This is a genomic window from Starkeya sp. ORNL1, assembly GCF_012971745.1.
Lineage (GTDB): Bacteria > Pseudomonadota > Alphaproteobacteria > Rhizobiales > Xanthobacteraceae > Ancylobacter.
This window is the reverse complement of record NZ_CP048834.1, coordinates 906,665-957,161: the sequence shown is the minus strand read 5'-3', so window position 1 is coordinate 957,161 and position 50,497 is coordinate 906,665. Positions and strand designations below refer to the sequence as shown.

The window sequence follows — 50,497 nt, the reverse complement described above, 5'->3', positions numbered from 1 at the left end:
TGAAGTCCCAGTACGAGGACGTCATCCGCAAGCAGATGATCGAGCAGTTCGGCTACAAGAACGCCATGGAAGTGCCGGTCATCGAGAAGATCGTCATCAATATGGGCGTTGGCGAAGCCACTGCCGACACCAAGAAGGTGCAGACCGCGGCGGGCGACCTCGCGCTGATCGCCGGCCAGAAGCCGGTGGTGACGCGTGCCCGCCAGGCGATCTCCAACTTCAAGCTGCGCGAGAACCAGCCGGTCGGCGCGAAGGTTACCCTTCGCAAGACCCGCATGTACGAGTTCGTCGACCGCCTCGTGAACATCGCGCTGCCGCGGGTTCGCGACTTTCGCGGCCTGAACCCGAAGAGCTTCGACGGGCGCGGCAATTTCGCGCTCGGCATCAAGGAGCACATCGTGTTCCCCGAGATCAACTACGACAAGGTTGATCAGATGTGGGGCATGGACATCATCGTCTGCACGACGGCGAAGACGGACGAAGAGGCGCGCGCGCTTCTGAAGGCCTTCAACTTCCCGTTCCGGCAGTAAGCATCCCCTTCCGGCCGTGGGGCGGGAGCCCCAAACGCGGAGACTAGGAGCAAAAGCATATGGCGAAGAAGAGCGCGGTCGAAAAGAACGAACACCGCCGGAAGCTCGTGAAGAACTATTCCGGCAAGCGTTCGCGTCTCAAGGCCCTGATCAGTGACAAGGAACTGCCGATCGAGGAGCGCTTCGCCGCGGTCCTCAAGCTCGCGCAGCTCCCGCGCAATTCGGCGAAGGTCCGCATCCGTAACCGGTGCGAAGTGACCGGCCGTCCGCGTGCGTTCTACCGCAAGATGAAGATGAGCCGTATCGCGCTCCGCGAGCTCGGCTCGCAGGGCCAGATCCCCGGCCTCGTCAAGTCCAGCTGGTGAGGGAGGGCTGATCCATGTCGACAACCGATCCCATCGGCGATCTCATCACCCGCATCCGCAACGCGCAGATGCGCCGCAAGGAACGCATCTCGACGCCGGGCTCGCGCCTGCGCGCCAGCGTCCTCGACGTGCTCCAGGCGGAAGGCTTCATCCGCGGCTACTCAGCGGGCGAGCCGGTCAATGGCCGCACCGAGTTCGAGATCGAGCTGAAATACTATGACGGCGAGCCGGTGATCCGCGAGATCTCCCGCGTCTCCAAGCCAGGCCGGCGGGTCTATTCGTCGGTCAAGACGCTTCCGCGCGTTGCCAACGGTCTCGGCGTCGCTGTCGTCTCCACGCCGCAGGGCGTGATGGCGGACCACGAAGCCCGCGAGAAGAACGTGGGCGGCGAAGTCCTCTTCACCGTCTTCTGATCGGGGAAGCAGAGCACATGTCCAAGATCGGCAAAGCCACCATCACCGTCCCGGCCGGCGTCACCGCCGCCGTGGAAGGCCAGACCGTCAAGGTGAAGGGCCCCAAGGGCGCCCTTCAGGTCGAGATCGTCGAGGAAATCGGCGCCACGCTGGAGGGGAACGTCATCTCCTTCAAGCCGCGCGGCGAGACCAACCGCCACAAGGCGATGTGGGGCCTGTCCCGCACCCTGGTGTCGAACCTGGTCGAAGGCGTGACCAAGGGCTTCGAGAAGAAGCTCGAGATCACCGGCGTCGGCTACAAGGCCGCGGTGCAGGGCAAGAACCTGAACCTCGCGCTTGGCTACAGCCACGACGTGATCTATCCGGTTCCGGAAGGGATCCAGATCGTCACGCCGAAGCCCACGGAAATCGTCATTTCCGGCATCGACCGCCAGAAGGTTGGCCAGGTCGCCGCCGAGATCCGCGAGTTCCGCGGTCCCGAGCCCTACAAGGGCAAGGGCGTGAAGTACGCCGGCGAATTCATCTTCCGCAAGGAAGGCAAGAAGAAGTAACGGAATCGAACCATGGCACAGTATCAGGACGCTACTGAGCGCCGTAAGGCGCGTGTCCGTCGGGCGCTTCGCTCGGCGGCGAACGGGCGGCCGCGCCTCTCCGTGCATCGCTCGTCGAAGCACATTTATGCGCAGGTCATCGATGATGCGAACGGCGTCACCGTCGCCGCGGCATCGACGCTGGAGAAGGATCTGCGGGGCAGCCTGAAGACCGGCGCGGATATCGCTGCGGCGCAGGCGATCGGCAAGCTCGTGGCGGAACGCGCCGTCGCGGCCGGGGTGAAGGACGTGGTGTTCGACCGCGGCGCCTTCATCTATCACGGCCGCGTCAAGGCGCTCGCGGAGGCTGCCCGCGAGGGCGGCCTCAACTTCTGACGACACGAGCGGGTCACCGCGGAAAGAGGATTAGATCATGGCTCGTGAACGTGAGCGTGAACGCGAGGATCGCGACAATACTTTCGTGGACAAGCTGGTCCACATCAACCGCGTCGCCAAGGTGGTGAAGGGCGGCCGGCGCTTCGGCTTTGCCGCGCTCGTCGTGGTCGGCGACCAGAAGGGCCGCGTCGGCTTCGGCCATGGCAAGGCGCGCGAAGTGCCGGAAGCCATCCGCAAGGCGACGGATGCCGCCAAGCGCGCGCTGATCCGCGTGCCGCTGCGCGAGGGTCGCACTTTGCATCATGACGTGCACGGCCATCACGGCGCCGGCAAGGTGGTGCTGCGCGCCGCCCCGGCCGGTACCGGCATCATCGCCGGCGGCCCGATGCGCGCCGTGTTCGAGACGCTGGGCATGCAGGACGTGGTGGCGAAGTCGTTCGGCTCGTCCAACCCGTACAACATGGTTCGCGCCACGTTCGACGCGCTGAAGAACCAGGACAGCCCACGCCTCGTCGCTGCTCGCCGCAGCCTCAAGGTGTCGCAGCTGCAGAGCCGCCGCCGCGTCGACGACGCCGAAGCGACCGACTGATAGGAGCGCATCATGGCGAACGCGAAAACCATCACGGTCGAGCAGATCGGCTCCCCGATCCGCCGTCCGGAAGACCAGCGGGCGACGCTCATTGGTCTCGGCCTGAACAAGCTCGGGCGTCGTTCGACGCTCGAAGACACGCCGGCTGTCCGTGGCATGGTTGCCAAGGTCCGCCACCTCGTGCGCGTCGTGGAAGCGTGAGGGGATAGGTCGATGAGCAACCTCAACGATATTCGTGACAATGAAGGCTCGCGCAAGAAGCGCATGCGGGTCGGCCGCGGCATCGGCTCCGGCAAGGGCAAGACCGGCGGTCGTGGCGTGAAGGGTCAGACCTCGCGCACCGGCGTCGCGGTCAAGGGCTTCGAAGGCGGTCAGATGCCGCTGCATCGGCGTCTGCCGAAGCGCGGCTTCCACAACATCTTCCGCCTGGACTTCAACGAAGTCTCGCTCGATCGCATCCAGACCGCGATCGACGCCGGCAAGCTCGATGCCTCCAAGCCCGTCACCGAGGCGGCCCTGGTCGCGGCCGGCGCCCTGCGCCGCGTCAAGCAGGGCGTCCGCGTGCTCGGCACCGGCGAGCTGAAGGCGAAGGTCACGCTCGAAGTGGCGCATGCCACCAAGACCGCCGTTGCGGCGGTGGAGAAGGCCGGCGGCACCGTGACGCTGCTGGCGTCCGCGAAAGCCTCTGGCGAAACGGCGGCCTGAGGCTTACCTCAGGCACTCCGATTCTTTGATCTAGGGCACGGGCGAGGAGCGAAGCCACCATGGCGTCCGCAGCAGAACAACTCGCGGCTAACCTCAATTTCGGTGCTCTGGCGAAAGCCGACGAACTGAAGAAGCGCATCTGGTTCACACTGGGTGCGCTTCTCGTCTATCGGCTCGGCACCTACATTCCTATGCCGGGTATCAACCCGGACGCCCTGGCGGACGTGTTCCGCACGGCGTCCAGCGGTATCCTGGGCCTGTTCAACATGTTCTCGGGCGGCGCGGTCTCGCGCATGGCTATCTTCGCCCTGAACATCATGCCGTACATCTCCGCCTCCATCATCATCCAGCTCCTCACCACGGTCTCGCCGACCCTCGAGGCGCTGAAGAAGGAAGGCGAGTCCGGCCGCAAGCAGATCAACCAGTACACGCGCTACCTCACCGTGGTGCTGGCGCTGTTCCAGTCCTACGGCATCTCGGTCGGCCTTGAAGGCTCCGGCGCCGTGGTCTCGGATCCCGGCTGGTTCTTCCGCATCTCCACGGTCATCACCCTGACCGGCGGCACGATGTTCCTGATGTGGCTCGGCGAGCAGATCACCTCGCGCGGCATCGGCAACGGCATCTCGCTGATCATCTTCGCCGGCATCGTGGCGGAGCTGCCTTCGGCGATCGCCAACACGCTGGAGCTCGGCCGCCAGGGTGCGATTTCCACCGGCATCATCATCGCGGTGATCCTGATGGCGGTCGCCGTGATCATGTTCATCGTGTTCATGGAGCGCGCCCAGCGCCGGCTGCTGATCCAGTATCCGAAGCGCCAGGTCGGCAACAAGGTCTATGAAGGCCAGTCGTCTCACCTGCCGCTGAAGCTGAACTCATCGGGCGTCATCCCGCCGATCTTCGCGTCCTCGCTGCTGCTGATCCCGACCACGGTAGCGAGCTTCACGCAGGGCTCCGGCCCGCCGTGGCTGACCACGGTTACGGCGCTGATCGGCCATGGCCGTCCGCTGTTCATGCTGCTCTATGTGCTGCTGATCGTGTTCTTCTGCTTCTTCTACACCGCGATCGTGTTCAACCCGACCGAGACTGCGGACAACCTGAAGAAGCACGGCGGCTTCATCCCCGGCATCCGCCCGGGTGAGCGCACGGCGGAATATATCGACTATGTGTTGACTCGCATTACCGTCATCGGTGCTGGTTACCTTGCGATAGTGTGCCTGTTCCCGGAGATCCTGATCTCCTACGCCGCGGTGCCGTTCTATTTCGGCGGCACCTCGCTGCTCATCGTGGTTAGCGTTACGATGGACACGGTGGCGCAGGTCCAGGGGCATCTGCTGGCGCATCAATATGAAGGCCTGGTCAAGAAGGCCAAGCTCAAGGGGAAGCGCCGATGAGGTTGATACTGCTGGGTCCGCCAGGGGCGGGTAAGGGCACGCAGGCAACGCGTTTGGTTGCCCGCCATGGCATCGTCCAGCTATCGACCGGAGACATGCTCCGCGAAGCGGTGAAGAACGGCACGCCCGTCGGCCTCAAGGCCAAGGCGGTGATGGATGCCGGTGGCCTCGTCTCCGACGATATCGTCATCGGCATCGTCGCCGACCGCATCGAGCAGCCGGATGCCGCGCGGGGTTTCATCCTCGACGGCTTCCCGCGCACCGTGGCGCAGGCCGAGGCGCTCGACGACATGCTGCGCGAGAAGGGCCTGAAGCTCGACGCCGTGATCGAGTTCAAGGTCGACCAGACCAAGCTGGTCGAGCGCATCATGCGCCGCGCGCAGGAAACTGCGGCCCGCGGCGAGCCGGTGCGCAAGGACGACGATCCGGAAGTCTTCAAGACCCGGCTGGAGGCGTTCAACCGCGATACCGCGGTGGTGGCGCCTTACTATGCCGAGCGCGGCCTCCTGGTGCCTGTCGACGGCATGCGGCCGATCGACGAGGTCAGCGAGGCCATCGCCGAGGTGCTGGAGACGGTTTGAGGGTAGCTCCCTCTCCCCGACGGGGAGAGGATGGGGTGAGGGCCTTCGCCGGTCCGCAATCGGGCTCTCCCTCATCGACGCGCTTCGCGGGCCACCTCTCCCCAACGGGGAGAGAAAAGAGGGTCATCCTCGGAAATCCTGCCGCGTGGCTTGACATAGAGCCCGATTCCCTCTATGTGCCGCGCTTCACTCAAGCGACTGCGTCATTTCGACGTCCGCCGAGGATGTCGAAGGGCGCGTTCGTGCGTAGCCCCGCAAGGGCCGGTCTCCACCGGACGCGGGGCGAATGTCCTGTCATGGTCTCGGCCATGGCGCAGATGGAGAAGCCGAAGTGGCTCGTATTGCAGGCGTTAACATCCCGACCAACAAGCGCGTCATCATCGCGCTCCAGTATATTCACGGCATCGGCCCCAAGAAGGCCGAGGAGATCGTGGAGAAGGTCGGCATCCCGTCCGAGCGTCGGGTGAACCAGCTCACCGACCAGGAAGTGCTGCAGATCCGCGAGACCATTGACCGCGACTATATCGTCGAGGGCGATCTGCGCCGCGAAGTCTCGATGAACATCAAGCGTCTGATGGACCTTGGCTGCTATCGCGGCCTGCGTCATCGCCGCGGTCTGCCGGTGCGCGGCCAGCGCACCCACACCAATGCCCGTACCCGCAAGGGTCCGGCCAAGGCGATCGCCGGCAAGAAGAAGTGATGCGGCGGGCCTTCGCGCCCGTCGTGAGTTTCATCCCGAGCGCCTGGCAATACGGGCGCGCCTGAAGGATCAAAGGACCTATGGCTAAGGAAGCTGCCCGCGTCAAACGCCGCGAACGCAAGAACATTGCCTCCGGCGTGGCGCATGTGAACGCCTCGTTCAACAATACCATGATCACCATCACCGACGCGCAGGGCAACACCATTGCCTGGTCGTCGGCCGGTGCCATGGGTTTCAAAGGGTCGCGCAAGTCGACCCCGTATGCCGCGCAGGTCGCGGCGGAGGATTGCGCCCGCAAGGCGTCCGACCATGGCATGCGGACCCTCGAAGTCGAGGTTTCGGGCCCTGGTTCCGGTCGTGAATCGGCTCTGCGCGCCTTCCAGGCTGCGGGTTTCACCGTGACGTCGATCCGCGACGTGACGCCGATCCCGCACAATGGTTGCCGCCCGCGTAAGCGCCGCCGCGTTTGACGCTGTTCGGGCGCGAGGCTCCGGCCCCGCGCCCGCCGCTGCGTTTGGCATTTCCTTCCCGCTCCTCGCGGGGCGGGCGCCCGGAGGCCGGGGCCCGTCGAAAGCAAGGGTGACGTCGTGATTCAGAAGAACTGGCAAGAGCTCATCAAGCCGGAAAAGCTCGAGGTCGCTGCCGGCAGCGATCCGAAGCGCCTCGCCACCGTGATCGCCGAACCGCTGGAGCGGGGCTTCGGCCAGACGCTCGGCAACGCGCTGCGCCGCATCCTGCTGTCGTCCCTCCAGGGCGCAGCGGTGACGTCGGTGCACATTGACGGCGTGCTGCACGAGTTCTCCTCGATCCCCGGCGTGCGCGAGGACGTGACCGACATCGTCCTCAACATCAAGGACATCGCCATCAAGATGCAGGGCGAAGGCCCGAAGCGCATGGTGGTGAAGAAGCAGGGTCCCGCCGTCGTCACCGCCGGTGACATTCAGACCGTCGGTGACGTGCAGGTGCTGAACCCCGAGCTCGTGCTGTGCACGCTCGACGACGGCGCCGAGATCCGCATGGAATTCACCGTCGACACCGGCAAGGGCTATGTCGCGGCTGACCGCAACCGCCCGGAAGACGCGCCGATCGGCCTGATCCCGGTCGACAGCCTCTATTCGCCGGTGAAGAAGGTCTCCTACAAGGTCGAGAACACCCGCGAGGGCCAGATCCTCGACTATGACAAGCTGACGCTCTCCATCGAGACCAACGGCTCGGTCGGCCCCGAGGACGCGCTCGCTTATGCCGCGCGCATCCTGCAGGACCAGCTCGAGATCTTCGTGAACTTTGAGGAGCCGAAGCGCGAGGCCGAGAGCCCCGCCATGCAGGAGCTGCCCTTCAACCCGGCGCTCCTCAAGAAGGTGGACGAGCTGGAGCTCTCCGTGCGCTCCGCCAACTGCCTGAAGAACGACAACATCGTCTATATCGGCGACCTGATCCAGAAGACCGAGGCGGAGATGCTCCGTACCCCGAACTTCGGCCGCAAGTCGCTGAACGAGATCAAGGAAGTTCTCGCCAGCATGGGCCTGCATCTCGGCATGGAAGTGCCGGGCTGGCCGCCCGAGAACATCGAAGACCTCGCCAAGCGCTTCGAAGATCATTACTGAGCATCCGCACGGCGTTCGAGCCGTCTCTTCAACCCCGGCTCGAAGCCGTCGCTTTTGGGAATTTCGTCATGAACCACGGCAAGGCGCATCGCCGTTTCAATCGCTCCGCCGAGCACCGCAAGGCCATGTTCGCCAACATGGCGCAGGCGCTCATCACCCATGAGCAGATCCTCACCACGCTGCCCAAGGCGAAGGATCTTCGCCCCGTGGTCGAGAAGCTGATCACCCTCGGCAAGCGTGGCGGCCTGCACGCCCGCCGCCAGGCCATCGCCGAGATCCGCGACGTCGCCGTGGTGCGCAAGCTGTTCGACGTGATCGGCCCGCGCTACAAGGAGCGCAATGGCGGATATACCCGCATCATCAAGGCCGGTTTCCGCCATGGTGATTCGGCTGCCGTCGCCGTGATCGAGCTGGTCGACCGCGACGTCGAGGCCAAGGGCGCCGCCGATCTCGCCCGCCACGAGGCGAACAAGACCGCCGAAGCCGCCTGACCGCCGGCTTTAAGCAGCGAACCATTCGAAGGGCGGCCGCAGGGCTGCCCTTTTTGTTTGTGCCGGATGGCGCAGACACGCGTTGCCCAGTTGGCAACCGTGGATGGCCGGGACGAGCCCGGCCATGACGACGAGGGTGGTCCGGTGCAGCCTGCAACCGAAACGCCGTTGCTTTCCCCATCCATGCCCTTTCTCCGCCGCCTTGCCGCCGCTATATCTGCCGGCATGACGCATCTTGCCCGCACCCTGGTCTGCTCGCTAGCCGTGGCACTTGTCGCCGCGGTTCCCGCCAACGCCCAGCAGCCGCGGGTGCCGACCTCGCGTGCCGAGATCGGGCTCAGTTTCGCGCCGATCGTGGCGCGCACCGCGCCGGCCATCGTCAATGTCTATGCGCAGAAGACGGTGCAGCAGCGTCGCAATCCGCTGCTGGAGGATCCGTTCTTCCGCCGCTTCTTCGGCGCACCGGGCGGGCCAGGGTTCAGCGGTCCGTCCGAGCGCGTGCAGCGCTCGCTCGGCTCTGGCGTTATGGTCGATGCCTCGGGTGTGGTCGTCACCAACAACCACGTCATCGAAGGCGCCGACGAGGTTCGTGTCTCGCTGAACGACAAGCGCGAATTCGATGCCGACGTGCTGCTGCGCGATCCCCGCACCGATCTCGCCGTGCTGAAGCTGAAGGACGGCAAGACGGCGTTCCAGGCCGCGGTGCTCGGCTCGTCGGACGATCTCCAGGTCGGCGATATCGTGCTCGCCATCGGCAATCCGTTCGGCGTCGGCCAGACGGTGACGCAGGGCATCGTCTCCGCGCTCGCCCGCACCCAGACCGGCATCACCGATTACGGCTTCTTCATCCAGACCGACGCGGCCATCAATCCCGGCAATTCCGGCGGTGCGCTGGTCGACGGGGCAGGGCGGGTGGTCGGCATCAATACCGCGATCTTCTCGCGCTCCGGCGGCTCGCAGGGCATCGGCTTCGCCATTCCGGCCGACATGGTGCGCATCGTCGTGCAGTCCGCCATGGGCGGCGGCAAGACGGTGAAGCGGCCGTGGCTTGGTGCCCAGTTGCAGAAGGTGACGCCGGACATCGCCGAGGGCCTCGGCCTCGCGCGTCCCGTCGGGTCGCTGGTGCAGACGGTCACACCGGGCAGCCCTGCAGCCACCGCCGGCATGAAGACCGGAGATCTCATCGTCGCCGTGGAAAGCCAGGCGGTCGATGATCCCGATGCCTTCGGCTACCGCTTCGTCACCCGTCCGCTCGGCGGTCAGGCGAACATCGGCATCGTGCGGCAGGGCAAGGAGATGCAGCTGCGCGTGCAACTGGAGCCGGCGCCGGAGACGACGCCGCGTGCCGAGCTCACGCTCACCGGCCGCTCGCCGCTGACCGGCGCCACCGTGGTGAACCTCTCGCCCGCAGTGGTCGAGGAGATGCGCACCGTCGATGTCGACAAGGGCGTCGTCGTCACTGCCGTCGCCGACGGCTCGCCGGCCGATGCCACCAATCTCAAGGCGGGCGACGTCATCGTCGAGGTGAACGGCGTCACCATCGCCACGACCGCCGATCTCGAAAGCGCCACCCGCCAGCCCTCGCGGGTGTGGCGCGTCACCTTGCAGCGCGGCGGGCGCAAGCTCACTGCCATGCTTCCGGGCTGAGGCGGCGATGGCCGACCTGTTCACGGCGGCCGGACTGGAGCGCGAGGCGCCGCGTCCGCTCGCCGACCGGCTGCGGCCGCGCAAGCTCGACGAAGTGGTCGGCCAGGAGCACCTGACCGGCCCCGACGGCGTGCTTACCCGCATGCTGGAGGCGCGCTCGCTCGGCTCGCTGGTGTTCTGGGGCCCGCCCGGCACCGGCAAGACCACGGTGGCCCGCCTGCTGGCACACGAGACCGACCTGCACTTCGAGCAGGTCTCCGCCATCTTCACCGGCGTCGCCGATCTCAAGAAAGTGTTCGACGCCGCGCGCGGCCGCCGCGCCATCGGCAAGGGCACGCTGCTGTTCGTCGACGAGATCCACCGATTCAACAAGGCTCAGCAGGACAGCTTCCTGCCGGTGATGGAGGACGGCACGGTGACGCTGGTCGGCGCCACCACCGAGAACCCGTCCTTCGAACTGAACGCCGCGCTTCTGTCGCGCGCCCGGGTGCTGGTGTTCCGGGCGCTGGACGAAGCCGCGATCGAGCGCCTGCTGGTGCGCGCCGAGACGCTGGAGGGCAAGGCGCTGCCGCTCGGCGACGAGGCCCGCGCCGCGCTCGCCCGCATGGCCGACGGCGATGGCCGCGCCGCCCTGACGCTGGCCGAGGAGGTGTGGCGCGCCGCCCGGCCTGGCGAGGTGTTCGACACCGACGAGTTGCAGGAGATCGTGCAGCGCCGCGCCCCGATCTACGACAAGAGCGAGGACGGCCACTACAACCTCATCTCCGCGCTGCATAAATCGATACGCGGCTCCGATCCCGATGCCGCGCTGTATTATCTCGCGCGCATGATCGATGCCGGCGAAAACCCACTTTTCCTCGCCCGGCGCCTGGTGCGGATGGCGGCGGAGGATATCGGCAACGCCGACCCGCAGGCCCTCGTCATCGCCACAGCCGCCAAGGACGCCTACGATTTCCTGGGCACGCCCGAGGGCGAACTGATGCTGGCGCAGACCGCGGTCTATCTCGCCACTGCGCCGAAATCGAACGCGGTCTATACCGCCTGGAAGAAGGCGCTGGCGGTGGCCAAGGAGGGCGGCTCGCTGGTGCCGCCCAAGCACATCCTCAACGCCCCGACCAAGCTGATGAAGAATGAGGGCTATGGCGGCGGCTATCGCTACGATCATGACGAGCCGGACGCGTTCTCCGGCCAGGACTATTTCCCCGAGAAGCTCGGCCGCCAGACCTTCTACGATCCGCCCGACCGCGGCTTCGAGCGCGAGATCCGGAAGCGCCTGGATTATTGGGCGCGGCTGCGAGCGGAGCGGGGCGAGCGGTGATGCGCGCGGCGCGCTGAGTGCTCTAGATTTAATAAGGTGGAGCAATTCCTCTTCGATCAGATGATCCCATCTGATCGGGAAATGCTCTAGTCACCGGCGCCGTAGCGAATGACCTGAATCTTTTCCGTGGTGATTAGGCAGCTCTTCGTCAATTCCATGATCGCCGGGACGAACGCATCGATTTTCTCAGGCGCGTCGACGATCTCGACGACGATGGGCAGGTCTTGCGACAGCCGCAGGATCTTCGCCGTGTGAAGGACGCTCGATCGTCCGAAGCCGAGCGGCCCTCGCAGGACCGTCGCGCCGGCCATGCTCATTTCGCGCGCCTTCGTGACGATGGCCTCGTAGAGCGGCTTGCCATTCGGTGCCCTGTCCTCCTCGCCGAAGAATATCCGCAGGAGGACGGATTCCCTGGGAAGGCTCATCTGCGCCTCCGGATTATCTGTTGAGCCGGGCCGCCAGAACGTAGCCGATCCAGGCCGCCGCCAGCGAAAAGACCACCACCGTTACGAGATAGGTAGCCGCGAGGGTTAAGTCGCCTTCGAACAGCAGAATGAATGTGTCGAGGCTCATTGCCGAGAAGGTGGTGAAGCCGCCACAGAGACCGCCCATCACGAACTGGCGGCCGACCGGCCCGATAAGGAAGCGTCCGTCCGGGTTGGTCAGCGTCGCGAAGGACATGATCACGAACGAACCGACAATATTGACGAAGGCCGTTGCCAGAAGGGCGCTCTGCCCCAGCATCGACACGATCACCACTGCGGACAGGTACCGGAGCAGTGACCCGATTGCAGCCCCGCATCCCACTGCGAGATAGAACCGCAACACGGCTGTCCACTTTTCATGTCTCGGCATCGCGGTTACCCGACCAACCGGACGACGGACCAGAAGCCGATCGCGACCGCGAGGACGCACAAACCGGCCGAGGCGACGACATTGAAGACGGCTCGCCGGTGTTCGCCGTCGATGGCGAGGTTCAGCGTCTGCAGGCAGAAGGAAGACACCGTCGTGTAGCCGCCGAACAGGCCGACGACGATCAGGTCGCGAAACATTTCGCTGGCAAAGATCCCCCCGATCGAGCGCGCCGCTCCGGCGAAGGCACCGATGGCCAGGGCGCCTGAGACATTGACGGCCAATGTGCCCCAAGGGAATGTCTCGCCGATCCGGCGACCGACCACGCCCGAGAGGAAGAAGCGGGAGATCCCGCCAAAAAAGCCGCCGAGCAATACGAGGGCACAGGCTTCCAGATTCATGGAGCGTCCAGCTTCGCGAGCGTTGGAGAGGGCATCATCGGCGCGAGGGAATTCAATCACCGTCATCGGGAATGATGCCGGAATCATCGGCGCCGTAGCGAAGCACGGTAACCTTCTCCAGGGTGATCAGGCAGCTCTGGGTGAGCCGTGTCAGTGCTGGCAGGAAGGCCTGGATCTTCTCCTCGGTATCGATGATCTCGATCACCATGGGCAGGTCCTGCGACAGGCGGAGCATCTTCGCCGTGTGCAGGACGCTGGATCGACCAAAGCCAAGCGGACCGCGCAGGACGGTCGCCCCCGCAAGATGGGCCTCGCGCGCCTTGAGAACGATCGCCTCATAAAGTGGCCGGCCGTCAGCCTGGTCGTCCTCGCCAATGAGGATCCGCAGCAGCGATGCCTTTTCCGGGATCTGCATCGATCAGCCTCCATGCCCGGCCCGGGGCAAGCGTATCGCGTTCGTCCGGAGACGGCGCGCTTCATCGGGGCCAGGCCCGTCGGCGTCGTAGCTCCCAGGCAGGATCGTCGGGAATCGTCTCATGGCCTCTCCTCATGCAAGCGATCCCTGGGCGAGGATCGCATCAACAGGACAGGCATGATCTGGAAGGTGGGGAATAATAGATTCCTACCGCGCTGAACACGCCTGGTAGGAGTCATCAGCCTTTACGGCGGTTTCGGGGGACCCCATCCCCATCGCTGGCGACAAAACTATGAGCCTTGGCACGCATGGTCAACCATCTGAGCTGTTGTGCGCGTTGACGTGACGGATGCCTGCGCCTCGTCTATGTCGGTATGCTGAGGAGTTCCATACATGGCCGTCGAGACGCATCAGGTTGACCGGGACGAGGAGGGCATGCGCCTCGACCGCTGGTTCAAGACCCATTACCCGGACCTTGCCTTCGGGCATCTGCAGAAGCTGCTGCGTACCGGGCAGGTACGGGTCGACGGTGCGCGCGCCAAGACCAATACGCGGCTCGCCAGCGGCCAGAGCGTGCGCATCCCCCCGCTCGAAGGCGGCGTCTCGCGCGCTGCCGGGCAGACCGACTGGGAAAAGCTCGACCGCGCTGCAGCGAAATCGCCTGCGGCCAAAGCGGGTGGGCCCGCGCCCATGGCCGGCGAGCGCACGATTGCGGCGCCTGCGGTGCGGCGACCGGTGGACGACGACAAGGACGCCGCTTTCCTGAAGTCGATCACGCTCTATGAGGATCGTGACGTCATGGTGCTGAACAAGCCCTATGGCCTCGCGGTGCAGGGCGGCTCCGGCACCTATCGTCATGTCGACGGCCTGATGGAGTCGCTGCGTACCGAAGAGGGGGTGAAGCCCCGTCTTGTGCACCGCATCGACAAGGACACCTCGGGCATCCTGCTGGTGGCGCGCTCGCGCCTGGCGGCCGCCACACTCGCCAAGACCTTCCGCTCGCGCGCCGCGCGCAAGGTCTATTGGGCGCTGGTGCCCGGCGTGCCGAGGCCACGGCAGGGCCGTATTTCCACCTATCTCGCCAAGGATGATGCTGCTGAGCGCATGCGGGTCGCCCGCCATGGCGAGGACGAGGCGAGCCATGCGGTCACCTACTACGCCGTCGTCGACCAGGCGGGGCAGAAGCTTACCTGGCTGTCGCTGAAGCCGGTGACCGGGCGCACCCATCAACTGCGCGCGCACACCGCCCATATTGGTCATCCGATCGTCGGCGATCCGAAGTATTTCGATATCGAGAACTGGCCGCTGCCCGGCGGCCTGCAGAATCGCCTGCACCTGCTGGCGCGTCGGCTGGTGATCCCGCATCCGCGCGAGGGCCAGCCTTTGCTCGACGTGTCGGCACCGCTGCCTCAGCATATGGCACAAAGCTGGAATGTGCTCGGTTTTGATGCAGCGCAATATGACCCTATTGTCGATTCCCCGGAGAATTAGTTCAGTTTTAGAAAGATGGTTCTGCGTATTCGCCCGCTATCTTGCGGCATCATCTTGTTAATATCTGGCATGAGATATTTTTTTTAGCCACGTGGATGGCCTGAGCCTGGAAGATCGGCTAGTGTGCGCTGCAACGGGGAAGCTCATCGCGATCATTTCCCGACTTAGCAGACGCAGCGATTTGGTTTGAAGATACCGTCGAATTGAGACTGCCCCTCTGGGGCTCCGGGGATCGGCCTTCACTGGCCGCGACAAGAGCGGGATGCGAACGCCATGAGCGAAGCGGGTAGCTACTTGGACGTAAAAGTGCGCCGTCTGGACCGTAGGGTCGCGGATCGTCAGGTTGCCGAATATGTCGGTGGAGACCGCATCGCCGATGCCGCACAGCGGCGCGATGCATTGCTGCGCCATCGCAATCTGATCCGCCTCGGCCTGATGACCGGTGCCGGCGTCATCGATCTGCTTGTCATTTTCGCGGCCGCCCTGCTCGCCGCGGCGATCCGCCAGGGCGATCTCGGCTCCAATAACTGGATGCAGAGCCTCGGTGTGCTGGCACCGACATATATGCTGGCGGCGATGACGTTCGGCGCCTATCGCATGCGCCGGCTGTCCTCCTTCAGCCGTTCCCTTGCCATCGCGCTGGCAGCGCTCGGCGTTGCAACGGCGTTCGGCCTTTGCGCCGCGTTCGCCCTGCAGGTCGGCTCGCAATTCTCCCGCCTCGAGACCGCCTACATGCTGCTCGCCGCGGTCGGCCTGCTGTTCGTCACCCGGGCCATCGGCGTGAAGCTGATCCGTCAGGCCTTCCGTAGCGTGGTCGAGCCCACCATCATCGTGCTCGCCGACCGGGCGGAAGCCCATGCCGGCCGCGTCGCTGACAGCCTGACCCGGCATGTCGACATTCGCGCCGTCGGGCTGAAGCCGTCGCTCAGCGATCCGGCCTTCTTCGATCGCATGGCCAATATGGTCCGCGATGCCGACCGCGTGGTGATCTCGCTCGCCGATGCCGAGGAGCGCCGCGAATGGGCGGAAGTGATGCGCATCAGCGGCGTCGATGCGGAGATCATCGCCGATCTCGGTGACGTGCAGCCGCTGGCGCTCTCCGACTGGCAGGGGCGCCCGACCCTGGTGGTCTCGCGTGGCCCGCTCAAGCTTGGCGAACGTCTGGCCAAGCGCGTCTTCGACCTTTCGGTAACGCTCGCTTTACTGCCGATATTCGGCCCGGTGATCGCGGTGTTCGCGGTGCTGGTGAAGCTCGACTCCCGCGGCCCGGCCTTCTTCGTGCAGGACCGTGTCGGCCGCAATAACCGCACCTATCGCTGCTTCAAGCTGCGCACCATGCGTGCCGACCTGGCCGACGCCAATGGCGGCGTCTCGGCCTCGCGCGAAGACCGCCGGGTGACGCGGCTCGGCAAGTTCCTGCGGCAGAGCAGCATTGACGAGCTGCCGCAGCTCATCAATGTGCTCACCGGCGACATGAGCCTCGTCGGTCCGCGCCCGCATGCGCTCGGCTCGCGGGCCGAAGGGGCGCTGTTCTGGGAACTGGTGCCGACCTACTGGTCGCGCCACAGCATGAAGCCCGGCGTCACCGGCCTTGCCCAGGTGCGCGGACTGCGCGGCGCCACCCATGTGCGCGCCGACATCGAGCATCGCGTCGCCGCCGACCTCGAATACATTAATAATTGGTCGCTCTGGCTCGATCTCAAGATCGTTGTGCGCACCATGATGGTAGTTTTCCACCGCAACGCTTATTGAGCGCCGGTCTTCCCCAGCGATATTCTTGCTGCGACGCGACAAGTAACCAGCCGGTAACCTCGCCCATGCACATTTGATTAAATGTGTTGCGTTGGGAGAGTGTGGTGATCGGTGAGTTGAGTAGGCGCGCGGGTCGCGGGTCGGTTGGAGCGGTGGCGGCGGCGGATGTCGCCTATCTCAGCGCGGCGATGTTCTCGGGCGGGGTGACCGATCCCCGCGATGCCTGCGATCTCATCGCCTTCGATCGGCTGGTGGTGGCCGGCGCCCATGACTGGGCCGTGTTCTTCGTCGACGCCATTGCCGCGCATCTGCTCGAACACACCGCGCCGGCCGAGATGGTCACCAGCGAAAAGGCCGAATGGCTCGCCGAACAGCTTGCCGATCCGCAGGCGCAGAACCGTAACGTCGACAAGCCGCGCTCCGAGGCTTCAAGCATCGCTGGCTGCATGGCCGAGAGCCCCCGCGCGCTGCCGCTGCTGCTGCGCCTGATGGAAGGCGCACGCTCCGTCGCCCCCGCATTGCCGGCCTTCGCGCTGCGTCAGGTGCTCGCCGCCATCATCACCGGCGAAGGACCGCTTTCCAACGGCCGCATCCATTTCAGCCGCGTCGTCGATACCCATGATGTCGCTTTGCTGCGCCGCGTGCTCACGGCCGGCGGTGGCGGCGAGGGGCGGGCGGTCTCCCGGCAGGAGGCCGACGTGCTGTTCGACATTCATGACGCCACCTGCGGCGCCGCCAACGATCCGGCGTTCGAGACGCTGTTCGTGCGCGCCGTCGTCCAGCATGTGCGCTCGGCCTCGCGCCTCCACGCCGGTTCGCGCGCCAGCCTCTCTATGCCGTCGGCCGACACCCGCAACGGCGCCCATATGGCGCTCGACATGCTGGCGCTCGCCGGCTATCGGCCGGAGCTCGACAGCCTGGTCGAGACGGTGGCCGTCGCCGACGAGCCCGCGGCGTGGCTCACCGAGCGGCTGTCCCGGGAGGGCCGCACCAGTCCGGCCTGCGCGGCGCTGGTGCGCCTGCTGGCCGACCGCGCCGCCGCGATGCCGGCATCCCTGCGCGCTTTGGTCGACCGCGCCGCCTGATGCGGTACCTCGACGCTGTCAGCGTGGCTTGCGCGCCACGCTGACGTTAGTGCGATGCAACAAAATCTGTCATCGCGCTGGCCGCAGGCTCGCGGCTGGCCTATGGAAGGGCGGTCGGCGTCAGCATCGAGCCCCGCTTCATGTCCGTCATTCGTCTGGTTTGCCTTGCGTTGGTCGGCGCTGCCGCACTCGGCGCCGCTTCTCCTGCTGCCGCTCAAGCGGCCCCGACCGATCCCCGCTGTGCCGGCAAGCTCGGCACCGAACGCGTGCTGGCGGTCGATCCCGCCGGGCTGCAGGTCGGCACCAAGCATTTCCCGCAGACCTTGCCGCTCGCTGACGGCGAGGTGGTACTTACGTTCGATGACGGCCCGCTGCCGGGCACGACGCCGCAGGTGCTGAAGGCGCTGGCCGACCAGTGCGTGCACGCCACCTTCTTCACGGTCGGGCGCAATTCGGCGGCGCATCCGGCGCTGATGAAGCGCATCCTCGCCGAGGGCCACACGCTCGGCCACCACAGCATGACGCATCCGATGACGCTGGCCGATATGCCGTTCGACAAGGCGGTTGCCGATATCGAGCGCGGGCTAGCCGCCGACGACAAGGCGGCCTATGGCAGCGTCGGCGCCAAGCCGCGCGTGCCGTTCTTCCGCTTCCCCGGCTTCGGCTCCTCACCGGCGCTGCTGGACTATCTCGGCAAGCGCGGCATTGCCGTGTTCGGCGCCGATTTCTGGGCGAGCGACTGGAACGAGATGACGCCCGAGGTCGAACTCAAGCTGGTGATGGAGCGGCTTGACCATGCCAAGCGCGGCATCCTGCTGCTGCATGACACGCGCGCCCAGACGGTGAAGATGCTGCCGGCCTTCCTCGCCGCGCTGAAGGAGCACGGCTACAAGATCGTGCATGTGGTGCCGGCCGGCGAGGTCGCCACCGCGCCCCGGCCGTGAAGACTGGGCCTCGGCCTCAGTCCGGGGCCGTCATCCCATCCAGCTTGCCGATGATGAACTGGTGGAAGCGATCGAGCGCATCGATATTGGTGTGGTCGATGCCGGGCTGCGTCGACAGGTCGTAATCCTCGAGATCGCCGGTGTAGTCGGGCGCCGGCTGCACCGGGTGGCCGAAGCCGTCGCGGGCCCAGAAATTGATGAAGACGGCGACGTTCGACGGCACCTGGCCGGGCTGCGTGGCATCGAAGGTGACGCCGACCCGCACCGGAATATTCTGCTTGTGCAGGGTATCGGCGACGCTGAACACCGAATTGGCGCCCAGCGAATGGCCGATGATCACCACTGGCCCGCGGTGCCCGTCACTATAGCGCTGGGTGACGAGCGCGGTGACCTGCGGCCAGGTATCCCAGGCATAGACATCGGAGCGATAGCCCTTGGCGTTCAGCTTGCCGGCAAGGTCGTCCATGCCGAGCGAGAACACGCCGAACAGCCCGCGCATGAGATAGACATGGGTTTCGGAGCGCTTCGGCGGCGGCGGCAGTTTCTGCGGGTGGTTGGTATGCGCCGTCGGGTTGGCGGCGGCCGGCGCGCCCGCCAGGCCGGTAAACACTCCGGCAAGTGCCGTAAGGATCGCGAGTGCGAATACGCGGCGAGGTGCGTGCACGACCAAGTCCCCCCAGACATCACAGTCGGGGCGAAGGTATCGCGGCACGCCGCAGCCTTGTCCATCCAAATTTCGACCGGCGGCGACAATTCAGATGCCGCTAGCCGGCTCGCATTTCTCGGCGAGGAAGGCTGGAGCGTTACGTCATGCACGCGAAAGGGCGAGAGATGTTCGAGGCTTCCGCTGATGTCGCGGCCAGGATGCTTCGCTTCGCCCATCGCCGCGGCGGTCGGCGGTGCTCCCGACGCATGAAGCGGGAAGCTCCGCGCGCCATATCTCAGATCTTCGCCGGCGCCTCGCCCGCGGCGATCGGCGCCACCTTGTCCAGCTCGGCGCGCAGCCGCTCGATGACTTCGGCCGCTTCCAGCAGTTCGTCCTCGATCTTCTCGCGCGGGACGTCGTCCAGGTGCGTCGCCAGTTCGCGCAGCCGTTCGACGATGTTGCCGCTTTCCATTCTTTCCTCCTCGAAATGGCCCGGTCGCTCGCGCGGGTCGAATCCCGCCATACTGTACCGTCGGCGCGGAAAATGAGACAGTCATGCGACGTTCGGAAGACGGCTCCGGCGCCTGGCGCGGCGCTGCCTCGGCCGATCTTTCCGGGGGCGAGATTAGCGAGAGGGCGCCCCGACGTCTCGCGGTTGTGGTGCCCCTGCGCGCTCCACGACCAGTGCCGGGCAGGCGCGATTCAGGCTGCGTTCATCGGGAAAATGCGCATAGAGCGTGTGGCGCTGAACGCCCGCACGCTCTGCGATCATGCTGAAGGTCGGAGCGCCGGCCGCTTTGCGGCGCTGTCTCAGCACATCGATATTTGGAGGCATTCATGGAGACGAAGATCAGCGAGATCGCCGAGGGCATCTATCGGCTGTCGACCTATGTGCCGGACATCGCGCCGCCCGCCGGCTTCACCTTCAATCAGTTTCTCGTCCTGGGCGACGAGCCGCTGATGTTCCATACCGGTCTGCGCAGGATGTTTCCGCTCAACCATGACGCTCTCCGCCGCATCATCCCGCCGGAACGGCTGCGCTGGATCGCCTTCGGCCATTTCGAAGCCGACGAGTGCGGGGCGATGAACGAATGGCTCGCCGTTGCGCCTCAGGCAACGCCCGCGCATGGAAGCACCGGCTGCATGGTGTCGCTCAACGACTTCGCGGACCGTGCGCCTCGTGTGCTGAATGACGGCGAAGTCATCGACCTCGGCGCCGGCAAGAGGGTCCGCTTCATCGATACCCCGCACACTCCGCATGGTTGGGACGCCGGCGTGCTGTACGAGGAGTCAACGCGCACGCTGTTGTGCGGCGACCTGTTCACCCAGCTCGGCAATGACCGTGCATTGACCGAGGGCGATGTCGTCGGGCCGGCGATCATCGCGGAGGACATGTTCAAATATTCTTCGCTGAACCCCGGAATGGGCGCGACGATCCGCGGTCTCTCCGAGCTTGCACCGCGCACGCTGGCGCTCATGCATGGCCCGTCCTTTACCGGTGACGGCACCGCTGCCCTGCGCGCCCTCGCGGACGAGTACGACCGGCGTGTCCGCTCACGGCTTGCCGCGCCCTGGAATGCGGCTGAGCGCAGCACTGATTGAGGAAAATCCTGCGCCGCGCCGGCGTTCCTGTCGGTGGCTCTGCGAGCTCACGCTCAAGCAGGAAACCAAAGCTGGTGCCTGATCTGGTTCTGCACCAGGAAAAACTGGTGCGGTCGAGAGAAGTGCCAAGGTTAAGGAAAATCAATACCTTGGGAAAAGGTGCGGGCGAAACGCCCGCTTTGTCGCGCAAGGGACTTTAGATCCGCCTCCCGCACCGCGATTGCCTCCTAAGACGCGAAACCCCGCCGCGGGGGACACCGCGAGCGGGGCAAAGCGAAATGGTCATCTGGGCAAGGCGACCGAAAGAAAATCTAATCTAGCTGCCCTAGATGTGCAAGTTTTTCTTAATGTGGTCGGTCGCGCCGTATATGACGGCCGTCGTCGCATCGGCACGATCGCAGAGGCCGGTCCAGCCTCTTTCGGAGCCTTCAACTTCGGGGGCGCCTTCATCGGCTCCTACCATCGCCAGCGCGACGCGATGCGCGCGGTGGTGTTGGCGGACGAGAGTGCCGGAGGTGCGGCATGACAGCGGCCTCTATCGCGCGAGAGACGCATCTCCCCGCCGCGGTCATAGACCCGCGGCTTCACGCGCCTGACGTCGTGGCGGCTGCGGCGCGCGTCGTGCCGGACCGAGCCCATCGGGTCACGGTCGGTTCCGCGCAGCTTGGCTACCGCCACAAGCCTGGCACCGCCGGCCGCTGGCGCTTCGGCGCCCGTCGGCTGCACGAAATCGAGCGCCTGATCACGCTCCGCTATGGCGGCCCCTGCGATACCGATGACGGCGAAGCTTATCTCGCGATCGCAGTGAACCTGCTGGTGCCCATCGAATTGGAGCGAGCCGCCGGCCGGCCGGATCCGCTGCGGGCAGTGCGGGCGGCGGTCATCGCCTGGTCGAGCCGGTGGCTGCCTCTCGTCACCGAGCTCGGGGTGCTGCGCGCTGTGAAGCGTGCCATCGAGGATCCGCGGATCTGGCGGGCCGACAGCGCCGCAAACCAGCTCCGCATCGTGATGGCCGAAAGGCAGGCCGCGAACATCACGACGATGGGCGCGATTGATGCCGACCGCGACGAGCGAGAGCGGCTGCGGAAGCAGCGCCATGCCGAAGCGCAGCGCGCGCGGCGCGCCGCGGAACGCAATCCTGACGGTCAGACGCGAGAGGCCTATGAGATGGCTTCCGTGGCGGCCGAATGCCGGCGTCTCGGCATCTCCCGGTCGACCTACTATCGCCGGCAGCGCGACGCCAGGGCGGAGCCGCGAGAGGCCTGCGACAGGTTGCGTGCGCAGCATAAAGAAGAGTCTTATGATGTTGCGCACGCAACCTGTGTCACGCCACCGATCGGGCCCCCGGGAGCGCGCGCCAAGCGCGCCGCGATCATCCGCCTCGCCCCGCCAATCATCGACGTGAGAGCCCTGCGCCGGATCGACGGAGCCGAAATCATTCGGCTCTTTGCGAAGGCCACACGCGCGGCCGGTTCGCCGGCGGCAAGACCGCCTGTATGGTCGAGGTGGCGGCAATGAGCGGGATCGCAAGGCGATCTCACGGCGGTCGGCCGGCCATCTCCGACTTCGCCGCCCTCGAGCTCATGGCGAAGCTCGAACGGATTTATGCGGAAGGCGGCGTCCCCCGCGGCGCGAGAGCTCTCGCTCGCGAGATCGTCGAGCGGGTCAATGTAGTCGGCGCTTCGGACGAAGCATCCGCAGACCGCCTCCGCCGCAAGTACCGGGAACTGCACCAAGAGGAAGCGGAGTTTTCTCCCATTAAATCCCAAGCGCCGACCCCCGAGTTGCGTCATGTCTCATCTGGCGAGGGGGAGATGGTTGGCATGTACGTTGGCTTGGAGCGCGAACCGGATGGCACGACCGCCGCAGCCGTCCAGGTTGTCACGGCGCACGAAGCGTCGCGTACGAACCGGGCATCTGCGCGTGTCGTTGAACGGCCGAGAGTGTCCCGCAGTCGGGGCGGCCCGCGCTATGTGGTGTCGATAAGGGTCAACCTTACAGGTTCGGAAAGCGTTGAGCTTCGGCTCAAGTCAGGGGCAGCCAAAGAGCTTTTCGATGAGCTCCGCGTGGCCCTGGCGGAGATCGATCGGCTCCGATCGGCATGCGCTTCCAGCGAAGAGGCGGACACCGATGTCGGGTAGTCGTCGCCTGCCTATGATCCGCAGCAGCAGGGCCACAGCAATGCGGGCGCGCAGCGCGCCGCACATGGGCATCGGCGGGCATCAGGCGCAGGTCTGCATCCACGGTGCGGAGGCGGCTCGGCGCGGGCGTCGGCAGCCCCCGCTGCACGCCCGACCGGTTAGGGACCGTCTAAATCCGAGCGAGCGTTGCGGGGGCGCTGCCGCCCGAGATTTCGCTGTTTTTCAGGTTTCCAGATTTCCACTTTCGTTTCGTTTGGAGCGGCGCCCATGACCGCAAAAAGCTCTGCTGCCGTCGACGCTCCCGCACCCGAAATCGTCTCCACCGCGGTGTTCGCCGAGCGCATCGACGTGACGCCGTCGCACGTCAGGAAATTGCAGCGCGATCGCGTGCTGCCGAAGAAAGGTCGCGACGCGATCCCGCTCGTCGAAGGCCTGGTCGCGATGGTGGCTTTCCAGCGCGACGAGGAGCGCCGGTCCAGCAAGGCCGCGAGTGCATCCCGCGTCCAGGATGCCCGCGCGCGGGAGATCGAACTTCGCGTGGCTCGCGAGGAAGGCAAATTGGTGGATTTCGCCGACGCGAAAGCTGCCTTCAGCGACACCATCGCGACCTTTCGCGTCGAGCTCGACGGCGTTCCCGCCGCGGCAAGCCGGGATCGCGCGGCGCGAGCTGCGGTCAAAGCCGCGATCGACGCCGCACTCGCTCGATGCGAGCGCCGCTTCCGCGAGCGGGCCGCGGCGCTCCGCGCTGGCGCGGATCCACTCTCCATCCCTGAAGGAAAGACACCATGACCGACATCAACAAACTAGAGGGGCAGCTCAGCAGGCTGCAAGCTGATCGAACGGCTCGCCGAGCGCGTCTAGAGGCAATCGATCCCGAAGGCGACGGAATTCGCGCGCAGCTCAAGCGGGCGCGCGGCGAAGCCGCGTTAGGCGACCAGGTGGCGAAGAAGGCGATCGCTGATTTCAGCGCCCGGCTCGCAGCGCTGGATGAGGAGCGCGACACGGCCGAAGCCGCTCTCGAGATCTTGGATGAGCGAATTTCCGCGGCGGCCGCGGCGCTCTCCGAGGCGAAGGCCGACGAGAAGGAGATGATCGCCACCGCGTGCCGGCGCGCGGAGGAAGAAGCTTTCGAAGCCTTCAGCATCGCGTTCCGCGGCGTTGTCGGTCCTCTCCAGCGGATGGCCGCCGCACGACATATCGCCGCCGCGCACGGCATAGCCATCACCGACCGTGGACGGACGATCCGCGACCGTCTGCGCGCGGCAGGGCATAACAGCGAGCGTAGCGAAGGGCGGCGCCAACGAAAAGTTGTGATCCCAGCAGCGCAAGGCATCCCCACCGAAATCATGTCCGGCACAGACGCCTTCTTCCCCGGCTACATCTCGGCCGTCGAGGATCTTATTCACCACCTCCAGCGGGACGGAGTTCCGATCCAGGGGGTAGCTCCGCCGGAGCTGGAACGGCCCGTAGGCGTCCAACCGCCATTTCCGACACCTGCTCTAATCATTAGGCCGGCGTCTCCGTCGCCGGAGACGATCCACATCGGCCGCGCTAGGGCGCCAGAGCTTGGAGATGATGGCGTTCCGGTCGAGCAGAGCGCGCAGCCGCCGGCCGGGTATCGGGGGGAGGAACGTCAAATCGCGGGCTTCACTTCGGGCAGGCCAGCGCGCACCGCGGATCCTACCGAGGTCGAGCGCGTCAGCGTCTTCCGCCGCTGACACCCAACGGAGGAACAACGTCGATGCGATCTCCTATGTTGGGTATATCGCGGGAAGCTGCGCTCCACATGATGGAGGAGATAGCACGCCCCTCGATGCAGCGTCCTTTCGTGCCGAACACGTCCACGCCGTACGCGGCGGCGGGCGAGGCCAATATCCAAAAGGCGGTGCGCGAGGCACTCGCCGCTGACCGCAAGCGTCACACAGAAATCCTGTCGCTGCCCGAAGCCAAGGGTCGGAAGGTTCTTGCGGAACAGCTCTTCTTGTCCGAGCGAAGCGTCGACGAGATCCGCGCCGCGCTCGCGGCCGCTCCCACGGACGCTCGCGCGAAGAGCGACACAATCGCCAAACGAGCCGTCGCGAACCATCGCGGCGAGACACCGCCTGGCCAGAAACCATCCGCCACCACGAAACGCGTCGTCGCCGGCTTACGGGCCCGCGGCTTCGGTCAGTCCAACCCTTGAAGGCAATCCTCCATGACCACTATCGCCCTGCAGTGCCCCGTCGAGATCGACGGCAAGCAGATCACGTCGGTCGACCTCCGCCAGCCAACTGGCCGCGGGATGATTGAACTCTCTCGACACCTTCCAGCATTGACAAAGCTCGCCGAGCAGAACCAGGCGGGCGCGAACGTGATGCCGGACGCCGCGGTGATAGAGGCGCTCGTCTGTGTCGCTGGTGTCGTCGCCGGCATCGGCAGCGAGGCTGCAGGTGAATTGGCGTTCTCTGACATCACCACGATTGTCATGGCCAGCCAGAGTTTTTTGGAACCGGCGCTGTCGGCGGAGCCGAAGAGTGGCGGCTCGTCGTTGCCATTGTCGCGGGCGAGTTAAGCACGCCAGTCACCGCTGTCCTTGAGATGCCCGCCGAAGAAATCCTGGCCTGGCTCGACGCCGTTCGTGAGGTGCGGAAATGGCGACGCTGACTTCCTCTCTGCTGGTGAAGCTCATCGACGGCGTGAGCGGCCCGGCCAAGGTCGCGGCATCTTCGCTGCAGGGTCTGCGCCGCGTCGCCGGCGGCGTCAGTGGCGGCATTGGCGGTGTGCTGGCTGCGAGCGAAACTTCAGCATCCCGGTTCGGTCGGACGCTCCTCGGAGTGGCCGGTACGGCGGCGATCGTTGGTTTCGCGCTGAAGAGGGCTTTCGACGGGCCCGTCGACGCCTCACTGGCCTACGGGACGATTCTCGAAGACATCGGCCAGAAAGCTGACCTATCCGGCGGCCAGCTGCAGGATCTCGGCGAGACCATCCGCAAGATCGCCCGGGACAGCAACCAAGCTGCACAGCAAACCGCCGGAACGTTCGACACGCTGCTCGGTCTTGGTCTTGGCGGCAAGACCAATGCAGAGGACGTCAGCAACGCGCTGGGCATGCTGCCGGCGATCAACAAGACCGCGACGGCCTATCGCGCGGCCTCGGACGATATCGCCCGCGCCGGCCAGGCGGTGTTTGCCAACCTGAAGGTGCCGTCGAACGAGGTCATCCGCGCCTTCGATGCGATGGCGGCCAGCGGCAAGGAAGGTGCCTTTGAGTTGCGCGACATGGCGCGGTACTTCCCGTCAATTACCGCGCTTGGTCAGAACCTCGGCATCAAGGGTGTAAAGGGCGCGGCTGATCTCGCCGCGGCGCTGCAGGTCGTGCGCCAGGGCGCCGGAAACGCCGAGGAGGCGGCCACCAATCTAATCAACGTGCTCCAGAAAGCCGGCACGCCGACGACGCAGAAGGCATTCAAGAAGATGGGCATCAATTTCCGCGAGGAAATGAAGAAGCTCACGAAGAAAGGCATGTCGCCGATCGAGGCGATGGTCGAGACCACGCGCAAGGCGATGGCGAAGGGCGCCACCATCGGCGATCTCTTTGAGGATCGCCAGGCGCAGCTCGGCATGCTGGCGCTGCTGCAGGACACGGAACGCTACCGCAAGATCCGGGAGCAGGCGCTTTCGGCGTCGGGCATGGTGGAAGCGGACTTCGCGCGCCGCATCCAGACCTCGCAGGCCGCGTTCGATCGCTTCCGGGCGTCGGCGGAGAACCTTCAGATCGCCATCGGCAACAAGGTCATGCCGGTGGTGACCACGTTCCTCGACAGCTTCACGCAGGGGCTCAACACCCTCGACCAGCGGGTGTCGATCTTTGATCGCATCGGCAAGGCTATCGGCGGCTTCGCCTCCGGGCTCGGCTTCGACGGCGTGAAGGACCTGAAGGGCGGCCTTGAAGGCCTAATGAACCTTGTCCTCGGCAACATCGGGACACTCGATCGAGATACGGATCAGCTCGCCGTCATTTTCGGTCGCTTCCGTGAAATGGGGTCCGCGGCAAGGGCGCTCGCGGACGGCGTCGGTGCGGTGATGGGCCCGCTGCCGGGCTTCATCGGTTCCGATTGGGGGACCATCATCGGGTGGGGCGCCACCATCGGCGGCGCCGCACTTGGCTTCGCCGCCTTCGGCAAGGCGCTCAGTCTCATCGGCCGCGCGTTATGGATCCTGTCCGGCGCCTCCGCCGGCGTCGCAGTGCTCCGCGCGCTGCTCGGCGCCGTTGGCATCGGCACGGCGGCCGGTGCTGGCGTCGCGGGCGCGGCTGCCGCAGGCGGTGGCCTGCTGGCTGGCGCCACGCGGCTAGTAAAAATAGGTACCTGGCTTGCCGCCATCGTTGCGGCGTATCAGGGCATCGAGGCCCTCCTCGACAGGCTGAACAGCTCAACGGCGACGGAGAGCGGCGCCCCGGATCCGCTTGGCGAGAAGTACCGGCAAGATCATCCGGCCTACACGCCGCCCGAAGGAGGCTCTCAGGGATTCTACGATCGCCGCATGCAGGAGCGCCAGCGCTTCCGGCAGCAAAACGGGCTGCCGCCCATCTCCGGCGCGCCGGCCGGCGCTGGCGGCATCGGATCCGACTTCGCCACTGGCGTGCAGCAGCAGGTCGACACGGCAAAGGCCGCGGTCGAGAGCCTCGACACCGCGACCGGCACCCCGAATATCGACACGAGATCGATCGACCAGGCGATTGAAAAGGTTCAGCGCCTGCTCGACGCGATCCAGAACGTGAATTCGTCAACCGTCTCGCCGCGGATCGGCAGCCCTCGGCTCGGCCAAGGTTTGCGGGGCATCCACGCCGACATCGAGCTAGAGTAATCAATGAGCGATCGACTGGTGAGCGGCCACCGTGTGCCCGCGCTTCTCGATTCCGAGGGCCGCGCCTATGGCGCCGAACTGGCGTTGCAGATCATCGCGCGGCACGGCCGCGATATCGCCGCGCGGGCGGATGCGGCAGAGATCGTCCTCGAGGCGGGCCGAAAGATCCGGGCGACCGGGCGGTCGCAAAAGGCGGTCGGAATGCCCGCCGGCGCCGTCAAGCTTTGGCAGCTGGCGGCTTTTACTGAACTGCAGCGTCGGTTGACGGGCTGAATGCCTCATCTGCCGGTTGCCGCGGAGATGCGCGGCATTAGCAAGGAAGTACTCGTCGACCGGCGGGCGTCTCCGGATATGAAGGTCCGCGAGATCCAAGCCCGCATCAACCCGCTCTTTTCAGCCGATATGGTGGCAGCGAGCGCAACGCGAAATCAATCAGTTCGTCCCTCGCTCGCATTCCCCTTGCCACACCCTCGAGGATGGCCAAGGCGAGCTTCTTCCGAACTTCGCCGTTGCACTCAACATTCGCCAGTTTCGGCGCGAGGCCGCATGCGGTGTCCAGGCAGTCCTCAAGAAATGCAATCTTCTCGGGATCGAAGCCTTCTTCATGGAAAAGCATGACGTTTCCTCCTCCCGGTCATGCGGGCGCAGCCAAGGAGCGATGCCGCACTGGGAAGGCCGCCGCGAGCGCGAGCGGCCTCCTTGAGCAGTGACCAAAGGATTGACTTCTCTGCGCCCGTTAGAGCGCTCGGCACCGGCTCTGTTCCCCGGCGGCCAGACTGCCAACCGCGTCTACTTTCAAATAGCTCACTGGAAATGACGCCGCAGCCGGACGAGGCGGCGGATCGTCATCCGGCCTTGGGGTCGACACGCGCCACGGCATCGACCGTGCGCGGTGCCGGCCGCGAAATTCAACCAATGAGACGAGGTTCGAAGAAGTCTCCGGTCCCGGCTCATCGTCGAGCTCTCGCAATGCCTGCAGAATCTCAGCCAGGCTGACGAGGCTTCCGTTTTCGAGCTGGCGGACGCCTGGGAAGTTGGGCACGGCATGCCGGTCGGACGCCCATGAGGCGAGGGTCGCTCGCTTCGCCTCGACGCTCATCGAGGGATGGTTGAGGACCTCCTGGGGGGTGCGTGGTTGGCACTCCATCGGAACCTGCGTGGCAGGCTCGCGCAAAAAATTCAGGTCTTGCAGCATCTCCAGTCTCCGCGGTCAGTGCCTCCCGGTGGCGTGCCGGGAGGCTGGACGGCAGTTATGTCGGTGGGGTCGAGTTTAGGCCGCCTTGGCCTGATCGATCTGCTTCACGTGGCTTTCGGCGGTCGGGGTCGCTGTAGACGCGATGTCGATGCGCCGAGGCTTCAACTGTTCCGGCACCTCGCGCACGAGGTCGACCGAAAGCAGGCCATCGCGAAGCGTGGCACCAGCCACCTTCACGTAGTCCGCGACGTTGAAGGTCTGCGTGAAATTGCGGAATGCGATGCCCTGGTGAAGCATCTGATGGTCCTCCGCGTCCGGGGCCTTCTTGCCGGCGACCAGCAACGTATTGCCTTGCTGGGTGAGTTCGACCTCTTCCGGCCGGAAGCCTGCGATGGCCATCGTGATACGGTATTCATGCTCGCCCGTCTTCTCGATGTTGTAGGGCGGCCAATCGGACCTTGCCGTGGTCGCGGTATCGAGAAGGTCGAACAGCCGGTCAAAGCCGACGGTGGAGCGATACAGGGGTGCGAAGTCGAAGGTTCTCATAGCCACATCCTCCATTTGAGCAACATGGTACAAACCGCCACACCTTGCGCGGCGTGACGTCCCTTTGTCGGTCCAATTTGGCTCCGACGCGTAGCGATCTGGGGAACGAAAAAAACCAGTTCAAGAGGTGTCGGAAAAAAATTCGTCGGACATACCTGAAGCCGATAAGCTCATTGAGATCAGAGGATTATCACGGCCCAATTCGAACGAACGAATTCCTGTCCACTGGTTGCGCGACGACCCGGCTTCGGTCCGCCGAGCCAGTGTGAGGGACGCGCGTAGTTCGCCACTCGATCGCAATGGAGCTGGGAACGGAAGCCGGGTACAGGGGATTTACTCGCCGCAAAAGCAATACGTGGCGCCGCCCCATGGGGCGGTGGCGACATGGTCTTGCGGACGATTTTTTCAGCGTCAAGGGTCGCGTTTATGGAACGGTGGAAAATCATCGAGCTCCTGCGAGATGCCGAGCGGGACATCGAGGAGGGAGAGAAATTGCTAGCCTTCCAGCGCCGAGCGGTGGAGGAGCTGAAACGCAATGGAGAGGCAACGCGCGACGCTGCCGACCTCCTTCGCACCTTTGAGGAATCTTACACGAGGCACCTCGCCGAGCGCGACCGGCTACGGAACCAGCTCAACCTTACGCCTCCTACGCCCGACATCACCGGGCCGGCGCCGGCTGGGTAGTGCCTCCGGGCCGCTGAAGGGCGGGTACTACGACGCGAACGATGAAAAATGACAGGCCTCACGCACGCCATAGGCTTGGCTCCCCGTGAAGCGCGCCAACTTCACTGTGATCGACGGCGGCGGGAACCGCCCACGCCGCGGACGCACGCGGCGGCCGGGGACAGCGCCAGCGTCCGCGCTGCGGGACTCCAACTGCCGGCGCCGAGTTCGCTCGGCAGATAGGGCGTGATGGAGGCGCTCCTCCCTGCTCGACAAGTCCGTGCTGCTGGTCAAGGACCGGCTAACATACTGCGGAACCAAGCGCTTCAAAGTGACTTGGCTCAGTCAAAGGAAGCCGGAACTAGCAGCGACGTGACGGCGCGCGAGGCTATCGCGCAGGCCGAGTTGCCGCCGTTCGGCTGGGGTGGAGCAGAAAACCATGCAGTTGATCGCGACCCTCACGGGAACCGGCTGGCTCCGCACGAAGGACGCTGGTTCCGCCGTCGCTACCTACCGCCTGGACATCTATCGGGAGACATCTGGCCCTGAACAGGGTCAGTTGATAACACGCGGGGTGCTCGCGGCGGAGGCGTGGGCGCTGGTGGTCGCAAAGATCGACCGCACGGCGGTGCTCCTCCTTGACACCGGCGAGCCGGTCGACGTCCGCCTCATCGATTTAGGCGCAAGCGACACCACGTCCAATTTTGTCATTAGTGGAAAGATGCCGACGTTCAAAAGCCAACGCCCTTAAGCTAAGTCAGGCTGCGGTCGCGTGCCTTCTGATCAACGAGATCGCTGGGAGTCGGGGCCGTCTGGCTGCCGCCTTTCGGGTCAGCCTGCGGCGAAATCCCCGCTTTCGGTGGCGTCTCGAGCGTGCGGTGGATCGTGTCGATCTCGCTAACCGGGCCACTGTCAGCGGTTTCATCGATCGCAATCAGCCGCTCGGCCATCAGCCAGAATTCGACGTCGCGGCCTTCCGGCCGACCAGCATTTTCCCACAGTTGGTAGGCGCGAATTCTCACTACATCGTGGGCGTCATTCATCCCGGCTCTCCTGTCCGCTCATACTCGCGTTATCAACACATCGGAGGCGGTCAGCGCGCTGCGCATGGTCCACGAACGATGTCCGCGGGAAGCTAGTTTTTATTTCCGGTGCCGGGTGCGGCCATCTTGCGGTGCTGTTCAGCCAGCACGCCGGCCGGAGTGATATTAGCAATCGCGGATTGCAGCTTGTTCTTCCAGCCACTGACCACGTCACCTTCGCCGGCCAGCATGGCCTTGAACCCAGTTTCGGCAACGTCGGCGGGATCATCTTTTTCGGCTTGGCCGACTTTGGTATCCATCATGTCAGCGCGCTCGAAGAATTCGGTTTCCGTTGCTCCCGGCATGAGGCAGGTGATCGTCACCTTCGTGTTCTTGAGTTCGTTCCTGATCGCGAACGAGAAGCTGTCAATGAAGGCTTTCGTCCCGTTATAGACCGCCTGAAACGCGCCCGGCATAAAGCCGGCGATAGATCCAGTAATCAGGATGCGTCCTTGATCACGGGCCTGCATCTCGCGGGCGACCTTTTGGACCAGATAGATCGTGCCGGTGATATTGGTGTCGACAACGCGCCGCCAGTCGGCGACATCCTGATCAAGAAAAGCTCGGCCTAGACCACGCCCGGCGTTTGCGATCAGGACCTCCACCGGACGCCCGGTCCCTTCGATGGCAGCGTAAAGCTGATCCACCCCCTCGAGGTGCGAGAGATCGACTTCGACCGCTTTTACGTTCGCTCCATTCGTGGACAGACGGGTCGCGGCCTCGCGGATCTCAGGCTCGTCGGCGGCAATTACCAGGTCATAGCCTTCGCGCGCCGCGATTTTCGCCAGTTCGAAACCGATGCCCGACGACGCTCCCGTGACGACAGCGAGCGGGCGAACTGCGTTAGCCATGGATTTTCTCCGTCAGGGTTTCATGACGACTTTGATGCAGCCGTCCTGTTTGTCGCGGAACGTCTTGTAGAGCTCGGGGCCGTCCTCGAGCCTGGCCCGATGCGTGATGACGAAGGACGGATCGATCTCGCCCTTTTCAATCCGCTCGAGCAGCATCTGTGCGTAGTGCTGGACCGGTGTTTGCGCCATGCGGAAGGTCAGCCCACGATTGATGGCGGAGCCCATAGGAATTTTGTCGAGGAAGCCGCCATAGACGCCGACGATTGAGACGGTGCCGAAGTTGCGGCAGCATTGAATAGCCTGGCGCAACACGTGAGGCCGATCGGTGCCCATAAACAGGGCTACTTTGATGCGATCCAGCCGGGCGTCCCAACTCGCGCTCGGCTCGGATTCGGTCCCGACCGCATCAATGCACGCATCAGCGCCGCGGCCGTGCGTCATCTCCATTATCCGCTCGTAGATGTCCTCTTCAAGGAAATCGAGTGTTTGGGCGCCGCCTTGCGCCGCGAGAGCGAGGCGTTCAGAGACCGTATCGATCGCAATGACGCGTTCAGCGCCAAGCAGAAACGCTGATCGGATCGCCATCTGGCCGACAGGTCCGCAGCCCCATATTGCAATGGTGTCGCCGCGCTGGATATTGCAGAAGTCTGCCGCCATGTAGCCGGTCGGGAAAATGTCCGACAGGAAGAGCACTTGCTCATCGCTCAGGCTATCAGGCACCTTGATGGGACCGACATCGGCGAATGGCACGCGCAGGAGTTCTGCCTGGCCGCCTGCATACCCTCCCAGCAGATGGGAATACCCGAATAGCCCCGCGGGCGAGTTGCCCCACAGCTTCGTGGCTTCTTCCTTGTTGGGATTGGAACGCTCGCACCCGGAGTAGAAGCCGCGCGTGCAGAAGAAGCACTCGCCGCAAGAAATGGTGAATGGCACCACCACCCGATCGCCGACCTTCAGGTTGCGGATGTCACTTCCGACTTCGACGACTTCCCCCATGGTTTCATGGCCAAGCACGTCGCCGGTCTCGAGGCGGGGAATGATGCCGTTGAAAAGGTGGAGATCCGAACCGCATATTGCGCACGCGGTCACCTTGATGATGGCGTCGCGGGGCTGCTCGATTTTGGGATCCGGCACTTCCTCACAGCGAACATCGCCCTTCCCGTGCCACGTCAGCGCTTTCATGCAGATGCTCCCGGTTGATGACGTTCAACACCGGCAGCGCGTCGTCGTTCCTCGGTAAAATGCGGTATCGCGTAGGTCTTTTGGGCGCGCTCGTACACGCCTTCGCCTCATTCCGCGGCTTCGTCCTGGGCGGTCACGATGCGGTCGGGAATCCGGATATCACGGGCCTTGGGGGTACTTGGCGCCGCGTCGCGCGACCTCGCGCGCAGCCGCGTGCTTCACCCGCGGGCGGAGGTGCCTCGGCACGCCGTGATGCTCGGTGGCCGTTGACGACTTCTAGGTGAGGGACGCTCAGTTCGCCAGTCGACTGCGCAGCTCCGGCAGTGATCTGAGAGCGAAGTCGATCAAATCGTCTTGATTGCCAAGGTCCGTATCTGCGCCTTCCATGAGCGCCAGGGCGAGCCTCTTCCGCAGATCATCACTTGGCGGCGAACCCGTCACCCGGCACGCCGTTTCCATCGCCACATCCAGGCATTGCACGAGATAGGCGATAGTCTCCGGATCATAGCCCTTGTTGCTGAAAGGCATGGCTGACCTCCCGAGCACTTAGTCACCGACGCAACTGTCTGCTTTTCACGAAGGGCGCACAAGTTGACCGAACGGGCATTCCGAAGTCTCGCGCATTCATTTGGCCGAAGGACGGCCGGCGCTGACGCCGTATTCCATGCCCTTCGAGGTGAGGTATATCGAAGTGGGCGACCGACCTAAATAACCCTCTTCGACCAATCGATTGACGCAATCGAGCAGTTCTGCGGCGCCTCCGAGATGGCCCACCTTTTCGATGAGCTCTTCCTCACCCACAACTGAAATCGTTTGGCTCCTCCATGCTTGATAGAGCGTCATAAGCACCGAACGATCTTGATCCAGCATCCCCTTCCCCGCGTCGCATCACACCGGAATCGGCGGAAATTTAGGGGCGGCATCACCCACGCGCAATGCTACCTCCACATCAGTCGAGACTGAAGACCCTAGCTGGCGCCGGCCGCAGGAAAGGGTGTGACGTGCAAAGCACGCTCACGCACATGCAGTGAGCATTCTATAAAATGACGTAACAGGACAGCGCGTTTTGCCTCATGAAGCAATTGCGAGGTCTCTGCCTCGAATCGCAAGTGAGACTTGGCCGCTCAATCGCCGGTTCGGCAGTGAGCGGCTTCGTTTTGTTGCGAGAGCGACGGCGCCGATTCACCGACCTCGGCGCCGTCGTACTTGGCGGCGGTCTGGCGTCGCACAAGGCGCAAGCTGGGACGCTCGTCGTCAAGGCCGGGCTACGCGTGCGCCCGTGCTACCATCGTGCGCAGCGGAGCGGGTGGTCTGCTCGCTGGACTTGGCCTTCTTGCCATTCCGGGCATTGGGCCCGTGGTCGCCGCTGGCTGGCTTGCCGCGACGGCTGCAGGTGCGATTGCCGGCGCGGCCGCGGGCGGCGCCGTGGGTGGCATAGTGGGGGCGATGACCTCCGAAGGCGTCCCTGAGTCCGAGGCGAATGTCTACGCCGTGCATCTCGCACCATCGCGCAGCGAATCGACCGCTATTCGGCCGCTTTGCAAATGCATCGGCGCATGCCGCGGGAACACCGGTGGCCTTCCTTGTCTGTCTTGTTGCTGTCCTCGTGTGGGCGGCGACCGGTCCGATGTTCGGGTGTTCTGAGACGTGGCAACTTGGCATCAACACAGGAACAACCATCGTCACCTTCCTCATGGTGTTCCTTATCCAGAATAGCCAGAACCGGGGACGGCGCGGCGATCCAGACAAAACTGGATGAGCTAATCCGGTCATCAGATGCTGAAGACGAATTCATGGGAATCGAGGGGTTGACGGAAAGCGAGCTCGCGATTCTTCACGATAGGTGCCAAGCGGCAGCCGCCCGGACACGGCGGCTTCTCGAGCAGACAAGCGCAGAGCGAGAGAAGCGCCAGCGCGATTGGTCCAAAACGGCCTGAGTGGCGAGGCGCGTGACCTTTAGCTAGCGGCGCCCCGCGCGGGCGATGCGGAAGGAACGAGCGTATCGCGCGCGCCCTGCTTCGTCTCTGACAACGGGGCCTCCGAAGCGTCCTGACCCAACGTTGCCTTCGTCCGCGGCTGGTTTCGACTGCTTTCCTCAAGCGCAACAAGCCTCTCGGCTGCCAGCCAGAAGTCCAAGTCCAAATCGCTCGGGTGCCCGGCGCCTTCCCAAAGCTCGTATGCCCGGCGGCGAATGATATCGTTCATGGCGATTCCTTCCGATGCGCTGCCGCCGGCGGGCGTGGCGCGCCCGCCTCGCGGCGACGATGTCAGGCTGCCTTCGCGTTTACGGCCGTCGTAGCGAGCTGAGACAACGCGGCGTCGGTGGCCTTTTCTTCGCCGAGCGTCAGATCGAGCAGCTTCACCGCATCCTTCATGCCGAGCTGCTGTGCCCAGGTCCGCAGCGTGCCATAACGGCTGATCTCGTAATGCTCTACTGCCTGCGCCGCGGCCAAGAGACCCGGATCGAGCGCGGCGGTGCCGGCGAAATCTTCCATGATCTCTTTGCCCTCATCGATGATGCCGATGATGGCGTCGCAGGTCTTGCCGCGGGCTTGAACGCCCAACAGCTCGAAAACCTGCTCAAGCCGCTCGACATGCACTTCAGTCTCGTCGCGGTGCTTCTGGAACGCCGCAGCAAGCTCGGCCGACTGGGCACTCTTTGCCATTTTGGGCAGTGCGCGTAGGATCTGCTTCTCCGCGTAGTAGATGTCCTTGAGGGTTTCTTGGAACAGGTTGGTTAAGTTCTTTTCCGCCTTGGGTGCCATGTGGGGTTTCCTCGTTTTCAGCGAGCGGCGAGAGCCGCCGGATTGCGGGGCTCAACGACTCCTGGCGGCGTTTGTTCCGAAGCGGAACTGCCACTGTCTCAACGGGTTCTCCCTACCTCAACGGAGGTCGTGAGCATGGCTCAAGCGCGCGATGGATTGCTCCACGGGCCACTCTCTTCACGGACAGTGCATCTTTGCCTCGACATGCAGAAGCTGTTCGCTCCAACCGGTCCATGGGCCACGCCTTGGATCGAAAGGGTGCTGCCGGTCGTCGTGAGGCTGTGCGAAAGGCTGTGCGAACGAACCGTGTTCACCCGGTTCATTCCGCCTGCCACCCCAGAGGAAGAGGTGGGCGCCTGGCGCCGCTATTATCGGCGGTGGCAGCACGTCACGCAGCAACGCCTGGCTCCGGGGACGCTCGATCTGATCCCGGAACTGGCCCGGTTTACGCCGCCGGCGCTGACAGTGGAGAAGCGCCGGCTGTCCGCCTTTTCAGCGCCGGACTTGGCTCCCAACCTCAATGCACGGCTCACCGATACGCTCATCATCACCGGCGCGGAAACCGATGTATGCGTTCTCGCGACGGTCTTGGGTGCCGTCGATCGCGGCTACCGGGTCATCGTGGTTGAGGATGCGCTCTGCAGTTCGTCCGACGCGGGCCACGATGCGCTTATGACGCTGTATCGCGAACGCTTCGCGGAACAGATCGAGACGATCTTGTCGGACGACTTGATCGACGTAATCAGAGACGCGCCCGCTTGGAAGTGAGCCGCTGAATTAAGGCTGAGTGGCAGAGCGAGCAGCCTGATCGGTCTGGCTGCCGCCGCGTTGCCCTAAAGAGGGACTACCTCACACGAGGTCGTTGCCACGAAGCAGGATTTCGACGACACGGCGAGCGTCGAGAATCTCCGCCACCGCGCCGGTTCGAGCGGCGAATCTCAGCGCGAGCCGCACGCCGGTGAGCTGAACGCCGCGCTGCCCCGCGAACCGTTCATCGAGAAATACCGCGGCGTCATGCAGGGTGCGTAGCTCCTTCCCGTCACGCAACAGGATGGGTTTGTCTAAGTCCGCATTCCAGTGGGGTAAATCCGTCTCGCTCATGGCCCAAGATAATGCATCAGAGGGCTACCGGATCCCTGATTTCGTGCTCGGCGCCGCTTGGGGCTACCTGCGTTGAACTTTGCCTACTGCGATAAGCCTGCGGCCTTCCCTCGGCGCAGGGGCTGGCGGCGGCGCTAGCGAGTGGCATCATCGGCGCCGCCGTTTCATCACGTCAGATGCCGCGGCGGCTCTATTGCAGGGATTGGAGGCTGGTTGAAAGGCTCATTCAAGGAGCCATGACGCGTGAACCCAATCCGCCAAAAACATCGCGCTCGCCGAGGCCACGGATTTCGTGAAGCGCGAGGAAGACCGCCTGGCTGAGAAGCCCAAAAAGACTGCTCGGCTTCGAGAGGAACGGATGCGGCGGGAAGCCTCGTCAAAGGGATAGCCGGGAAGACGCCGCCTCGGTGTTGAGTCCCAGCGGCGCCTTCACCGGCACCGCGAACGCTGGGAGCAATCCGCGGTAGCGATTAAACGCCGTTAGACGCAGGATAGTTCACGTCCCGACCAGATACGCGCGACCTGGCGGAGCGGTTTGCTGATGTACGTGGGCGCCGTCTGGGACTAGGACATCGGCAGCGGCGGCCCGCCGCTCATATCAAGCGCCGGGTGGTCAGGAACTTCAAGAACAGGGCTGCAGCCCGCGCGATATCGGGATTATTCCGCGTGTCGAGCGCGGTGACGAGCGCATCCTGCACTTGCTGATATTCTTCAAACTGCCAGATTTCGGCGCCGAGTGTACCGAGGTACTGCATTGCGTCCGCTACCGTGACGAGTTCGCGGCCCTTCACGCGGATCGGCTGCGGGAGCCGCGGCGAGTGGTCGGCGCGCTTCGGCTGGTGCAATCTGACGTCCTCCAGCGCGAACTCGATCGTGCGGCGCGCCTTGACGATATCAGCGCCGTGGCCGGTCTCCGCCGCCTGCTTGAGGCTAATCCGCGCTTCATCGAATGCGAGGCTCGGACGGCGGGACGCGTGCGCTTCTATGAACGCCGCCGCCTCGTGCAGCGAATGCAGCTCGGTGCCGTCCTCGGTTGGGACAGGCCTATCCAAACTGGCGTTCCAATAGGGTAGATCAGGTTTCCGTTGCATGGCGGGTTTAACGCCGCGGGCGTGCTTCGGTTCTGCTGCTATGCCGGCAAAAAGATGACGCTGAGTGGGAAAACGCTGGCGCCCGCGCATCTTCTGCGGCTTGGTCGACGGGAGGGGCTCAATGCCTCGGCCTCGTCAGCGCTTCGCGGAAAGTCGGCAGCGCGCTCAGCGCGAATCCGATGAGTGCCTCGCGATCCGTCATGCCGTAGCCAGCACCCTCTAACAGCGCCGCAGCGAGTCTCCGCCGGAGCTCGTCGTCCGGGATGTGATCGGCGCTGCCTACTGTGGCAGCACAGGCACTGTTCAGGCACTCCTCAAGGAGTGCGATCATCTCTGGATCATAGCCTTGGCTCATAAAGGGCATGCACGCTCCTCTCGATCCGCGCCGACCACACCTTCGCAAGCTTACCTAGCGGCCGCCCCTCACCGGGCGGGGCACAGGCTATCCACTGGCCAATGTCCAGCGCGCAGATATCGTTCCTTGATGTTTCGCCGCCAAAGCCCAATTGCCTCAGTTGGTGCTCCGCTGATGTATTATCCCACCACGACGACCAAAATTTCGCACCGCGCGGAATAAAAGGTCCAGCCCGCTCGTTTGCTGCTTGAGACTAGACATCAACCTCGCCCTCGAAAGAGGGCGGGGCCGCCTGTATTTCATTGACCAATAGTTTTGAAAATAAATACTTCGATCGGGAACGCATTTCTTTCTCAAGTATTTCCAATCTGCACATTACTCAAATGGAGGCTCAAATGAACAAGACTTTGTACGCCGTTCTCGTAGCCGGCGTTGTTGCCATTCCCTCGTCGGTCTTTGCACAAGCGGCGATCGTGACCGTGCCGTCGGAGGTCGAAACCTATGTCGTCAAGGAAAAAACGCCGTCGGTGAAGGTCGAACGTGAGGTGATCATCGGCTCGGAATTGCCAGCCACCGTTGAATTGCACACAGTGCCGAAGTACGACACCTACAGCTATGCCGTCGTGAACAATCGCCGTGTCATCGTCGAGGCTAAGACCCGCAAGGTCGTCAAGATCATCGACTAAGGGTTCGCGATGCGAAAGATCTTGCTCACATCCGCGGCGCTCGTATCAGCGCTTTTGTTTGGCACCATCGCTGCGACGACCCCCTGCCGCCGGACAACAGCAGCGACGCGTCCGGCGGCGGCTACGGCGTGTACGCGGCGCATGCCGATCAACGTCTGTAGCAAAGCCGGCCCGTGACGAATGCGCGGTTGGTCGCCTCTCCCAACACCGCAGGGAGCGGCCAACAGCCGCCCGGCGCCCGCACACCCCTGCCGCTGCCGGGCGGCTGCCTCTTAATCGTCGCCGGCGTGGACCATTTAACCCGAAACCACGGCACCTCAGCTCCTGATGGGGCGGCGAAAAGCTATGCACTAGTCGGCCGCAGTGGAGGGTATGATGCCTGTGCTCTTTTTCGGTTCTCTAGCGGTTCTCGCTGGCGTCATCTACCTGGGCGTCGCCGCAGTGTGGAATGGCCCGCTGAGCCAAACAAGGCGTTCGGCTGCGACGGCTGACACCCTCGAACCCCGCCGCAACGGTAGCACCGTTTTTGAGCTATCTCAGAACTGGCCTGGCTTTGCGCTTGTGCTAGTTGGTGGTTTGCTCATGTTGGCTGGTGCCGTCATCTAATGATCATCCTCTGGCTGATCCCACCATCGACCGTGGTCTTGCTCCGCGCGCCCTGGCCGCGCGGAGGGCGCGCACGACAGCGTCATCGCCGTACAACCGGCGCCAAGGCGACGCCCACATCATGTGGCAGGCGCACCTGCGGGCGCGGGTAGGCCCGAAAGCCTAGCGCCTAAGGTTCAACTGCTTCCACGGTTCATAGGCGGCGTATCGCTGCTCCTGAACGGCGATCGCAGCGAGCCACGGCGTGCTCCAACGTGTTCCTGGTTGGGCCGGCCGACCATTGGTGGCCTGGCCGGGCTGCGGCGACACGGTGCTATGGGGATGGGCACTGTTCGTCGTCATTCAGAACCAGTTGATCGAGCTGTTGCCTGGTCTCTTGAATCCGTTCCCAGAGCGGGTCACAGGCCTGTAACAGCCGCAAGCGTTCTTCATGGCAGACGGAGGCATGGCGAGCTGCAGTTAGGGCGGCAGCGTAGTCGTTGAGGGCTACTTCGAATTGCACAAGGAGTTGTCGAAAGGCGGGCATATCGCGGGGGACCGGCAAGGACAGGCGGTTGTACGGTGTAATACTGCACCTCAATGATGGCAGTAGGTCGCAGGGAAATCCATCCGGAAATGCGCCTTCAGAGGAGCGTCGGCACGACGGGATCCAACACCCTGAAGGCCGCCTCCCGCGGTGACCTGGCTGAGCTCGATTTTCACAATTTCACCGCTGCCGAGCGTCAGGGATGCGCGGCGATCGTTGCGCTGGGTGGGAAGCTTTTCCGCCGACAAGACCCCATCCGCGACGAGTTCGCCACTGGCGGGTTTCCAGACGTCAATTCTGACAGCGCCGCGGACGTCGGGAGCGAGGCCATCTTTAGTCAGCCCTCGCCGGCGATCATCGCGAAATGCTCTCTGCCGCTATCGCTCATCGCTGCGCCTACGATCCCCGACATCGAAGCTCCAGCGTTCGATCTGCCACTCCGTACCGGGCCGCTCCGGGAGGGGCGCCAAGATGTCGGCCTCGGCGGCTGCAGCAATCAAGGCGGTGCGGAATTCCTCCGCCGTCCCAGCACCAGAGCCTTCCATGGCTGCGAGGGCTGCGATCTGCGCCGCGAGGCGAAGCTGGCCGCTCCGACTGCGCTGCGGCCATTGGTACAGCATGAAAAGGGCGGCCGCCTCGACGTCGGCGAGGACGCGCCTGGTCCCGCTTCGGTCCCACAAAGCCACGGGGTGCATGTGAATCATCGTCATGGCGGACTCAACGTCATCCGCCCGAATCAGTTCAGGCCGCAGAAGCCGGGAAGGCGCCGACCGCTCGCGGTCCCGCCATCCGATCGTCGCCTAAAGCGCTGAACAGTCATCCCCGCTCGATGGAGCGCCGCTCGCCTGGCCCGCGCCAAGGGCGCGCACGACAGCGTTATCGCCGTGTACCGCGCGCAGGTAAGCCTTGCGGTTCAAAGCGCAGAAGACTTTGCGGCAAGCGCGGTGATCAACCGATACACGGCTTCCATAACGGCCATCGATCCGCCGATCGAAACAAATATGGCAAGGAGGCGGAGCGCGGGATGCTCGAATGGAGCCGCCTCACTAAGAAAGAAATACGAAATAGATGAGCATAAATAAAACCCCATGACGACGATAAACGTCAGGATCATGCCACTGCCTGCAATGAGCACAATTATTTCAAATACATCAACAGATTTTGTTCGTTGTTCAAGCAGATAACTGTGAGCGTATACAGCAATAGATAGACTAATGACAATTTGCACGACATCAGAAAGAATCTTTGCTTTATTTAAATCAGCCTCGGACGCGGATCGGAATCGTCGTTTATATTCGTCCGAAGGCCGCAGCATGTCCCACGAACGGTCCCATAGCCGCCGAAGTTTGCTCACCGTCAATGCCTTCCTGATTCTTGACGTTACAGTTGCCTGCTATGACTTCAGATTTAGAGGGTCGTGTAAGCGCTCTGCGTTATCGCCTCCATCAGCGCTTCGCCAGCCTCACGCCGGGTCCCCCGTCGGCCTGCTCGCCGTCTGCGAGGAAGACGATGCCGGCCGCCTCGAGCGCCCGCCGTAGGACATCCAGCGTAGCGTTCTGCGGAGAGGACTTGCCGCTCTCGAAATTGCGGATCGTGGCGTTCCCAATCTTCGACGCCTCGGCAAGTTGCTGCTGTGACCAATCGAGCGTGGCTCGGGCGGCGCGACATTGAGCGGGTGTAATCATGCTGACGAGGATACCGCACGAGCTATAAGAAATCGATAGGGGTAGCGAATTTCGCTTGCGACACGGTGTATGAGCGATTAACGATAGTGATATCGAAAATCGCTACCGGAGAATCATCGCATGTCGCGCCCCACCGCGCCGGCAAACGCCGCCGGCATACCCTCGCCCCCCGCCACGTTCGGGGCCACGTTCATGCTGCTATACGAGTTGCGTGCCATCATGGAGCGCACGCTCGAAGAGATGATTGATCTCCTCGATGCCTGGGACGGCGATTCAGACCTGGAGCTGACAGCCGTCGAGACGCACGGCCGCGGCTTCATCGACACCGGCGCCGACGACGCCGAGGATACGCATGACGCCGAAATGGATCATGCCGAGCTCGGCATCGCGGACCTCGATGGCCTCGTCGAGCAGCGGCCCGGCGCCTTCCATGGGAGCGCGATATGAGCTCGCTCGATGTGGCTCCCCGAGATCGCCTGATCTCTGTCCATGATCTCCTCACTGATGCCAGGGACCTCGCCGGCGCGCTGAGCCTTATGGGCAGTGGAATGGAGTTTGAGCACTGCAGCGGCCCCGTCGTGGCCGTGGCGAGCGTCCTGCTCGATCGCATCGAAGCCGCGATGAAGACGGTTGACGCCGTCACCAGCGATGCGACTGGAGGGACGACGTGATGCGCAAGGAATCGCCTCCCGCCGCGGCTATACCGCCGCATATCGATGCCCAAGCGCGCGTTGCCGCCGGCGTCGAGATGATCAAGGCCGCCCTTGCTGATGCCTATCCCGGCCGGGCGCTAGGCGCTGAGGTGTTCTTCGGCGCTGAGGGTGCCGGCGTCGCGATCGCCGCGCACGACGTCCCGGGTTTCAGGCTTCGGCTCAATATGCATTGGGACATGCTTCGCGCCGTCTAAACGACTGGACCCCGGCCGAGTGCGACGGCCGGAGCATACCTCTCGACTCGTCCAAACCCGCCGTTTTGCATGGTTTGACGCAGCGCGCGTATTCTCACGCGCTCGTGAATGACCGCCATCCGTCCAGTTTTTGACCGCCTTTTGTCCAGGCGGAATGTCACCGCCGGCGCGCCGCATGTCACATCGCCCGCGCCTTGCGTCACAAAGCCCTTCGCGGGCGTCACAAGGCGAACCCGGCATGTCACGCTCAGAACCGCGTCTTGAGGCCTTGTCCGCGATCTGTCCGAGAAAACCCGCGCTTTTACACGGCAATCCATTTCGGGCGTTCTTTACGTTCACGCTACGTTCTGATCGATATACGTCATTAGCACTTGCAAAAAGGAGCGTTCCAAATGTCCGAAGATTCGGCGACCCCTCGATACGCGCGGACGGCCAAGAGCGAAGAACTGGTCAACGTTATGGTCCGCGTTCCAGCGTCGATCAAGTCGAGGCTGCAAGATGCGGCGTCGCGCAACGTTCGCTCTACCAGCGCCGAGGCAGCGTACATCATCCTCGACTTCTTCCGGCGCGAGCCCGCCTCGCCCGACATCGCCCTCTGAGCGGGCGGTGTCGCCAGCATGAGCATGGATCGCATCTTCATGACCACCGGCGCTATCCAGCGATTCCTAGGTGAGCGCGGGGTATGCATCTCCGCCGACACGCTCCGCCGGCGCGCGAAGGATCAGCAAGCGCCGTTCCCTGGCTTCCGCCGATCGTCGAGCCCAACAGCGCCGCTATGCGCCCGCGTCGCTGCTGTTGAGGCGTGGCTCGCCGCGCGCGAGGCCATCGGCGTCGAGGTGGTGAACTGATGTCGCGCGGGCCTTGCACCTTCCGTCAACGAGACCTGACGGCGGCGGTTAAGGCGGTCGAGGCAGCGGGGATTGGTGTCGCGCGGGTGGAAGTCGACAAGGACGGCAAGATCATCATCATTCCTGGCAAGCCGCCCGTCGTTCCGTTCGATCTTCCCACGCACGGGCTCCCTGAACCGGATTTGGGAATGTAGCCATGCCCCGCCCGCGCCCCCCGCACTTGCATCGCGAAATCACACGGCACGGCAACACCGTGTGGTACGTGCGGAAAGGGCAGGGGCGTCGGATCCGTATTCGCGCCGCGTTCGGAACGCCGGAATTCGATTCCGAGTACCAAGCCGCCCTGGCCGGCAACCAGCGACCTGCAAAGGCTGCTCCGTCTGCCGGATCGTTGACCTGGCTGCTCGCTCGATATCGGGAGACTACCGAGTGGTCGGGCCTTTCCGAGGCGACGCGGCGTCAGCGGGACAATATCTTTGTCCATGTCATCAAGGCCGCGGGCCATCAGCCGCTGTCGAAGATCACCAAGGCGCAGATCATCGCTGGCAAGGAGCGGCGCGCCGCGACGCCGGCGCAGGCCCGCAATTTCCTCGACGCCATGAGGGGGCTTTTCCGATGGGCTGTGAAAGCCGAGATGGTCAAGACCGATCCGACCGCAGGCGTCGATAACCCGCCGCGGAAGGCCGGCGACGGCTTCCCCCCGTGGACCGAAGAACACATCGCCGCATACGAGGCACGCTGGCCGATCGGCACCCGTCAGCGGGTGTGGCTCGACGTGCTGGCCTTCACCGGCCTCCGGCGTGGCGACGCTGTTCGCCTTGGGCGTCCTCATGTTCGCGACGGCATTGCAACGATCAAGACCGAGAAGAGCGGCGAGACTGTCGAGGTGACGTTGCCAATCCTGCCTGTGCTCCGCGCGACACTGGATACTGGTCCCTGTGGCGATCTGACCTTCATCGCCGGCGCAAATGGGCGCCCGCTCACCAAGGAATCATTCGGGAACGAATTTCGGGAAGCGTGCAAGGCGGCCGGCGTTCCCGGCTCAGCGCATGGCGTGCGGAAGATCGCGGCGACCAGGGCGGCCAATGCCGGGGCGACGGTTGCGCAATTGGAAGCCATCTTCGGATGGACAGGCGGCACAATGGCGTCGCTCTACACGAAAAAGGCGGACCGAAAGCGCCTCGCGACGAACGCCATGCATCTCTTATCGAACGATGCCGGAACATCTATTCCCGCACCCGGTCTGCCGGTGCGGGATAAAGGCCGAAAAGGATAATGAAATCAATGCACAATCTAAGAGATGGTGCGGTCGAGAGGACTCGAACCTCCACGGTGTTACCCACTGCCACCTCAAGGCAGCGCGTCTACCAATTCCGCCACGACCGCATGCAGCGCGAAGCAGCCTCAGGCCGGTCCGCGAGCGGGGGATCGTCTAACAGATCGAACCGGCGTTCACAAGGGCTCGACGGCTGCTCTCAGGCCCTGTCCCCGACAGGCGAGACATTCCGCACGCCGATGATTATGTGTGGGCCATGAGCGACGCCGACACCATGCCCCGCAGCGCCCGCGACAGCCTGGACACCAGGCTGTTCGCGCAAGCCGGCGCGCCGCCGGTGCGCTGGCGCATCTCCGATTCCGCGGTCGCCTATCCCGACGCGCTCGCCGAGATGGATGCGCTGTCCACAGCGATCTCCGAGGGGCGGGCGCCGGAGACGGTTTGGCTGCTGGAACACCCGGCACTCTACACCGCCGGCACCAGCGCGCGGCGCGAGGATCTGGTCGATCCCGAGCGCTTGCCCGTATTCCAGACCGGACGGGGCGGGCAGTTCACCTATCACGGGCCGGGCCAGCGCATCGCCTATGTGATGCTGGACCTCAAGCGCCGCCAGCCGGACCTCCGGCGCTATGTCGCCGCCCTTGAGGAATGGCTGATCCGCACGCTGTGGTCCTTCCATGTGCGCGGCGAACGGCGCGAGGACCGCGTCGGCGTCTGGGTGAAGCGTCCCGACAAGCCGGGCGAGGCCGAGGACAAGATCGCCGCCATCGGCATCCGCGTGCGGCGCTGGGTGACGCTGCATGGCGTCGCGCTGAACGTCGATCCGGACCTGTCGCATTATGACGGCATCGTGCCGTGCGGCGTGCGTCAGCATGGCGTCACCAGCCTGATGGATCTCGGCCTCACCGCCGACATGGCGGATGTGGACATCGCGCTGCGGCGCGAATTCGAGGCGGTGTTCGGTCCGACCACGGATTAGAACCGCGGACTAGAACATCGCGCGGATATGGTCGAAGCCTTCCGGCAGCGGCTCGCCATCGGCCGGCAGCACGTCGATCCTCGTCACTTCGGCCATGCGCGGCCCGCGCCGGCAGGCGGCGACCATGGCCTCGACGAGATCCGTCCCGCCGCCGACCAGCGCCTCCACCGTTCCGTCGGCTCGGTTGCGCACCCACCCGCGCGCGCCGAGCCGCTCGGCCTCGTCGGCGACGAAGGCACGATAGCCGACGCCCTGCACGCGGCCATGGACGATGATACGGGCGGTATGCATCAGGCAACGCGCTCCCTGTGCGCGGTTGGAACCAGCGCCAGCAGGATAGAGGCGGCGAGCGGCGGTGCAATGAAGGCCGTAATCAGCGAGCCGATGATGAGATCGCCATGGCTGGCGGGAGCATAGGATTCCAGCAGCCCGCCGATCACATCGAGCACCGGGGTCGGCGGCAGCGCACCGCTGCTGCCATCATCGCTCGGCACGATCGCATAGAGCATTCCCGCCGGTTCGCTTGCTGCGCAGCCCAGTGTGAACATCAGCGCCGCCAGCGGAAAGGACGGCCATGCCGGCAGGCCGGCATCGAGCAGGCGCGCGGCATGGATACGCTGCCAGGCGAAGCTCACCGCGGCGAATGCGGCATAGCCGGCAAGGTGCCAGCGGGTGAGCGGTAACAGCAGAAAGAGCAGCGGCACGCAGAGCCAGGCGCCATAGACGAGTATGGCGGCGACCAGGAACGCGGCGCGTGCCATCGGACGCATCGTCTCACGGACCTAACGAGCACGAAAACGGGCCCACCCGCTTTCGAGGATGGGCCCTGCGACTTCGCCGCGCAAGGCGGCGCTGGACTGTGGTTACTGGCAGGCGTAGCGGACGCCATTCCTGCCGACGAAAGTGCCGCTGTCGGGATCATAGGACCGATAGCGCGTGCAGGCCGGGGCGTAGCTGTCGCGCGCGGCGCTGCCTATCAGCGCGCCTGCGGCGATGCCACCAATGATGCCGGCGGCGAGGGCGCCGTCATTGTTATAGCCGCGATAGCCGTAGCCTCGGTAGCCATAGCCGTGACCAAGATAGCCATGGCCATAATAATTTCCAGAATAATGGCGGCCGCCACCGTGATGATTCCCGTTCCAACCTTGGTTACGCCACTCCCGTGCTTCCACGGCAGTGGTTGAGACGGTAGCGGCGCCCAATGTGAGGGCAGCTATAGCGACGGTAATGATCTTGCGCATCACGCAAACTCCTGTTCTGCACTGTCTATGTGGGAGGCTAACGGCTGGCGCTGGGGAAAGTGCCAGCCATATTCACGATAATTCTCACGATCCCGTGCATACGACCTCGCGGAGATACGTTCTGGCGTTGGGACGCTGCGTCGCCGCGCCGCCGGGGAGGGCGTTCGCGCAATTTGCCTTGGGGAACGCCACTTCCTAAGAGAAGGCCGAAGATTCCCATTTCACCACCGGACCGGAGAAGCGCCATGCGCGAAGAGGACGAACTCGCCGTCGCTTCCCGGCCGGAGACCGAAGGGCCGGATCCGGACTTCGTCGCCCGGGTCGGGGCCGCCATCGCGGCCGGCAATGTCGAACTGCTGCGCGCACTCGTCTCTGATCTGCACGAGGTCGACGTCGCGGCGCTGCTGGAAGCGCTGGATCCCGAAGACCGGCCGAAGCTGATCCAACTGCTCGGCGCGGATTTCGACTTCACCGCGCTGACCGAGCTCGACGAGACGGTGCGCGTGCAGATCCTCGAGGGGCTGCCGTCCGCCACCGTCGCCGAGGGCGTGCGCGACATCGATTCCGACGACGCGGTCTACATCCTCGAGGACCTCGACGACGCCGAGAAGCAGGAGATTCTCGGCCAGCTCCCGATGCCGGAGCGCGCCGCCCTGCAGCGCAGCCTCGATTATCCCGAGGAAAGCGCCGGCCGGCGCATGCAGACCGAGTTCATCGCATTGCCGCCGTTTTGGACGGTCGGCCAGACGCTGGACTATATTGGCGAGACCGAGGGCCTGCCGGAGACCTTCTTCGAGGTCTTCGTCGTCGATCCCTCCTATCGGCACACCGGCTCGGTGCCGCTCGACCGGCTGGTGCGCACCAAACGCACAGTTAAGCTCGGCGAGGTGGTGACGCCCGACCGTCATGTGGTGAAGGCTGTCGACGACCAGGAAGACGTCGCCCGCGTCTTCGAGCGCTACAATCTGATCTCGGCGCCGGTGGTCGATGAGGCGGGCCGCCTTGTCGGCGTGCTCACCATCGACGACATCGTCGACGTCATCCAGGAAGAGGCGGACGAGGACGTCAAGGCGCTCGGCGGTGTCGCGGCGGACGAAGAGCTGTCCGACAGCTTCTGGTACATCGCCAAGAGCCGCTTCTCCTGGCTGTTCCTCAATCTGATCGCCGCCAATCTCGCATCCGCCGTGATCTCGCTGTTCGCCGACGAATTGCAGCGCATGGTGGCGCTCGCGGTGCTGATGCCGATCGTCGCCAGCCAGGGCGGCAATGCCGGCACGCAGACCATGACGGTGGCGGTACGCGCGCTGGCGACCCGCGAATTGCGCGCCAGCAATGCCGGCCGGGTCATCGGCCGCGAGCTGCTGGTCGGGCTGTTCAACGGCGTTGCCTTCGCCGTCATCATGGCGCTGGTGGTGTTTGCGCGCTTCGGCGCCATCGATCTCGGCTTTGTCATCGCCCTGGCGATGATCATCAATCTGGTCGCCGCCGCGCTCGGTGGCATATTGATACCCTTGGCGCTGGCGCGCATGAAGATCGATCCGGCGGTTTCCTCTGGTCCGTTCGTGACGACGGTGACGGATGTCGTTGGATTCTTCGCCTTTCTCGGCATTGCGGCGCTTTGGTTCTGACACGGCAGCGAGAACCGAATAGGCTGGCGCCGCGCGGCGGAATCGCAATCACCGGCGGCTCCGCAGCGTAAGCTCAATCGAGCGTTAAGTGTGGCCGGCTACAATCCGGAGGCGCGAGCCGAAAAGTGCGACGTGGTTTTCGGGCCACGCGGTTTCCAGGCGACGTCGGCTCCGATTGTTGTGACATTGATCGCGTTTCATGAATTTGGATTAGATTGATCCGAATTCACCGTGATCGAGGGAGCGTTGGGTATGCAGGCCTGCGTCAGCGGCCGAACGAACGTCCGGCCGGGCGGGTGCGACCGGGCATCGGCGTGCCGTCGCGCAGCGGACGGGGCGTGCCTGTGAGCCGCAGTCCGATAGGGCGCAGCGCCGGTCCCGGCGACCGCATGATCATTGCCGTCGCGCTCGTCATCATGGCGGCGGTGGCGGCGATGGGCGCTTTTGCGCTGGTGGCGGCCGAGCGCATCGATGCCGCTTCGCGCCAGCGCTGGGCGGAAATGGTCTCGGAATCGCTCGAGCGCCGCGCCGCCTCGCTGCAGCGCGATCTGTCCAGCTTCGCGCACTGGGACGAATCGGTTCTGCGCACCGCCTATTTCCTCGACGTCGAATGGGTGCACAAGAATTTCGGCAGCTGGCTGCACAACACCCAGCACCATGACCGCTCGTTTGTCGTGCTCGACGACCAGCTCGGCTATGCCTCGATCGATGGCGCCCTGGTGCCGGCCGACCAGGCGCCGTTCGACGCGCCGGCCATCATGCCGCTGGTTCGCGGCGTGCAGAGCGCCTACACCGCGAGCGCCGAGCGCGCCGCCGCCGCGGCGAGCGGCAAAAAGGCCGAGGCGGTGGAGAATGCGGTCGAGCCGATCTTCCGCGCCGCCTATTCGCGGGTCGACGGGCGGCCGGCTCTGGTCGGCGCCGTCAGCATCACCCCGGATTTCGGCCGGGTCATTTCGCCGAGCAGCGTACCGCCGGTCGCCGTCACGGTGCTGTTCCTCGAGCAGAACTTCCTCGGCGATCTCGTCAGCGAACTGCATCTCGCCGAGCCGCACATCTCGGAGAAGCTGAACGGCGACGAGCGGATGAAGGTCGCCATCCCCTTTGCCGATCCGCAGGTGGCGCCGGCCTGGCTGACCTGGCTGCCGGAGAATCCGGGCAGCGGGCTCTTGAAGACGCTGCTGCCGGCTCTGGTCGGCACCGCCGGTCTGCTGCTTGCCGCCGCGGCCATCGTGCTGTGGTACGCGCGCCGTGCCACGCAGGATCTCGCCGAGAGCGAGGCGCTCGCCTCGCGCCTCGCTTATGTCGACCCGCTCTGCGGCCTCGCCAACCGCGCCATGCTGATGCGCGTGCTCGGCCAGAAGCTTGGGCACGTCGGACCGGGGCACCGTCTTGCGCTGTTCTTCGTCGATCTCGACGGCTTCAAGGACATCAACGACACGCTGGGCCACCATCTCGGCGACCTGTTGCTCGCCGAGATTGGCCGGCGCATGCACGCCATGGTGGGACCCGACGGCCTTGCCGCCCGCTTCGGCGGCGACGAATTCGTGATGCTGATCCCGGTCGGTGCCGATGACGGCGAGATCGCGACGCTCGGCGCCTCGATCCTGGAGAGCATCCGCAGGCCGGCCGTGGTCGCCGGCCACACGCTGATTGTCGGTGCCTCGATCGGTGCCACCGTTGCGCCCGACCATGGCCTCGCCGCCAACGAGCTGATCCGCCTTGCCGACATCGCGGTCTACCGCGCCAAGAGCGACGGGCGCGGTGCCTTCCGGCTGTTCGAGCCGGATATGGAAGTCGAGGTGCGCCGCCGCCGCGAGGTCGAGGTGGAGCTATCCCGCGCCTTGGCCGAGG

General features: G+C 64.5%; 70 protein-coding genes, 1 tRNA gene, 1 pseudogene and 1 riboswitch (2 of these 73 cut by a window edge). Of the genes and pseudogenes, 46 read left to right on the top strand and 26 right to left on the bottom strand.

Going from position 1 to position 50,497, the window contains the following annotated elements; genetic code table 11:
* The 16 genes from rplE to G3545_RS04640 form a co-directional block, all read left to right on the top strand.
* Positions 1-530 carry the 3' portion of a 50S ribosomal protein L5 gene (gene rplE / locus G3545_RS04715; RefSeq protein ID WP_170010314.1) on the top strand. 28 nt of this gene lie to the left of the window's left edge, so the window shows 530 of its 558 coding nt (coding positions 29-558); the start codon falls outside the window, past its left edge; its stop codon occupies positions 528-530.
* Positions 531-589: 59 nt separating this feature from the next.
* A complete protein-coding gene (rpsN, locus tag G3545_RS04710) occupies positions 590-895 on the top strand; it encodes a 30S ribosomal protein S14 (protein WP_170010312.1) in 306 nt (101 codons plus the stop codon).
* Between the two features lie 14 nt (positions 896-909).
* Entirely contained in the window at positions 910-1,308 is a 399-nt protein-coding gene (gene rpsH / locus G3545_RS04705; protein WP_170010310.1) for a 30S ribosomal protein S8, read from the top strand.
* Between the two features lie 17 nt (positions 1,309-1,325).
* Positions 1,326-1,859: a 50S ribosomal protein L6 gene (gene rplF, locus G3545_RS04700; protein ID WP_170010308.1), complete on the top strand. Its 534-nt coding sequence runs from the start codon at positions 1,326-1,328 to the stop codon at positions 1,857-1,859.
* 12 nt (positions 1,860-1,871) lie between these two features.
* On the top strand, positions 1,872-2,234 hold the full coding sequence (gene rplR, locus G3545_RS04695) for a 50S ribosomal protein L18 (protein WP_170010305.1): 363 nt from the start codon (positions 1,872-1,874) through the stop codon (positions 2,232-2,234).
* A gap of 37 nt (positions 2,235-2,271) precedes the next feature.
* On the top strand, positions 2,272-2,823 hold the full coding sequence (gene rpsE / locus G3545_RS04690) for a 30S ribosomal protein S5 (protein WP_170010303.1): 552 nt from the start codon (positions 2,272-2,274) through the stop codon (positions 2,821-2,823).
* Positions 2,824-2,835: 12 nt separating this feature from the next.
* Positions 2,836-3,024, top strand: a complete 189-nt coding sequence (rpmD, locus tag G3545_RS04685; RefSeq protein WP_170010301.1) for a 50S ribosomal protein L30 — start codon at positions 2,836-2,838, stop codon at positions 3,022-3,024.
* Positions 3,025-3,036: 12 nt separating this feature from the next.
* Complete coding sequence (gene rplO, locus G3545_RS04680; protein WP_170010299.1) at positions 3,037-3,528, top strand: 50S ribosomal protein L15; 492 nt, start codon at positions 3,037-3,039, stop codon at positions 3,526-3,528.
* A 59-nt stretch (positions 3,529-3,587) separates the two neighbouring features.
* Positions 3,588-4,919, top strand: coding sequence for a preprotein translocase subunit SecY (gene secY / locus G3545_RS04675; RefSeq protein ID WP_170010297.1), 1,332 nt, complete (start codon positions 3,588-3,590; stop codon positions 4,917-4,919).
* Positions 4,916-5,500 (top strand): adenylate kinase, encoded by a 585-nt coding sequence (locus tag G3545_RS04670; RefSeq protein ID WP_170010295.1) that lies wholly within the window; start codon positions 4,916-4,918, stop codon positions 5,498-5,500. Before secY ends, G3545_RS04670 begins: the two co-directional genes overlap by 4 nt.
* Before the next feature lie 331 nt (positions 5,501-5,831).
* Positions 5,832-6,200 (top strand): 30S ribosomal protein S13, encoded by a 369-nt coding sequence (rpsM, locus tag G3545_RS04665; protein WP_170010293.1) that lies wholly within the window; start codon positions 5,832-5,834, stop codon positions 6,198-6,200.
* Positions 6,201-6,280: 80 nt separating this feature from the next.
* Positions 6,281-6,670 carry a 30S ribosomal protein S11 gene (rpsK, locus tag G3545_RS04660; RefSeq protein ID WP_170010291.1) on the top strand — a complete coding sequence of 130 codons (390 nt, stop codon included), beginning with the start codon at positions 6,281-6,283 and terminating at the stop codon, positions 6,668-6,670.
* A gap of 117 nt (positions 6,671-6,787) precedes the next feature.
* Positions 6,788-7,804, top strand: a complete 1,017-nt coding sequence (locus tag G3545_RS04655) for a DNA-directed RNA polymerase subunit alpha (protein ID WP_170010289.1) — start codon at positions 6,788-6,790, stop codon at positions 7,802-7,804.
* A 68-nt stretch (positions 7,805-7,872) separates the two neighbouring features.
* On the top strand, positions 7,873-8,295 hold the full coding sequence (gene rplQ, locus G3545_RS04650) for a 50S ribosomal protein L17 (RefSeq protein ID WP_170010287.1): 423 nt from the start codon (positions 7,873-7,875) through the stop codon (positions 8,293-8,295).
* Positions 8,296-8,520: 225 nt separating this feature from the next.
* Complete coding sequence (locus tag G3545_RS04645; RefSeq protein ID WP_170017908.1) at positions 8,521-9,942, top strand: DegQ family serine endoprotease; 1,422 nt, start codon at positions 8,521-8,523, stop codon at positions 9,940-9,942.
* Between the two features lie 7 nt (positions 9,943-9,949).
* Positions 9,950-11,260, top strand: a complete 1,311-nt coding sequence (locus tag G3545_RS04640; protein ID WP_170010285.1) for a replication-associated recombination protein A — start codon at positions 9,950-9,952, stop codon at positions 11,258-11,260.
* Between the two features lie 86 nt (positions 11,261-11,346).
* Here G3545_RS04640 and G3545_RS04635 read toward each other — a convergent pair whose 3' ends face one another.
* The 4 genes from G3545_RS04635 to G3545_RS04620 are packed head-to-tail and all read right to left on the bottom strand — an operon-like array spanning position 11,347 to position 12,928.
* Positions 11,347-11,685 carry a DUF190 domain-containing protein gene (locus G3545_RS04635; RefSeq protein WP_170010283.1) on the bottom strand — a complete coding sequence of 113 codons (339 nt, stop codon included), beginning with the start codon at positions 11,683-11,685 and terminating at the stop codon, positions 11,347-11,349.
* A 13-nt stretch (positions 11,686-11,698) separates the two neighbouring features.
* On the bottom strand, positions 11,699-12,115 hold the full coding sequence (gene crcB / locus G3545_RS04630; protein ID WP_170010281.1) for a fluoride efflux transporter CrcB: 417 nt from the start codon (positions 12,113-12,115) through the stop codon (positions 11,699-11,701).
* A 5-nt stretch (positions 12,116-12,120) separates the two neighbouring features.
* A complete protein-coding gene (crcB, locus tag G3545_RS04625) occupies positions 12,121-12,513 on the bottom strand; it encodes a fluoride efflux transporter CrcB (RefSeq protein WP_170017907.1) in 393 nt (130 codons plus the stop codon).
* Between the two features lie 52 nt (positions 12,514-12,565).
* Positions 12,566-12,928, bottom strand: coding sequence for a DUF190 domain-containing protein (locus G3545_RS04620; protein WP_170010279.1), 363 nt, complete (start codon positions 12,926-12,928; stop codon positions 12,566-12,568).
* Positions 12,929-13,150: 222 nt separating this feature from the next.
* Positions 13,151-13,211: riboswitch (Fluoride riboswitch) on the bottom strand.
* Between the two features lie 110 nt (positions 13,212-13,321).
* Between G3545_RS04620 and G3545_RS04615 the strand changes: the two genes are divergently transcribed.
* From G3545_RS04615 to G3545_RS04600, 4 genes are all read left to right on the top strand, one after another.
* Positions 13,322-14,419: an RluA family pseudouridine synthase gene (locus tag G3545_RS04615; protein WP_170010277.1), complete on the top strand. Its 1,098-nt coding sequence runs from the start codon at positions 13,322-13,324 to the stop codon at positions 14,417-14,419.
* Positions 14,420-14,692: 273 nt separating this feature from the next.
* Positions 14,693-16,171: an exopolysaccharide biosynthesis polyprenyl glycosylphosphotransferase gene (locus G3545_RS04610; protein ID WP_170010275.1), complete on the top strand. Its 1,479-nt coding sequence runs from the start codon at positions 14,693-14,695 to the stop codon at positions 16,169-16,171.
* A gap of 104 nt (positions 16,172-16,275) precedes the next feature.
* On the top strand, positions 16,276-17,256 hold the full coding sequence (locus tag G3545_RS04605) for a hypothetical protein (RefSeq protein ID WP_170010273.1): 981 nt from the start codon (positions 16,276-16,278) through the stop codon (positions 17,254-17,256).
* 140 nt (positions 17,257-17,396) lie between these two features.
* The gene (locus G3545_RS04600) at positions 17,397-18,200 is read left to right on the top strand and encodes a polysaccharide deacetylase family protein (RefSeq protein WP_170010271.1); all 804 of its coding nucleotides are present in this window, start codon (positions 17,397-17,399) and stop codon (positions 18,198-18,200) included.
* 16 nt (positions 18,201-18,216) lie between these two features.
* Here G3545_RS04600 and G3545_RS04595 read toward each other — a convergent pair whose 3' ends face one another.
* The 3 genes from G3545_RS04595 to G3545_RS04585 form a co-directional block, all read right to left on the bottom strand.
* Positions 18,217-18,864 (bottom strand): alpha/beta hydrolase, encoded by a 648-nt coding sequence (locus tag G3545_RS04595; RefSeq protein ID WP_170010269.1) that lies wholly within the window; start codon positions 18,862-18,864, stop codon positions 18,217-18,219.
* Between the two features lie 277 nt (positions 18,865-19,141).
* Positions 19,142-19,318, bottom strand: a complete 177-nt coding sequence (locus G3545_RS04590; RefSeq protein WP_170010267.1) for a hypothetical protein — start codon at positions 19,316-19,318, stop codon at positions 19,142-19,144.
* A 153-nt stretch (positions 19,319-19,471) separates the two neighbouring features.
* Positions 19,472-19,618, bottom strand: a complete 147-nt coding sequence (locus G3545_RS04585; RefSeq protein WP_246702692.1) for a TetR family transcriptional regulator — start codon at positions 19,616-19,618, stop codon at positions 19,472-19,474.
* Between the two features lie 65 nt (positions 19,619-19,683).
* Here G3545_RS04585 and G3545_RS04580 point away from each other — a divergent pair, with 65 nt between their 5' ends.
* The 9 genes from G3545_RS04580 (at position 19,684) to G3545_RS04540 (ending at position 27,706) form a co-directional block, all read left to right on the top strand.
* Positions 19,684-20,448: an MBL fold metallo-hydrolase gene (locus tag G3545_RS04580; protein ID WP_170010263.1), complete on the top strand. Its 765-nt coding sequence runs from the start codon at positions 19,684-19,686 to the stop codon at positions 20,446-20,448.
* A gap of 522 nt (positions 20,449-20,970) precedes the next feature.
* Positions 20,971-21,966 carry a hypothetical protein gene (locus tag G3545_RS04575; RefSeq protein ID WP_170010261.1) on the top strand — a complete coding sequence of 332 codons (996 nt, stop codon included), beginning with the start codon at positions 20,971-20,973 and terminating at the stop codon, positions 21,964-21,966.
* Positions 21,963-22,589, top strand: coding sequence for a hypothetical protein (locus G3545_RS04570; protein WP_170010259.1), 627 nt, complete (start codon positions 21,963-21,965; stop codon positions 22,587-22,589). The genes G3545_RS04575 and G3545_RS04570 overlap by 4 nt, the downstream gene beginning before the upstream one ends.
* A gap of 267 nt (positions 22,590-22,856) precedes the next feature.
* Complete coding sequence (locus tag G3545_RS04565; RefSeq protein ID WP_170010258.1) at positions 22,857-23,378, top strand: hypothetical protein; 522 nt, start codon at positions 22,857-22,859, stop codon at positions 23,376-23,378.
* The gene (locus tag G3545_RS04560; RefSeq protein WP_170010256.1) at positions 23,375-24,307 is read left to right on the top strand and encodes a hypothetical protein; all 933 of its coding nucleotides are present in this window, start codon (positions 23,375-23,377) and stop codon (positions 24,305-24,307) included. The genes G3545_RS04565 and G3545_RS04560 overlap by 4 nt, the downstream gene beginning before the upstream one ends.
* A 95-nt stretch (positions 24,308-24,402) precedes the next feature.
* Positions 24,403-24,771 (top strand): hypothetical protein, encoded by a 369-nt coding sequence (locus tag G3545_RS04555; RefSeq protein ID WP_170010254.1) that lies wholly within the window; start codon positions 24,403-24,405, stop codon positions 24,769-24,771.
* A 12-nt stretch (positions 24,772-24,783) separates the two neighbouring features.
* Positions 24,784-25,140, top strand: coding sequence for a phage tail assembly protein (locus tag G3545_RS04550; protein WP_170010252.1), 357 nt, complete (start codon positions 24,784-24,786; stop codon positions 25,138-25,140).
* A gap of 79 nt (positions 25,141-25,219) precedes the next feature.
* A complete protein-coding gene (locus tag G3545_RS04545; protein ID WP_170010250.1) occupies positions 25,220-27,433 on the top strand; it encodes a phage tail tape measure protein in 2,214 nt (737 codons plus the stop codon).
* Positions 27,434-27,436: 3 nt separating this feature from the next.
* Positions 27,437-27,706 (top strand): hypothetical protein, encoded by a 270-nt coding sequence (locus G3545_RS04540; protein ID WP_170010248.1) that lies wholly within the window; start codon positions 27,437-27,439, stop codon positions 27,704-27,706.
* Positions 27,707-27,812: 106 nt separating this feature from the next.
* On the opposite strand, the gene G3545_RS04535 is transcribed toward G3545_RS04540, so the two are convergent.
* The 3 genes from G3545_RS04535 to G3545_RS04525 form a co-directional block, all read right to left on the bottom strand.
* On the bottom strand, positions 27,813-28,049 hold the full coding sequence (locus G3545_RS04535; RefSeq protein WP_170010246.1) for a hypothetical protein: 237 nt from the start codon (positions 28,047-28,049) through the stop codon (positions 27,813-27,815).
* 120 nt (positions 28,050-28,169) lie between these two features.
* A complete protein-coding gene (locus G3545_RS04530; protein ID WP_170010244.1) occupies positions 28,170-28,628 on the bottom strand; it encodes a hypothetical protein in 459 nt (152 codons plus the stop codon).
* Positions 28,629-28,703: 75 nt separating this feature from the next.
* Positions 28,704-29,174: an Hsp20 family protein gene (locus G3545_RS04525; protein WP_170017906.1), complete on the bottom strand. Its 471-nt coding sequence runs from the start codon at positions 29,172-29,174 to the stop codon at positions 28,704-28,706.
* A 1,102-nt stretch (positions 29,175-30,276) separates the two neighbouring features.
* On the opposite strand from G3545_RS04525, the gene G3545_RS04520 reads away from it, so the two are divergent.
* Entirely contained in the window at positions 30,277-30,588 is a 312-nt protein-coding gene (locus G3545_RS04520) for a hypothetical protein (protein ID WP_170010242.1), read from the top strand.
* Position 30,589: 1 nt separating this feature from the next.
* Here the strand turns inward: G3545_RS04520 and G3545_RS04515 are convergent, their stop codons facing one another.
* From G3545_RS04515 to G3545_RS04495, 5 genes are all read right to left on the bottom strand, one after another.
* Positions 30,590-30,880: a DUF2934 domain-containing protein gene (locus G3545_RS04515; RefSeq protein ID WP_170010240.1), complete on the bottom strand. Its 291-nt coding sequence runs from the start codon at positions 30,878-30,880 to the stop codon at positions 30,590-30,592.
* Between the two features lie 92 nt (positions 30,881-30,972).
* Entirely contained in the window at positions 30,973-31,770 is a 798-nt protein-coding gene (locus tag G3545_RS04510) for an SDR family NAD(P)-dependent oxidoreductase (RefSeq protein ID WP_170010238.1), read from the bottom strand.
* A 12-nt stretch (positions 31,771-31,782) separates the two neighbouring features.
* Positions 31,783-32,952 (bottom strand): zinc-dependent alcohol dehydrogenase, encoded by a 1,170-nt coding sequence (locus G3545_RS04505; protein ID WP_170010236.1) that lies wholly within the window; start codon positions 32,950-32,952, stop codon positions 31,783-31,785.
* Positions 32,953-33,243: 291 nt separating this feature from the next.
* The gene (locus G3545_RS04500) at positions 33,244-33,480 is read right to left on the bottom strand and encodes a hypothetical protein (protein WP_170010234.1); all 237 of its coding nucleotides are present in this window, start codon (positions 33,478-33,480) and stop codon (positions 33,244-33,246) included.
* 96 nt (positions 33,481-33,576) lie between these two features.
* Entirely contained in the window at positions 33,577-33,822 is a 246-nt protein-coding gene (locus tag G3545_RS04495; protein ID WP_170010232.1) for a hypothetical protein, read from the bottom strand.
* 429 nt (positions 33,823-34,251) lie between these two features.
* On the opposite strand from G3545_RS04495, the pseudogene G3545_RS29590 reads away from it, so the two are divergent.
* The 3 genes and pseudogenes from G3545_RS29590 to G3545_RS29965 all read left to right on the top strand — a co-directional run.
* Positions 34,252-34,443: pseudogene (locus G3545_RS29590) on the top strand (hypothetical protein); the annotation flags it as partial.
* Positions 34,433-34,711 carry a low affinity iron permease family protein gene (locus G3545_RS29970; RefSeq protein WP_348644630.1) on the top strand — a complete coding sequence of 93 codons (279 nt, stop codon included), beginning with the start codon at positions 34,433-34,435 and terminating at the stop codon, positions 34,709-34,711. The pseudogene G3545_RS29590 and the gene G3545_RS29970, both read left to right, overlap by 11 nt.
* Complete coding sequence (locus G3545_RS29965; RefSeq protein ID WP_348644629.1) at positions 34,608-34,889, top strand: low affinity iron permease family protein; 282 nt, start codon at positions 34,608-34,610, stop codon at positions 34,887-34,889. The genes G3545_RS29970 and G3545_RS29965 overlap by 104 nt, the downstream gene beginning before the upstream one ends.
* Positions 34,890-34,908: 19 nt before the next feature.
* Here the strand turns inward: G3545_RS29965 and G3545_RS04485 are convergent, their stop codons facing one another.
* Positions 34,909-35,157, bottom strand: coding sequence for a DUF2934 domain-containing protein (locus G3545_RS04485; RefSeq protein ID WP_170010230.1), 249 nt, complete (start codon positions 35,155-35,157; stop codon positions 34,909-34,911).
* Between the two features lie 62 nt (positions 35,158-35,219).
* Complete coding sequence (locus G3545_RS04480) at positions 35,220-35,717, bottom strand: ferritin-like domain-containing protein (protein ID WP_170010228.1); 498 nt, start codon at positions 35,715-35,717, stop codon at positions 35,220-35,222.
* Positions 35,718-35,852: 135 nt separating this feature from the next.
* Between G3545_RS04480 and G3545_RS04475 the strand changes: the two genes are divergently transcribed.
* The gene (locus G3545_RS04475; RefSeq protein WP_170010226.1) at positions 35,853-36,485 is read left to right on the top strand and encodes a cysteine hydrolase; all 633 of its coding nucleotides are present in this window, start codon (positions 35,853-35,855) and stop codon (positions 36,483-36,485) included.
* An 81-nt stretch (positions 36,486-36,566) separates the two neighbouring features.
* Here the strand turns inward: G3545_RS04475 and G3545_RS04470 are convergent, their stop codons facing one another.
* The 3 genes from G3545_RS04470 to G3545_RS04460 form a co-directional block, all read right to left on the bottom strand.
* Positions 36,567-36,818, bottom strand: coding sequence for a hypothetical protein (locus tag G3545_RS04470; protein ID WP_170010224.1), 252 nt, complete (start codon positions 36,816-36,818; stop codon positions 36,567-36,569).
* 593 nt (positions 36,819-37,411) lie between these two features.
* On the bottom strand, positions 37,412-37,999 hold the full coding sequence (locus tag G3545_RS04465) for a hypothetical protein (RefSeq protein ID WP_170010222.1): 588 nt from the start codon (positions 37,997-37,999) through the stop codon (positions 37,412-37,414).
* A gap of 28 nt (positions 38,000-38,027) precedes the next feature.
* Positions 38,028-38,273 (bottom strand): hypothetical protein, encoded by a 246-nt coding sequence (locus G3545_RS04460; RefSeq protein ID WP_170010220.1) that lies wholly within the window; start codon positions 38,271-38,273, stop codon positions 38,028-38,030.
* Positions 38,274-38,659: 386 nt separating this feature from the next.
* Here G3545_RS04460 and G3545_RS04455 point away from each other — a divergent pair, with 386 nt between their 5' ends.
* Together G3545_RS04455 and G3545_RS29585 are read left to right on the top strand one after the other, a co-directional pair.
* Entirely contained in the window at positions 38,660-38,950 is a 291-nt protein-coding gene (locus tag G3545_RS04455; RefSeq protein ID WP_246702691.1) for a DUF1236 domain-containing protein, read from the top strand.
* A 1,188-nt stretch (positions 38,951-40,138) separates the two neighbouring features.
* Positions 40,139-40,894 (top strand): hypothetical protein, encoded by a 756-nt coding sequence (locus G3545_RS29585; protein ID WP_246702690.1) that lies wholly within the window; start codon positions 40,139-40,141, stop codon positions 40,892-40,894.
* A gap of 101 nt (positions 40,895-40,995) precedes the next feature.
* Here G3545_RS29585 and G3545_RS04440 read toward each other — a convergent pair whose 3' ends face one another.
* Positions 40,996-41,436, bottom strand: coding sequence for a hypothetical protein (locus G3545_RS04440; RefSeq protein ID WP_170010214.1), 441 nt, complete (start codon positions 41,434-41,436; stop codon positions 40,996-40,998).
* A 91-nt stretch (positions 41,437-41,527) separates the two neighbouring features.
* Positions 41,528-41,767: a helix-turn-helix transcriptional regulator gene (locus G3545_RS04435; RefSeq protein ID WP_170010212.1), complete on the bottom strand. Its 240-nt coding sequence runs from the start codon at positions 41,765-41,767 to the stop codon at positions 41,528-41,530.
* Positions 41,768-41,887: 120 nt separating this feature from the next.
* Between G3545_RS04435 and G3545_RS04430 the strand changes: the two genes are divergently transcribed.
* The 7 genes from G3545_RS04430 to G3545_RS04400 all read left to right on the top strand — a co-directional run bounded on the left by G3545_RS04430 (position 41,888) and on the right by G3545_RS04400 (position 44,798).
* On the top strand, positions 41,888-42,214 hold the full coding sequence (locus tag G3545_RS04430; protein ID WP_246702689.1) for a hypothetical protein: 327 nt from the start codon (positions 41,888-41,890) through the stop codon (positions 42,212-42,214).
* Entirely contained in the window at positions 42,211-42,438 is a 228-nt protein-coding gene (locus G3545_RS04425; RefSeq protein ID WP_170010210.1) for a hypothetical protein, read from the top strand. Before G3545_RS04430 ends, G3545_RS04425 begins: the two co-directional genes overlap by 4 nt.
* Complete coding sequence (locus tag G3545_RS04420) at positions 42,435-42,674, top strand: hypothetical protein (RefSeq protein WP_170010208.1); 240 nt, start codon at positions 42,435-42,437, stop codon at positions 42,672-42,674. The genes G3545_RS04425 and G3545_RS04420 overlap by 4 nt, the downstream gene beginning before the upstream one ends.
* Positions 42,675-43,066: 392 nt before the next feature.
* Entirely contained in the window at positions 43,067-43,273 is a 207-nt protein-coding gene (locus G3545_RS04415; RefSeq protein WP_170010206.1) for a hypothetical protein, read from the top strand.
* An 18-nt stretch (positions 43,274-43,291) separates the two neighbouring features.
* Complete coding sequence (locus G3545_RS04410) at positions 43,292-43,522, top strand: hypothetical protein (RefSeq protein WP_170010204.1); 231 nt, start codon at positions 43,292-43,294, stop codon at positions 43,520-43,522.
* Positions 43,522-43,716: a hypothetical protein gene (locus G3545_RS04405; protein WP_170010202.1), complete on the top strand. Its 195-nt coding sequence runs from the start codon at positions 43,522-43,524 to the stop codon at positions 43,714-43,716. Before G3545_RS04410 ends, G3545_RS04405 begins: the two co-directional genes overlap by 1 nt.
* Before the next feature lie 2 nt (positions 43,717-43,718).
* Complete coding sequence (locus G3545_RS04400; RefSeq protein WP_170010200.1) at positions 43,719-44,798, top strand: tyrosine-type recombinase/integrase; 1,080 nt, start codon at positions 43,719-43,721, stop codon at positions 44,796-44,798.
* A gap of 25 nt (positions 44,799-44,823) precedes the next feature.
* Here G3545_RS04400 and G3545_RS04395 read toward each other — a convergent pair.
* Positions 44,824-44,908: transfer RNA gene (locus G3545_RS04395), tRNA-Leu, on the bottom strand.
* A 164-nt stretch (positions 44,909-45,072) separates the two neighbouring features.
* On the opposite strand from G3545_RS04395, the gene lipB reads away from it, so the two are divergent.
* A complete protein-coding gene (lipB, locus tag G3545_RS04390; protein WP_246702859.1) occupies positions 45,073-45,777 on the top strand; it encodes a lipoyl(octanoyl) transferase LipB in 705 nt (234 codons plus the stop codon).
* A gap of 9 nt (positions 45,778-45,786) precedes the next feature.
* Here the strand turns inward: lipB and G3545_RS04385 are convergent, their stop codons facing one another.
* The 3 genes from G3545_RS04385 to G3545_RS04375 form a co-directional block, all read right to left on the bottom strand.
* Complete coding sequence (locus G3545_RS04385; protein WP_170010196.1) at positions 45,787-46,068, bottom strand: acylphosphatase; 282 nt, start codon at positions 46,066-46,068, stop codon at positions 45,787-45,789.
* Complete coding sequence (locus G3545_RS04380) at positions 46,068-46,538, bottom strand: hypothetical protein (protein ID WP_170010194.1); 471 nt, start codon at positions 46,536-46,538, stop codon at positions 46,068-46,070. Before G3545_RS04380 ends, G3545_RS04385 begins: the two co-directional genes overlap by 1 nt.
* 102 nt (positions 46,539-46,640) lie before the next feature.
* Complete coding sequence (locus tag G3545_RS04375) at positions 46,641-47,018, bottom strand: BA14K family protein (protein ID WP_170010191.1); 378 nt, start codon at positions 47,016-47,018, stop codon at positions 46,641-46,643.
* Positions 47,019-47,263: 245 nt separating this feature from the next.
* Between G3545_RS04375 and mgtE the strand changes: the two genes are divergently transcribed.
* Positions 47,264-48,646, top strand: a complete 1,383-nt coding sequence (gene mgtE, locus G3545_RS04370) for a magnesium transporter (protein ID WP_170010189.1) — start codon at positions 47,264-47,266, stop codon at positions 48,644-48,646.
* 389 nt (positions 48,647-49,035) lie between these two features.
* Positions 49,036-50,497 carry the 5' portion of an EAL domain-containing protein gene (locus tag G3545_RS04365; protein WP_170010187.1) on the top strand. Its footprint extends 773 nt past the window's final position, so only the first 1,462 of its 2,235 coding nucleotides appear in the window; the start codon lies at positions 49,036-49,038; its stop codon lies off the right edge, out of view.

What these genes read in the sequence shown, in the direction of transcription:
- rpsN (WP_170010312.1), top strand. Translation starts at nt 590, where the DNA reads ATGGCGAAGAAGAGCGCGGTCGAAAAGAACGAACACCGCCGGAAGCTC.
- rpsH (WP_170010310.1), top strand. Translation starts at nt 910, where the DNA reads ATGTCGACAACCGATCCCATCGGCGATCTCATCACCCGCATCCGCAAC.
- rplF (WP_170010308.1), top strand. Translation starts at nt 1,326, where the DNA reads ATGTCCAAGATCGGCAAAGCCACCATCACCGTCCCGGCCGGCGTCACC.
- rplR (WP_170010305.1), top strand. Translation starts at nt 1,872, where the DNA reads ATGGCACAGTATCAGGACGCTACTGAGCGCCGTAAGGCGCGTGTCCGT.
- rpsE (WP_170010303.1), top strand. Translation starts at nt 2,272, where the DNA reads ATGGCTCGTGAACGTGAGCGTGAACGCGAGGATCGCGACAATACTTTC.
- rpmD (WP_170010301.1), top strand. Translation starts at nt 2,836, where the DNA reads ATGGCGAACGCGAAAACCATCACGGTCGAGCAGATCGGCTCCCCGATC.
- rplO (WP_170010299.1), top strand. Translation starts at nt 3,037, where the DNA reads ATGAGCAACCTCAACGATATTCGTGACAATGAAGGCTCGCGCAAGAAG.
- secY (WP_170010297.1), top strand. Translation starts at nt 3,588, where the DNA reads ATGGCGTCCGCAGCAGAACAACTCGCGGCTAACCTCAATTTCGGTGCT.
- G3545_RS04670 (WP_170010295.1), top strand. Translation starts at nt 4,916, where the DNA reads ATGAGGTTGATACTGCTGGGTCCGCCAGGGGCGGGTAAGGGCACGCAG.
- rpsK (WP_170010291.1), top strand. Translation starts at nt 6,281, where the DNA reads ATGGCTAAGGAAGCTGCCCGCGTCAAACGCCGCGAACGCAAGAACATT.
- rplQ (WP_170010287.1), top strand. Translation starts at nt 7,873, where the DNA reads ATGAACCACGGCAAGGCGCATCGCCGTTTCAATCGCTCCGCCGAGCAC.
- G3545_RS04645 (WP_170017908.1), top strand. Translation starts at nt 8,521, where the DNA reads ATGACGCATCTTGCCCGCACCCTGGTCTGCTCGCTAGCCGTGGCACTT.
- G3545_RS04640 (WP_170010285.1), top strand. Translation starts at nt 9,950, where the DNA reads ATGGCCGACCTGTTCACGGCGGCCGGACTGGAGCGCGAGGCGCCGCGT.
- G3545_RS04635 (WP_170010283.1), bottom strand. Translation starts at nt 11,685, where the DNA reads ATGAGCCTTCCCAGGGAATCCGTCCTCCTGCGGATATTCTTCGGCGAG.
- crcB (WP_170010281.1), bottom strand. Translation starts at nt 12,115, where the DNA reads ATGCCGAGACATGAAAAGTGGACAGCCGTGTTGCGGTTCTATCTCGCA.
- crcB (WP_170017907.1), bottom strand. Translation starts at nt 12,513, where the DNA reads ATGAATCTGGAAGCCTGTGCCCTCGTATTGCTCGGCGGCTTTTTTGGC.
- G3545_RS04620 (WP_170010279.1), bottom strand. Translation starts at nt 12,928, where the DNA reads ATGCAGATCCCGGAAAAGGCATCGCTGCTGCGGATCCTCATTGGCGAG.
- G3545_RS04615 (WP_170010277.1), top strand. Translation starts at nt 13,322, where the DNA reads ATGGCCGTCGAGACGCATCAGGTTGACCGGGACGAGGAGGGCATGCGC.
- G3545_RS04610 (WP_170010275.1), top strand. Translation starts at nt 14,693, where the DNA reads ATGAGCGAAGCGGGTAGCTACTTGGACGTAAAAGTGCGCCGTCTGGAC.
- G3545_RS04600 (WP_170010271.1), top strand. Translation starts at nt 17,397, where the DNA reads ATGTCCGTCATTCGTCTGGTTTGCCTTGCGTTGGTCGGCGCTGCCGCA.
- G3545_RS04590 (WP_170010267.1), bottom strand. Translation starts at nt 19,318, where the DNA reads ATGGAAAGCGGCAACATCGTCGAACGGCTGCGCGAACTGGCGACGCAC.
- G3545_RS04585 (WP_246702692.1), bottom strand. Translation starts at nt 19,618, where the DNA reads ATGATCGCAGAGCGTGCGGGCGTTCAGCGCCACACGCTCTATGCGCAT.
- G3545_RS04580 (WP_170010263.1), top strand. Translation starts at nt 19,684, where the DNA reads ATGGAGACGAAGATCAGCGAGATCGCCGAGGGCATCTATCGGCTGTCG.
- G3545_RS04575 (WP_170010261.1), top strand. Translation starts at nt 20,971, where the DNA reads ATGACAGCGGCCTCTATCGCGCGAGAGACGCATCTCCCCGCCGCGGTC.
- G3545_RS04570 (WP_170010259.1), top strand. Translation starts at nt 21,963, where the DNA reads ATGAGCGGGATCGCAAGGCGATCTCACGGCGGTCGGCCGGCCATCTCC.
- G3545_RS04565 (WP_170010258.1), top strand. Translation starts at nt 22,857, where the DNA reads ATGACCGCAAAAAGCTCTGCTGCCGTCGACGCTCCCGCACCCGAAATC.
- G3545_RS04560 (WP_170010256.1), top strand. Translation starts at nt 23,375, where the DNA reads ATGACCGACATCAACAAACTAGAGGGGCAGCTCAGCAGGCTGCAAGCT.
- G3545_RS04555 (WP_170010254.1), top strand. Translation starts at nt 24,403, where the DNA reads ATGCAGCGTCCTTTCGTGCCGAACACGTCCACGCCGTACGCGGCGGCG.
- G3545_RS04550 (WP_170010252.1), top strand. Translation starts at nt 24,784, where the DNA reads ATGACCACTATCGCCCTGCAGTGCCCCGTCGAGATCGACGGCAAGCAG.
- G3545_RS04545 (WP_170010250.1), top strand. Translation starts at nt 25,220, where the DNA reads ATGGCGACGCTGACTTCCTCTCTGCTGGTGAAGCTCATCGACGGCGTG.
- G3545_RS04540 (WP_170010248.1), top strand. Translation starts at nt 27,437, where the DNA reads ATGAGCGATCGACTGGTGAGCGGCCACCGTGTGCCCGCGCTTCTCGAT.
- G3545_RS04535 (WP_170010246.1), bottom strand. Translation starts at nt 28,049, where the DNA reads ATGCTTTTCCATGAAGAAGGCTTCGATCCCGAGAAGATTGCATTTCTT.
- G3545_RS04530 (WP_170010244.1), bottom strand. Translation starts at nt 28,628, where the DNA reads ATGCTGCAAGACCTGAATTTTTTGCGCGAGCCTGCCACGCAGGTTCCG.
- G3545_RS04525 (WP_170017906.1), bottom strand. Translation starts at nt 29,174, where the DNA reads ATGAGAACCTTCGACTTCGCACCCCTGTATCGCTCCACCGTCGGCTTT.
- G3545_RS04520 (WP_170010242.1), top strand. Translation starts at nt 30,277, where the DNA reads ATGCAGTTGATCGCGACCCTCACGGGAACCGGCTGGCTCCGCACGAAG.
- G3545_RS04515 (WP_170010240.1), bottom strand. Translation starts at nt 30,880, where the DNA reads ATGAATGACGCCCACGATGTAGTGAGAATTCGCGCCTACCAACTGTGG.
- G3545_RS04510 (WP_170010238.1), bottom strand. Translation starts at nt 31,770, where the DNA reads ATGGCTAACGCAGTTCGCCCGCTCGCTGTCGTCACGGGAGCGTCGTCG.
- G3545_RS04505 (WP_170010236.1), bottom strand. Translation starts at nt 32,952, where the DNA reads ATGAAAGCGCTGACGTGGCACGGGAAGGGCGATGTTCGCTGTGAGGAA.
- G3545_RS04500 (WP_170010234.1), bottom strand. Translation starts at nt 33,480, where the DNA reads ATGCCTTTCAGCAACAAGGGCTATGATCCGGAGACTATCGCCTATCTC.
- G3545_RS04495 (WP_170010232.1), bottom strand. Translation starts at nt 33,822, where the DNA reads ATGCTGGATCAAGATCGTTCGGTGCTTATGACGCTCTATCAAGCATGG.
- G3545_RS29970 (WP_348644630.1), top strand. Translation starts at nt 34,433, where the DNA reads ATGTCTACGCCGTGCATCTCGCACCATCGCGCAGCGAATCGACCGCTA.
- G3545_RS04485 (WP_170010230.1), bottom strand. Translation starts at nt 35,157, where the DNA reads ATGAACGATATCATTCGCCGCCGGGCATACGAGCTTTGGGAAGGCGCC.
- G3545_RS04480 (WP_170010228.1), bottom strand. Translation starts at nt 35,717, where the DNA reads ATGGCACCCAAGGCGGAAAAGAACTTAACCAACCTGTTCCAAGAAACC.
- G3545_RS04475 (WP_170010226.1), top strand. Translation starts at nt 35,853, where the DNA reads ATGGCTCAAGCGCGCGATGGATTGCTCCACGGGCCACTCTCTTCACGG.
- G3545_RS04470 (WP_170010224.1), bottom strand. Translation starts at nt 36,818, where the DNA reads ATGAGCGAGACGGATTTACCCCACTGGAATGCGGACTTAGACAAACCC.
- G3545_RS04465 (WP_170010222.1), bottom strand. Translation starts at nt 37,999, where the DNA reads ATGCGCGGGCGCCAGCGTTTTCCCACTCAGCGTCATCTTTTTGCCGGC.
- G3545_RS04460 (WP_170010220.1), bottom strand. Translation starts at nt 38,273, where the DNA reads ATGCCCTTTATGAGCCAAGGCTATGATCCAGAGATGATCGCACTCCTT.
- G3545_RS04455 (WP_246702691.1), top strand. Translation starts at nt 38,660, where the DNA reads ATGAACAAGACTTTGTACGCCGTTCTCGTAGCCGGCGTTGTTGCCATT.
- G3545_RS29585 (WP_246702690.1), top strand. Translation starts at nt 40,139, where the DNA reads ATGGCAGTAGGTCGCAGGGAAATCCATCCGGAAATGCGCCTTCAGAGG.
- G3545_RS04435 (WP_170010212.1), bottom strand. Translation starts at nt 41,767, where the DNA reads ATGATTACACCCGCTCAATGTCGCGCCGCCCGAGCCACGCTCGATTGG.
- G3545_RS04430 (WP_246702689.1), top strand. Translation starts at nt 41,888, where the DNA reads ATGTCGCGCCCCACCGCGCCGGCAAACGCCGCCGGCATACCCTCGCCC.
- G3545_RS04425 (WP_170010210.1), top strand. Translation starts at nt 42,211, where the DNA reads ATGAGCTCGCTCGATGTGGCTCCCCGAGATCGCCTGATCTCTGTCCAT.
- G3545_RS04415 (WP_170010206.1), top strand. Translation starts at nt 43,067, where the DNA reads ATGTCCGAAGATTCGGCGACCCCTCGATACGCGCGGACGGCCAAGAGC.
- G3545_RS04410 (WP_170010204.1), top strand. Translation starts at nt 43,292, where the DNA reads ATGAGCATGGATCGCATCTTCATGACCACCGGCGCTATCCAGCGATTC.
- G3545_RS04405 (WP_170010202.1), top strand. Translation starts at nt 43,522, where the DNA reads ATGTCGCGCGGGCCTTGCACCTTCCGTCAACGAGACCTGACGGCGGCG.
- G3545_RS04400 (WP_170010200.1), top strand. Translation starts at nt 43,719, where the DNA reads ATGCCCCGCCCGCGCCCCCCGCACTTGCATCGCGAAATCACACGGCAC.
- lipB (WP_246702859.1), top strand. Translation starts at nt 45,073, where the DNA reads ATGCCCCGCAGCGCCCGCGACAGCCTGGACACCAGGCTGTTCGCGCAA.
- G3545_RS04385 (WP_170010196.1), bottom strand. Translation starts at nt 46,068, where the DNA reads ATGCATACCGCCCGTATCATCGTCCATGGCCGCGTGCAGGGCGTCGGC.
- G3545_RS04380 (WP_170010194.1), bottom strand. Translation starts at nt 46,538, where the DNA reads ATGGCACGCGCCGCGTTCCTGGTCGCCGCCATACTCGTCTATGGCGCC.
- G3545_RS04375 (WP_170010191.1), bottom strand. Translation starts at nt 47,018, where the DNA reads ATGCGCAAGATCATTACCGTCGCTATAGCTGCCCTCACATTGGGCGCC.
- mgtE (WP_170010189.1), top strand. Translation starts at nt 47,264, where the DNA reads ATGCGCGAAGAGGACGAACTCGCCGTCGCTTCCCGGCCGGAGACCGAA.